Origin of the sequence: Paraburkholderia sp. J8-2, from assembly GCF_905220195.1 — a bacterium.
GTDB lineage: Bacteria > Pseudomonadota > Gammaproteobacteria > Burkholderiales > Burkholderiaceae > Paraburkholderia.
The window spans coordinates 1-56968 of sequence record NZ_CAJMZA010000025.1; the positions used below are offsets into that span (position 1 = coordinate 1).

Sequence of the window (56968 nt, forward strand, 5' to 3'; positions counted from 1 at the left end):
CAGCGCGAGACCTTCCTTCGCCTGCAGGGCGAGCGGCTTGAGGCCGACGAGACGCAAGCCCTCCAGCGCGCTCATACGCTCGCCCTTTGCGAACACATCGCCCACGCCGAGCAGCACACACGACATATGCGCGAGCGGTGCGAGGTCGCCCGAGGCGCCCACGGAACCCTTCACCGGAATTACGGGCAGCACGTCGGCGTTGAACAGCGTGATGAGCGCGTCCATCACTTCACGGCGGATACCCGAATGGCCGCGGCCCAGGCTCGACAGCTTCAGCGCCATCAAAAGGCGCACGACCGGACGCGACATCGGCTCGCCCACGCCCACGGCGTGCGAAAGCACCAGGTTGCGCTGAAGCAGTTCGAGCTGGTCACGCGGAATATGCGTGCTCGCCAGACGCCCGAAGCCCGTATTGATGCCGTAGGCGGGTTCGCCCTTCGCCGTGATCTCGGCAACGGCGCGTGCGCCGGCGTCGATGGCCGCGAAGCTGGCCGGATCGAGTTCGAGCTTCACGCCGCCGTTTTCATCAGCGCGCGCGATCTGGCGCAGTTGGGAAAGGGTCAGATGGCCGGGAGTCAGTTTGATGTTCATTGCGGTGTCAAAGTTGTCTGGACAAGGTGGAATCAGATTACCGAAGCGAGCTTGTCTATACAAGTTCAATCTGCTCCACGTATACCCGAAGTTTCACTTCCTGACGCCTGAATTACGCCATCTTTCGATTTCGACACAGTGAAATCCCCAGGTGATAACACCGATTGCCGGTCTTTTCGACACATCGATAATTGTATAGACAACTTGCCGGGCCGAACCTCCAGTACATGACCGGGCACACGCCAACTATTCCTATCGGAGACTTCATGAAGAAACTTGCCTTGTGTGTCGCCCTCGCCCTTGCCGCCGGTGGCGCGTATGCGAAGGACTGGTCCACCATCCGCTTCGGCACCGACGCAAGCTACGCGCCGTTCGAATCGAAGGCGACGGATGGCGAGCTGGTCGGCTTCGACATCGACCTCGGCAATGAGATCTGCCGGCGCCTGAACGCCAGGTGCGTGTGGGTCGAGCAGGACTTCGACGGCATGATTCCGGGCCTGAAGGCCAAGAAGTTCGACGGTGCGCTCTCCGCGCTCACGATCACCCCGCAGCGCGAGCAACAGATCGCCTTCTCGGCCAAGCTCTTCAATACGCCCACGCGCCTCGTTGCGAAAGCGGGTTCGCCGCTGCAGCCGAGCGTCGCTTCGCTGCAAGGCCGGACGGTGGGCGTCGAGCAGGGTTCGATTCAGGAGACCTACGCAAAGCAGAACTGGGCGCCCAAGGGCGTCAACGTGATTCCTTACCAGAACCAGGATCAGGTGTATCTGGATCTGCAATCAGGGCGCCTCGACGCTGCACTGCAAGACGAAGTGCAGGCCAATCTCGGCTTTCTGAAGACGCCGCGCGGCGCAGGCTTCGCGTTCGCAGGCTCGGAAATCCCCACCGGCGCCGCTGCTATCGGCCTGCGCAAGGAAGACGCCGACCTCAAGGCGAAGATCGACAAGACGATCGCCGACATGATCAAGGACGGCACGTACAAGAAGATCGAGTCGAAGTATTTCGACTTCGACGTGTACGGCGGCTAAGCGCCGCTGGCTTCTCCTGCAACCACAAAGGGGAGCGTGGCTCCCCTGAACGAGGACATCCTTCCATGGTCTTTCAAGGCTTCGGCCCGCTGCTCCTCGCGGGCACGTGGGAAACCATCAAACTCGCGGTGCTTTCGCTCGGCGCCGCGTTCGTGCTCGGGCTTGCGGGCGCTGCCGCGAAGCTCTCGCCCAACCGCATGCTCTCGCGTATCGGCACCGCATACACCACGCTCATTCGCGCGGTGCCCGACCTCGTGCTCATGCTGCTGCTGTTCTACAGCATCCAGATCTGGCTCAACGACGTGACCGACATGATGGGCATGGACCAGATCGACATCGACCCGTTCGTGGCCGGCGTCATCACGCTCGGCTTCATTTACGGGGCGTATTTCACGGAGACCTTCCGCGGCGCGTTTCTCGCCGTTCCGCGCGGACAGATCGAAGCGGGCTTCGCATACGGCATGAGTTCCACGCGCGTGTTCACGCGCATCCTGTTCCCGCAGATGATGCGCTTCGCGCTGCCCGGCATCGGCAACAACTGGCAGGTGCTCGTGAAGGCCACGGCGCTCGTTTCGATCATCGGTCTGGCCGACGTGGTGAAAGCCGCGCAGGACGCGGGCAAGGCCACCCAGGCGTTCTTCTTTTTCACGCTCGTGACCGGCGCGATCTATCTCGCCATCACCACGGTTTCCAATCTGGCATTGCACCGCCTCGAAAAGCGCTATTCGACCGGTGTGCGGAGGGCAGCGCTGTGATCGAACTGCTTCGTCAATACTGGCCCAACTATCTGTACAGCGACGGCTTCAACACCAGCGGCCTCGCCATTACGCTCTGGCTCCTGGTCGTCTCGATCGTAGTGGGCTTTCTGCTTGCCGTGCCGCTCGCCATTGCACGCGCTTCGCGCAACCCGTGGCTTTCGCGGCCCGTGTGGGTCTACACCTACGTGTTCCGCGGCACGCCGCTCTATGTGCAGTTGCTGCTGTGCTACACGGGCCTCTACAGCCTGCATTTCGTGCATGCCAATCCGGTGCTTGGCGACTTCTTTCGCAGTGCCATGAATTGCACGCTGCTGGCGTTTGCATTGAACGAGTGCGCCTACGCCACCGAAATCTTCGCGGGCGCGATTCGCGAAACCTCGTATGGCGAGATCGAAGCGGCCCAGGCCTATGGCATGTCGAAGACGAAGGTCTACACGCGCATCATTCTGCCTTCCGCGTTGCGGCGCGCCCTGCCCTCGTACAGCAACGAAGTGATCCTCATGCTGCACGCCACGACGCTCGCGTTCACCGCGACCGTGCCCGACATCCTGAAGGTGGCGCGCGACGCGAATTCCGCCACCTATATGACGTTTCAGGCGTACGGCATTGCAGCGGCGCTCTATGCGTCCATCGTCTTCGCCCTGATCTGGGGTTTCCGCCGCCTCGAAACCCGTGTGCTGGCCTATCTGAAGCCGCAAGGCCATTAAAGAATTTCCTGCAGTCCTGATGGAGTGAACCGAGTATGTACAAGCTGATTGTCGACGACCTGCACAAGAAGTTCGGCGAGAACGAGGTTTTGAAGGGCGTATCGCTCAAGGCAAAGGCTGGCGACGTGATCAGCCTGATCGGATCGAGCGGTTCGGGAAAGAGCACGTTTCTGCGTTGCATTAACTTTCTCGAATCACCCTGCTCGGGACGCATCACGCTCAATGGCGAGGAAATCCGCACGAGCGCCGACCGCAGCGGCGCGCTGCGCGTGAGCGATCCGAAGCAGCTCCAGAAAATGCGCACGCGCCTTTCGATGGTCTTTCAGCATTTCAATCTCTGGGCGCACATGACCGTGCTCGAGAACATCATCGAGGCGCCTGTCAGCGTGCTTGGACTGAGCCGCAGCGACGCCGAGGCCCGCGCGCGCAAGTATCTCGACAAGGTGGGCCTCGCTGCCGGTGTCGAGCACAAGTACCCGTCGCACCTCTCAGGCGGCCAGCAGCAGCGCGTGGCGATTGCCCGCGCGTTGGCGATGGAGCCCGAAGTGATGCTGTTCGACGAACCGACCTCCGCGCTCGACCCCGAACTCGTGGGCGAAGTGCTCAAGGTCATGCAAAAGCTCGCCGAGGAAGGCCGCACGATGATCGTCGTCACGCACGAAATGGGCTTCGCGCGCAACGTTTCGAATCACGTCGTGTTTCTGCACAAGGGCAAGATCGAAGAGCAAGGCGACCCCAAGGAAGTGCTCAATGCGCCGCGCAGCGAGCGGCTGCAGCAGTTCCTGGCGGGACGGTTGAAGTAAGGTCCGGGGGGCCAGTCACTCGCGGCCCGCCAGCGCATCGAGGCGTCATGCCGAACGATGCGCTGGCATCGACGTGCGGCCTCGGTTACACACCTTGTGTGCGCCGGGCCACATCTGTGCATTCGCGCAGGGCTATAGTGAAAACATGAACGGAGCGGCGCGCCATGCCCGCCTCCGCGCCACGCACAAGGCTATCCCCCGAGCGCACGCGCCACTCCATCGTGTCGAAGCAAGGCAGTAATCCGGCTTTCAGGAGACCTACCATGAAGAAGCTGCTTGCGCTCCTGCTCATCGTTCCCGCTACGGCTTTCGCAGATGCAGCGGCCTTCCCCGATGGTTCCGCGAGCCCCAGCGCGGCCGACCTCCAGCAACGCCTTTCAGGCAAGGCGTTCGACCTCAAGATTGCCGACGGCAGCACATGGCATGTGCAGTATGGCAATAACGGCGACTACGACTTCAAGTCGAGCAAAGGTTTCGCCGACCACGGCAACTGGCAAGCCGAGGACGGCAAGATCTGCAGCAAGGGCAGCAAGATGCCGTATTCATGCAACGAGGTGCGCATGAAAGGCGCTGACTTGTACCTCAAGCGCGACAACGGCGAGATTATCCAGTTCGTCGAGTCGCAGTGAGCAACGCCTGGCAGGCCCACCCGATCGCAAGCCAGTCAGCGGCTCTCGATCGCTGTTGGGCCCTAAACTACCGGCATGCCACCCATTTCAAACGAATGCATGCCGACTAGCGCACCCGCCGTCAACCACGCGCAGCCTGCCCCGCCCGACACCGAACCCCTTCAGGACCCGGCCCTGCTGCGCCGTCTGTTGCGCGCGAAAGACCGCATGGACGCCGCCTCCCACGAGGCGTGGCCGGTCAAGCGCCTCGCCGAGGTCAGCGGCGTTTCCGAAGCGCATTTCGCGCGCTCCTTCAAGCGTGCCTTCGGCCTCCCGCCGCATCGCTATCTGCTCACACGGCGCATCGAGCAGGCCACCACCCTGTTGCGCGACTCCGATCTCGACATCACGGATATCGCCTTCGCCACCGGCTGGGAGAGTCTTGGCACCTTTGGCCGCACATTTCGCGACGTTACCGGCTTGAGCCCCAGCGCCATGCGCGTTCAGGTGCGGGCCAACCTGCCCGAGATCGACCGCGTGCCCGCCTGCGTGCTCAAAGCCGCGCAGCGCCCCGACCTCACCACAGCAGTTTTGGAGAAGCGCCGGCGCGCGGGCAAGGCTAAAGTGCGGCCATCCATCAAGGAGGTGACATGAACCAAGGTATCAATGTGGTGGGCCTGTACGTCGACGACCAGGACGAAGCGCTCAAGTTCTACGTCGACAAGCTGGGATTCCGTGTGCATACCGACGTGCGCAATGGCACGTACCGCTGGCTCACTGTGCAGCACCCGGAGCAGCCTTCGTTCCAGCTCGGGCTCTTCCTGCCCGGGCCGCCCGTTCACGACGAGGCCACCGCGCAAACGCTGCGCGCCATGGTCGCCAAGGGTGCCATGCCGCCTCTCGTGCTCGCCGTGGCGGACTGCCGTGCCAGCTACGCGCGCCTGAAGGCGCTAGGCGTGGAATTCACTCAGGAGCCTGTCGACCGCTATGGCAGCGTGGACGCCGGTTTTCGCGACCCTGCCGGCAACGGCTGGAAGATGATTCAGGCGCCGAAGCCGCAGTGACTTCGGGCAACGACGGGTGACTGCGGGTGACTACGCGTGCGCGGCGCCGAAGGCCATGCCTTCGTCCGCGTCTTCGAAATGGTCTCGGCTTTCGGCGATTTCCTGATAGTCGATCTGGCCGTCGAGCATGACGTACTCATGTATGCGCAAGCCCGCACACAATACGACCTCGATATTGCGATCCGTCGCCGGAAACGCGGCCTGCGGCTTGCCGTGCTGGGAAACGAGCAGAAGCTGGCCGCCTAGCCTGTCCTTCACGAATAGCGTCTGCGTGACGCGCGAGGTTTGCACGCGCGTGCGATCGCCCACCAGATCCAGATACGTTTCGCCGATGTTTTTGAACATTGTTGCCTCCATTCCGGCGCAGCCCGCCGCCGACTTTCACTTACATGACAAGTCAACTATAGTGCCGAAATAAGGCAATGGCTCGCGACATCCTGTCGCAAACGATAGCTTAATGGAGCGCATCGGACTCCAGATCATTGACACGTTTGAGCTAGTCGAGTAGCGCGAACGGCGCGTGGCCGTCCATCCAGTCGTACTGGCTGGTCGGAGTCGCCCACGCCCAGTTCGACGGCGAGCGCGCTGCGGCGCTGTGGTTTGCGCGGTTCGTGCCAGTGTGTGCCACAGCGCTCGTCGCGCGATCGTGGGTGCTTGTTTCGTGGCTTTCCGCGATGATGTCTTTCATTTCGTCCCGCTCCAAGGAAAAATTAGATCCGCATGCTGAAGCCGACCGTTTGCACGGCACGTTCAGCAGGTTTTCAATGTGAGGGAACGATACGGCAATCCAGAGAAGCGCTTTTTGCTTCCAATGCCATTCTTTTATGTTCAGGCGCCACTGAGCGTTAACGCCAAGGCCGCCACAAAACCGCGCTACGTCTCGCGGCGGCAGTTTGATGACAATTCAATGACTGATTGCGTGCCGGGAAGTCATGCACGGATGCGCAGGCGCTCAGGGCGTGGCGTCCCAGCCATGAGACGCGAGGATCTTGTCGAGCAAAAAGCGCAGCGCAACGCGCTCGGCCTCGTTCAGCCCGTGGTAAAGGTCGCTGTCGCGCTTTTCCAGCGTCGGGCCGATCTTCTTGAAGATCTTGCGCCCTTCGGCGGTGAGCGAAATGATGACGCTGCGCCCGTCCTTGTCGTTGCCGGCGCGCGCGAGGATCTCCTTGGCGAGCATGGCCTCGACCGTGCGGCTCGCCTGGCTCTTGTCGAGGTTGGCGCGCCGCGAGATGTCCATCACGGTTTGCGGTCCGAACGTGCCGATCGCGGCGATGATGCTCGCCTCCGGATACGGCACACCCAGTTTGTCGCGCGACATCTCGCTGCTCATACGATCGGCGATCTTGGTCAAGGCCTTCAGCCGATAGGTCAACGAGGCTTCTGCGCCTGGCTCATTCGTGCTTGCCATATGCCCACTCATGAATTGGATCGGGAAACCCGAGAAATAAACCCGGGTATGTTGCCCTGATCCTGCCCGCGAGGTCAACTGGGTGCCAGGCACGGGTCAGCAGCGGCGAGTCGAGTGCGGTCTGCTTCAACACGGTGCACGCAACGTGCGAAGGCGCGATAAGCAGCATCGACGCTCATATGCATTTTCAACACTCGCTTTCATACTAGCCGCTTATACTGCACGCGTTCAACGCGCGCGAAGATGGCCATGAGCAAACGAATGACTGTCCGGCAGTCGCCGGTGCACGGAAAAGGCGTCTACGCATTGCGCCCCCTGCGGGCCGGCGAGCGCATCTTCGAATACAAAGGCAAGATCATGAGCTGGCGCAGCGCGGCCCGGCGTTATCGTCTGCGTGAAGACGGCGCGCATACGTTTCTCTTCGGCCTGTCCGATGGCCGCGTGATCGACGGCGGCCAGGGCGGCAACTGGGCGCGCTGGCTCAATCACGCGTGCCAGGCGAACTGCGAAACCGTCGAAATCAACGGCCACGTATTCATCGACGCATGCCGCGACATCCTGCCGGGCGAAGAGCTATTCATCGACTACGCGCTCGAATTGTCCGACGACGCCTGCGAAGACACCATCCGCGAATACACCTGCCGCTGCGGCACGCCTGGTTGCCGCGGGACGATGCTCGCCAGCGCCGGCGCCAGTGTTAGCGCGGACGCCGGCGCAAGCAGCATCGTCAGCGTTGCCAGCCTGCTTTAGGTTGCGTCAGGCTGCGCCACGCCTAGAACCGGTGCCGCATGCCGATCGCAACAACCGTCTGCTGATTCGTCGACGACGCCGACTGCCCGCTGATATCCGCTCCCAGACCCGAGCCATCCGCGCTGATGTGCTGGTAGGTCGCCTGCGCATAGACGTCGGTGCGCTTCGAGAGGAAATAGTCGGCCTGCACCGACACCTCGTGCCAGCGCGGGTGATGTTCGCCGCCTGAGCTCGAAAGCGCGCCCTGGGTGTAGGTGTACACGCCGTTCAGGCTGAATTGCGGCGTGAACATATAGCTCGCGTTCACCTCGTAGTTGCTGAAGCTTGCGCCCTGCCCGTTCTGCACGAGGCCAAGGCTGTTCGCGCCGTTGATCGTGTCGAGGCCGCCGAGCTGCGTGCGCGTCCACACAAAGCCGAAGCGCGCATTGCGCGTGATGTAGTTCACGCCCGCGCCATAGGTGCGCTGCTGGGCCGCGATGAACGTGCGGTCGGTCAGCGTGAGCGCGCCGTTCGTGTTGCTGCTGCCGCCGTTGTTCGCCTGCAGGTAGCCCGTGCCGAACTCGAATCCGCCGAAATCGTACGACGCGCCAAAACTGTAGAGGCGATTGTCGTCGAACCCGCCCGCCTCGTTCGAGAAGCCGTAGAGCGCGCCGAACTTCGCGCCGCCATAGTTCGTGCTCGCGTACTTGACCGCGTTGTTCACGCGAAACGAGTTGTTGAGATTGTCGTTGTCGTACGGGTGAGCCGAGAGATTGTTGCCGCCCGGATGACGCCCCGTGAAGCTGAGCGGCGCGAGATAGTCGACCACGGAGTCATATTGCCGGCCCAACGTGAGCGCGCCGTAGCGATTGTTTTCGAGGCCCGCGTACGCCTGGTAGCCGAACATGCGCCCGCCCTGGCGCAGCGTGCCGTTCGTCACGCTGAAGCCGCTCTCGAGGCGGAAGATCGCGCGCGTGCCGCCGCCCAGGTCCTCGCTGCCGGTCACGCCCCAGTGGCTGCCCGTGACGTTGCCGCTGCCGGCCGCAAAGAGGCTATGGCCGCCTGCGTTGCTGTTGTACGAGAGTCCGGCGTCGATCACGCCGTACAGCGTCACACTGCTTTGCGCATGGGCCCCGCATGCGTAAGCCGCGGCGAGGGCTGCGGCGACGAGCGTCTTTTTCATTGTTTTTTCCTTCGAGTGATCACGAGTGTTACGTGTGGCGATGGCCGCGCAGCGCGCGAACCGGCACCGCATTCGCGTGGTGCGAATACGGTGCCGGCGTCGTAAAGACGCGCGCTGAAACGGCGGATTGAACGGGCTGGCTGGGCCGCGCTACTGGCGGCTGGCGATGCCCTGCTGACCGGCGAGACCGTCGATCAGAACTTGAAGCTGTCCGCGCGAGCATGGCTCGATGCGCGCGCGAACGCCGAACACTTCGGCGAGGCTATCGGCGGTGACGACCTCGGCCGGTGCGCCCAGGCGCACTATCCGCCCTCGATGCAGCAGCATCGCGCGGTCGCAGGCACGCACGGCCGCATTGATGTCGTGCAGCACGACCACCGTGACGATCGCGCGCTCGCGGGTCACGTCGCGCAGCACCTGCATCACCTGGAACTGGTGATTGAGGTCGAGCGCGGAGCACGGCTCGTCGAGCAGCAGCACCTGCGGATCGCGCACCAGCGCCTGAGCAATACCCACCAGCTGGCGCTGCCCGCCCGAGAGCTCGTCGAGCGAGCGGCCCGCAAGCGCGGCAATGCCAAGCCGCTCGAGCACCGCATGCGCGTGCGCGATTTGCATGGATGACGCCCCGCGCGACGCGCCAAACTGCGACGCCGGATCGCGCCCCGCGCGCGCCGCCACCACGACCGACTCCAGCACCGCGAGGCGCACGCCGGCCGGCAACGCTTGCGGCAGATAAACCACGCTGTGCGAGCGAGCGCCCGCGGCAGTCAGCTTGAGCGGCGCGCCATCGAGCGTGAGCGAGCCGCTGCGCGGCGCGTTCAGGCCCGCCAGCGTGCGCAGCAAGGTGGATTTGCCGCTGCCGTTCGGTCCGAGCAGCGCCGTGATCTCGCCGCGCGCGAGCGGCCCCGCGCTCAATTCGCTGAGCACTTCGCGCTTGCCGTAGCGCACCGAAAGCGCGTGGATCGACAGCCCGCTCATTGCGACATCCCCTGCGAGCGCACGACGATGCCGAGAAAGAGCGGAATGCCCACGAGCGCCGTGACGATGCCCACCGGAATGAGCACGCCCGGAATCAGCAGCTTCGAAGCGATGGAGGCGAGCGAGAGCATCAGTGCGCCGAGCAGCAGGCTGCCCGGCAGATAGAAGCGATGATCCTCGCCGAACAGCGTGCGCGCGATATGCGGCGCGATCAGCCCAACGAAACCGATGGTGCCGACGAACGACACCGCGAGCGCCGAAAGCGCCGACACGCGCAACAGCGTGCCCAGGCGCAGGCGCCGCACGTCGATGCCGAAGCTCGCCGCGCGCTCTTCGCCCAGACGCAGCGCGGTGAGCGTCCACGCGTTGCGCATCGAGAACGGCACGGCGAGCGCGAGCGCCGCCGTGAGCACGCCGATCTTCGGCCAGTCGGCGCGCGCGAGCGAACCGAGCGTCCAGAACACGAGGCCCTGCAGCGCGTCGGCGGAGGCGATGAACTGCATCAGCTCGACGAGCGCATGAAACGAGAACACGAGCGCGATGCCCATCAGCACGACGCCCGCCGTGCTCATGCCGCGCCAGCGCGCGACGAAATCGAGCATGAGCGCCGAAGCGAACGCGAACACGAATGCGTTGGCCGAAACGATCCACGTTTGCGCGACACCCGGGATCGCCACGTCGAGCACGATGGCGAGCGACGCGCCGAAGGCGGCCGCCGCCGAAACGCCCAACGTATAGGGGCTCGCGAGCGGATTGTTGAGGATCGTCTGCATCTCCGCGCCCGAAATGCCGAGCGAGGCGCCGACCACGAGCGCCATGACCGCATACGGCAGACGGATCTGCCACACGATCACGCTAGTGGCGGGGTCCGCCGAGGCGGGCTGGAAAATCGTGCGCAGCAAGGTCGCAATGGGCAGACCCGAAGGGCCGGAGCTGAGGTCGAACAGCAGCGAGGCGACGATCAGCAGCGCGACCGCTGCGAGACACAGCACGCGGCGGCGCGTGAGGCGCGCGTAGGCGCGCATCTGGGCCTTGGCGTCGTGCGCATCGGACATCGCGTCGAGCGGCCGCGTGGCTTCTGCGGCCAGGCGCACGCTGTTCATCGCGCGGCCTGCTGCGCTTGCGCCGCAGGCAACGGCGCATCGACCCACTCCGTACCCGTATCGGGAATCGCGAGGAAGCGGCGATACAGTTCACGCTCGGTCGCGTGCACATCGAGTGTGCTGAACTGCTGCGGATAGAACCACTTCGCGAACGCCTCGATCGCGACGATGTTGTACGGCGAGTCGTAATAGTTGTGCGAAATGCCGTGCACGCGCCCATCGTGAATCGCCTTGATGGTGTCGAAGCCGGGACGCGCGACCAGTTGCGCGAGGCTCGCATCGGCATCGTGCTCGCTCGTGAGCGCGCCCACGCGCAGCGAAGCGAGGCCGGGCTTCGTGCGGCTGCCCGTGGCGATATACACGTCGGGCTGCGCCGCGATCACCTGCTCCATGCTGATGTCGCCGAGCACGCCGGGCAAGAGGCCCGCTGCGATGTTGCGGCCGCCCGCGGCATCCACGAACTCGCCGAAGTTGCCCTTGCCCGCCGTGTGGCAGCAGCCCGCGTCCCATACGCCCGCCAGCATGTCCACGAACACCTTCGGGCGCTGCGACTCGGGAATCGCATTCACCACTTGCTGCACGCGCGCGAGATGCTGCTGATAGAACTGGATATAGGCATCGGCTTCCTTCTCGCGGTGCAGGACCGCGCCAAGCAGCTTGATGCTCGGCAGCGTGTTCTGCATCGGGTGCACGCGGAAATCGACGAACACCACGGTCGTGCCGGTCGCTTCCAGTTGCTTGACGAGCGCGTTGTAACGGCTCGGGCCGTGGCCCGCCACGCTGAAAATCGCCACATCGGGCTTGAGCGCGAGCGCCTTCTCGTCGCTGATGCTGTCCTCGGTCGCCTTGCCGATCAGCGGGATCTGGCGAATTTCGGGGAAGCGCTGCGCGTAGGCCTCGTAAGTCTGCGGGTCCATGGTCGGCAGGTCGCCCTGCCAGCCCACGATGCGCGCGAGCGGCTTCTGACCCTCGAGCAGCGCGACCGCCGCAAGCAGACGGCTCTCGCCAAGCAGAATGCGATGCGGCTCGGCAGGCACCTTGACCGTGCGGCCTGCGAGATCGGTCACGACGCGCGGCGCCTGGGCCGTCTGCGCGGGCGCCGGCGTGGCGGCCTGGGCGGCGGTGGCGCCGCAGCTCAAGGCGATGGCGGCCGAAGTTGCAGCCGCAGTCGCAACGGATACGGCGCCCCGCAGCGCCACGCGGGTCAAGCCAGGGATCAATCGAAAGGTCAACATGATATATTCTGTAAATGCGAACGATTGCTATTTGCGAGCGCAACTTTAACGGTCATTTGTAATGGCGATGTGTTGAAACCGGCCGTTTTGTAATGGAATGTGTTGGCGCGGCTTCAGTCCCGCGGCGGCAAGAGAAAAAAGATGGATCACATACTGGTCGTCGACGACGACGCCAACATCCGGCAACTGCTGCGCGACTACCTGCGCGAGATGGGCTACCAGGCGAGCGCCGCCACCAACGGCGCGCAGATGAAGCAGATACTCGGCACCGCCCAGGTCGACCTGATCGTGCTCGACCTCATGCTCGACGGCGAAGACGGACTGGACCTCACGCGCGAGCTGCGCCGGGTCCACGACACGCCCGTCATTATTCTTTCCGCGCGCGGCGGCCTGCTCGACCGCATCCTCGGCCTCGAAATGGGCGCCGACGACTATCTGCCCAAGCCCTTCGATCCGCGCGAGCTGCTCGCCAAGATCAAGGTGGTCCTGCGCCGCACGCGCGCGGTGCCCGGTACGCGCCCCGCCGACGCGAACGCGTTCATCACCTTCGCGGGCTGGCGCCTCGACACGCGCATGAAGCAGATGTGCTCGCCGGACGGCGTGGTCGTTTCGCTAGGCGGCTCGGACTACCGCACGCTGCGCACGCTGCTCGACCATCCGAACCGCCCGCTCTCGCGCGAATTTCTGCTCGACCAGGTGTTCAGCAAGAGCATGACGCCGCTCGACCGCGCCATCGACGTCTGCGTGAGCCGGCTGCGCCAGCAGCTCAAGGATTCGGCGCGCGAGGCCACGCTCATTCGCACCGTGCGCAACGAGGGCTATATGCTCGTGGCCGACGTTGGGTACGAAGCGTGAGGCGGTTTGCTCGTTTCGCATCGAAGTTGCGCCTTTGGCCGCTTTGGCCCGATACGCTCTTCGGGCGCCTCGTCGTGATTCTCGCGGCGGGCATGTTCGCGGGTCAGTTGCTGACCAGCACGATCTGGTTCGAAACGCACGACAACCGCACGCTCGAAATTCCCGCGCGCCTCTTCGGCAGCCGTCTCGCCGATACGGTGCGCCTGATCCAGCGCGCGCCCGACGCCGCGACGCGCGAGGCGATCGTCGGCACGCTCGGCGACGACCGTTACCGCCTCAAGTGGGTGCAAGGCGCGCCGCTAGCGGTGCCCGCCACGCTTTCGCTCGCGCAGCGCGCCACCGCCGGGCTGATCGAGGGCGTGATTCGCAAGCGCCTGCAAGAGCCCATCGACGTGCACCTGATCGACGCCCAGGTGCGCGACGGCGCGCGCCGCGAAGGCGGCGTGCTGAGCCTGTTCGACTCGCGCATGCCGACCGGCGACTTTCACGTGCAGCTCGAGGTGCCGGGTCAAGGGTGGCTCGATATCCACGCGAACGAGGGCCAGGCGGGCATGCATACCGAGCGCGGCGCGCTCGTGATGGATTACCTGCTGCGCATCTATGCGCTGCGCTTCGTTGCCGTGTGCCTGATCGCGTTGATTGCGGTGCGCTTTGCGCTTGCGCCATTGCGCCGCTTTGCGGCGGCGGCCGAAGCGCTCGGGCGCAACATCTATCGCGCGCCCTTGCAGGAAACGGGGCCGCGCGAAGTGCGCAACGCGGCGCACTCGTTCAACGCCATGCAGCAGCAGTTGATCGACAGCTTTGCCGCGCGGACGCGCTTTTTGAGCGCGGTCTCGCACGACTTGCGCTCGCCGCTCACGCGGCTGCGGCTGCGCGTGGAAATGCTGCCGGACGCGGCTTCGCGCGAGCGCTTGCGCGGCGACCTCGAAGACATGGAAGGCATGGTGCGCGCCACGCTCGACGCCGTGCAGGGTGTGGAGATCACCGAGCCGCGCCAGCGCATCGACCTCGTTTCGATGCTAGAAGGCCTCGCGAGCGATGCATGCGAGCAGGGCCATCATGTGAGCGTGACGGGCAGCGTGCATGCGCCCATTCCGGGCTTTGCGCGCAATCTCAAACGCTGCCTGCAGAATCTTTTCGACAACGCAATTCGCTATGGCGGCGAAGCAAGCGTCACCGTAAGCGACGTTGAGCATGGCGTGCGCGTGGTGATCAGCGACAATGGGCCCGGCATTGCCGACACCGCGCTGCTCGAACGCGTGTTCGAACCTTATTTCCGCGTCGATTCGCGTCGCAGCGATGCGCCGGGTGGTACAGGGTTGGGGCTCACGATTGCGCGCAGCGTGGCGGCCGCCCATGGCGGCACGCTCGTGCTGCGCAATCGGGTGGTGGACGGGAAAATCGTTGGGCTCGACGCGCAGCTGGATTTGCCGAGCGGCGATTGACCGGCCACCTGCTGCTCATGCCTGCAGCACCGCGGGGTCGATGTAGCCCGGCACCGCAGCGGAAAGCGATTGCTTCAACTCCCGGCTTCCCTCGTCCGCCAGCACTTCGCTTTCGCCCGCCTCAAGCGCGTCGTAGGCTTGCCGGACGACATCGGCGGGGCTGACTTTCGGCACGTCGAAATCCTTGGTGAGATCGGTATCGACAAAGCCGACATGCACGCCGACCACGCCGATATTGCGCGCCCTGAAATGCAACCGGATGTTGTTCGTATAGCTCCATGCCGCCGCCTTCGAAGCGGAATACGGCGCGAGGAACGGCACGGCTCGCCACGAAACATCGGAGAGCACGTTGATGACGCCACCGTTTCCATCGCTCGGAAGCACGGATTCGAAAGTGCGGGTCGTGCGAATGACGCCATAAAAATTCGTTTCGAAAATGCGCCGGGCCTGTTCTTCCGCCTCTGCCAAAAGCGGCGTCTCGAGTATTTCAGCGATCCCGGCGTTGTTCACAAGCAGCGTCACGTCCGACGCGACCTTCGCCGCGGCCGTGACCGAAGCCGGATCGGTCACGTCGAGCTTGACGGGAATGATGCCGGGCTCGCTAAAGCCTTCCGGGTTGCGCACCCCTGCATAGACCTTGGCGGCCCCGCGCGCGAGCGCCTCGCGTGCAAAGGCCAGACCGAGGCCGCGGCTTGCGCCCGTAACGAACACAACGGAATTCTTGATCTTCATTTTTAATCTCCTGGATCAGTACTGCAAAGTAATCAAACGATCGATTGGATCAAGACTGGAAAAGCTCGCGGTTGGCGCGAACGAATGCCTCGACCGTCTGCGGCGCCCTTCCGGTAACTTGCTCGATGACTTTATCGGTCCCTTCGAATACGCCGTTCTGGTAGTCGACGGCGACTTCAATGAAGTGCTGGATCACAAACTCCGGCAAGTCGTACCTCTGCAAATGCGCCCGATATTCGTCGAGCGTGCCGGGGCGATATACGATCTTCCTGTCGATGACCTTGCCGATTTCTTCGGCAATGCCGTGGTGGTCGAGTTCGACCGGGCCGCAAAGCTCATACGTCTTGCCAATATGCCCCTGCGGTTGCGAGAGCACCGTGGCGATGAAGCGCGCCTGGTCAACGGCGGCGATCGGCGCATGGCGTCCCGCACCGTAAGGCAGCGTGATCTGCCCTTCCTTGACGATCGTGTCGCGCACCCAAGGGAAGATCAGCCATTCGGAAAAGAAGGTCGGACGAATATGAACGGTCGGCACACCGGACCAGTCGAGTACGCGCTCCGCGATCCAGTGATCGCGCGCGGCGTGGCTTTTCGCCTGTTCGCGCGCCGAGATCTGCGACATTTCCACCACGACTTCGAGACCGGCGCGGCGGGCGGCGTCTGCGAAATACGCCGTGCCCTGAATGAATCCGGGCCGCACGGGATAGCAAAGATAAGCGCCCGTCACGCCTGCTGTGGCGCGAATCAGATCGTCGTGATCGAGCAGGTCGCCCACCACGACTTCGGCGCCAGCCGCGCGCAGCGCAGCGCTGCGCGCGTCTTCCCGATGGACCATCGCGCGCACCGCATGTCCGGCTTCGAGCAGATTGCCCACCACATGCACGCCGGTTTTGCCGGTAGCGCCGGTAATCAGGAACTTACGCTGTTGCATGATGAATTCTCCATTTCAAGTGCATATGCACATATGAGCGCGAATCGAATCGCCATTCTCTGGCGACAGTTTTCGTTTAAAGCATTTCGATGTGTTGCCTGACGTCCTGCAGCAGCGACGCCGAAGCCGCTTGATCGGGGATGATGCGCGCCATGGTCAGCGCGCCGATCATGGCCGCTAGCGTGAACACGGCCTGCGACCGGTCCGCCTCTTCTTCCGGCGTTGCCATGCGCGCCGCCAGCATGTCGACGAGCGCGTCGAACCCGCGCGACGCCGCCGCACGCGCAGCGTCGTCCGCGCGCGCCAGCTCGCTGCCCATGGCGGCCAGTGGGCAACCATTTGCGCGCGCATCGCGATGACCGGTGGACATGTACGCGTCCACGACCGCACGGAACGCGTCCTCGCCCGTAGCCCCGGCCGCTGCGGCGGCGAGATTTTCGACGATGCCGGCCAGGCCCGCTTCGCAGGCTTCGGCGACCAGTTGATCCTTCGACTCGAAATGGCGATAAAAGCCGCCATGCGAAAGCCCTGCGGCGGCCATGACGTCGGCGAGGCCCGTTGCATGGATGCCATTCGCCCTGAACGCGCCGGCCGCAACTTCCACGATGCGCTCGCGCGTTTGCGCCGTTTCGACCTTCGACTTCCTCATGATGACCCGTGCTCCGTGGTTCGATGTTGTTTAGATGGTAGTCATCATCTAAATGAAAGTCAAGGGCGATGCAAGATAGCTCACGAGCAGGAACTTGCGGCGCGCGCCCGAGCAGGCGAATCGTCGGAACCGACGACGCACGACGTGCGCGCGAGCCGTCAGAATCAGGGCGATCGGCCGCCCCGCGCCTGCCTGATCGCCGCTTCTGATAACACGAAGCGGCGCATCCCAGCCCGGGCGCAATCCGTATAAACAGGCGACTCAATCGCCATTCGGAGACACAACGTGAATCTCGCCCGCTATTGCTCCTATTGGGCCGCCATGCGCGGCGATGAACCGGCCGCCGTTTTCAGGGGCGAGAACCTCACATGGGCCGAATTGGACCGGCGCGCCAACGCGCTGGCCGCGAGCCTCGCGCGCATAGGCCTCGGTCGGGGCGATCGTGTGGGCTGCCTCCTCAACAATTGCCTGGAATGGGTCGTCACCTGGTGCGCCGCACTGAAAGCCGGCGCCATCCTGGTGCCGTTGAATCCGCGCTATGGCGACGGCGAACTGCGCGAGATCGTCGCGAGCGTGGGCTGCACTGCGCTCGTTTCAGTCGCGCGCGATGTCGAACGTCTGGCGCCGTCCGTCGCGGCGCGCGCGAACGGCTCGGCCGACATCCACCTGTTCGCGCTGCAGGCCGATGTTGCGCCGATCGCGTTCAGAGAGGCGATCGAGGGAGACGCCCCCCCGCCTTCGATCGACGTGCAGCCCGACGACATCGCCGTGGTCACGTTCACATCGGGCTCCACGGGCCTGCCCAAAGGCGCGATGCTGAGCCACCGCGCCATCCGCGCCATGGGCATGAGCACCATCGCGGCAAACCGCTTCACCTCGGAGGAGCGCGTGCTCCTGCTCGCCCCATTCGCGTTTACGGGCGGCATCATCTCGGTCTATTCGCCGACCTATCTCGCGGGCGGCTGTATCTATATCGAGGAATCCGCGGATCCCGAGCGCGCGCTCGGGACCATCACGAGCCAGCGCATCACGGCGATCACGGGCGTCCCCATTCTCTGGGAGCGCATGGCCGATTCGCCTCAGTTCGCCACGGCGGACCTCGCGTCGCTCAGTTCCGCCGCGACCGGCGGCGCGCCTGTTTCTCCTGCGCTATTGCAGCGTTACATCGAGAAAGGTGTACGCATCCGCCAGGTCTACGGCTGCACCGAGGCGAGCGGGCTGATCGCCACGCCCAACGAGCAACACGCGCTCGAAAAGCCCTGGGCCTGCGGCGTGCCGCTGCCCACGGTCGAAGTGCGCGTGGTCGATGTGTCAGGTGCGCCCTGCCAGAGTGGCGAGGTGGGTGAGCTGATCCTGCGCGGCGAGCAGATGTTCTCGGGCTACTGGGGCAACGAGGCCGCCACCGCCGAAGCATGGCAGAACGGATGGTATCGCACCGGCGATCTGGGCCGAATCGACGAGGCGGGCCACATCCAGATCACGGACCGCAAGAAGAACATGGTCATCAGCGGCGGCGTCAACATCTATCCCGCCGAAGTCGAGCGCGCAATGAGCGCACTGCCCGGGGTGATCGAGATCGTCGCGTTCGGCATGCCCGACGCGAACTGGGGCGAGCGCGTGGTCGCCGTCGTGCACGGTGCGCAAGGGCTCGATGCGCGCGCGCTGATGCAGGCAGCGCGCGCGGCGCTTGGCGCCTACAAGACCCCGAAGGAGATCGTGTTGGTCGAGGAGAGCCTGCCGCGCACCTCAACGGGCAAGCTGCAGCGCACGAAGTTCGCGCAGCTCTATGAGTCGCTGCGCGATGCCGCGCGCGTTTTCGCGAACGATGTACCCGCGCCCGACAAGGCCCTCGCCGCTCCGCAACCCTGAGCCGCGACCCGGCGCGTAGCCTCGGCTTCTGCAAAGGATCGACTCCATGTACTTCAGCCCCGAACGCAACAAGCGCTTTGCACAACGGTTGTTCGAGCATGTGCGCAACGGCACGACCGATCAGACGGCCGACATGCTGCCTTACGATCTGTCCATGTACGCCGACACGGAGATCGCCGCCGCCGAGCGCACGAAGATCTTCGAGAAGCTGCCGATGATGGCGCTCCACCGCTCGCAGGTACCCGAACCCGGCGACTTCGTCACGGTGCAGCTCAACCGGACCGAAGCGATCGTCTCGCGCCAGAAGGACGGCAGCGTCAAGGCGATGGTCAACGCGTGCCGCCATCGTGGCGCCACCCTCGTCAAGCAGGAATCGGGCAGGCGCAATCTGTTCGTGTGTCCATATCACGGGTGGAGCTACGCGGGAGACGGTTCGCTCAAGGCGATCTCGTTTAGCGAAACCTTCGGCGCCTGCCGCACAGATGAACGGCGCCTCGTGCAACTGCCGGTCGAGGAGCGCCACGGCTTCGTCTGGATCGTCGAGCATCCGGAGGGCAGCATCGACGTGGCCGCTCATCTCGGCCCCGAGATGGACACGCTGCTCGCCGAGTACGGACTCGAGCGCTACCACGTCTGGCGCAGCGCGACGTTCGAGTTCGACCAGAACTGGAAGATCATGCTCGAAGGCGTGCTCGACGGCTATCACGTGTCTTTCGTGCACGGCGCGACGATCAAGCCGTACTTCTATCTGAACATGATGGCGATCGAGGACTTCGGCCACCATCATGTGACGGCCACGCCGCGCCGCGCGATCGACAGGATCCTCGACGAGCCGCCGGGTCAATCGCCGCTCGACGAGTATGCGGTGTTCGGCAATCTCGTCTCGCCGAATGCGACTTTCGTGCTGCATCCGCATCATATCGAGCACTGGACGATCTACCAGAACGCCAGGGACCCCGGCCGATGCCGGGCGATGCTGCGCATCCTCACGCCGCACAAGCACCTCGACGAACGCGGCGAAGCGATCATGGAGAAGAACTGGAACATCGCCTCGGCCGCCATCCTCAACGAGGACGTGCCCGTGGGCAACAGCATCCAGGCGTCGGCGAACATGCCGCATGCGGGTCCGGTGCTGCTCGGCCTCAACGAAGTCGGCAATCGCGTGTTCCACCGCGCGTGGCGTCACTACATGCAGGACTGAGCGCTTCCCTTCCCTTCGGCTTTTCGCCGCACGCACATGAACGAACCCGCATTGCTGATCGAGCGCCCGCACGAGGGCGTGCTGCAACTCACGCTGAATCGTCCGCGCGCGCTCAATGCCGTCACGATCGAGCTCGCGGACGCACTGGCGGACGCGCTAGCCGCCTCGGCCAGCGACGAGACCGTGCGCGCCATTGTCCTGACCGGCGCAGGCGAGCGTGCGTTCAGCGCGGGCTACGACATTCGCGAGATGGCCGCGATGCAAGCCGATCAGATGCTTGGCGCCACGCTGCACCGCTGCCCGGTGATCCACACGATTGCGCGTCATCCCAAGCCTATAATCGCCGCGCTCAACGGTCTCGCGCACGGCGTGGGCGCGCTCTACGCAATGGCGGCCGATATCCGCCTCGCGTGCCCCGAAGCGGACTTTCGCGTCGCTGCAACGCTGCACAACGCCGCCGAAGGCGCATGGCAATTGCCGCAACTCGTAGGCGCCGCGCGCGCGAAGGAGATCCTGATGACGGGACGCATCGTGAGTGCCGGGGAAGGCCTGCGCATTGGCCTGCATCACGAGGTCGTCGCGCGCGCCTCACTGCTGGAAACGGCGCTCGCGAAGGCGCGCGAGATCGCGGCGTTGCCGCCGCTCGGCGTGCAATGGGTCAAGCGCTTGATCGACGAAGGCCACGGGCGCACGCTCGACGAGCAATTCCACGCCGAGCAGTTCGCGCTCGCGACCGTCATGCGCCCGGCCAACGGACGCGCGACGTTCGAAACGTTCCTCGGCAACGCCGATGCCTGAAACCGGCCTTCCGCGCGCCTACCGCGGATCGAAGAAGTTCAGCGCTTCGCCGGCCGTTTCGCGCTCGAAGCGCCGCACGACGCCAACACGCAGCGCCGTCCCGTATCGCTGAGGCTGCGAACCGAAGCAGGTTCCGGCGGCAGGACCGCTGTGGCTCGCCGGCTCGCCGATCATCGATTCGATGTCGATCCGCTGGCTGCGCGCAACGAACAGCGCGCGCTGCATGATGAAATAGTGCTCATGTTGCTGCGGCGGCACGTGCGCGCGCACCCATGCCATGAACCCCTTCAGCACGCCGATGCCGCCGTAGGCGGGCGGATCGACGATCGTGTCGTTCCCGTCGATGGCGAACGCCAGCAGCGTTTCGCCATTGCGAGTGAGCGTCGCGCGGCGCGGGCCGTCCACGGCATCGGGCACCGTCACGTCATAGCGGCAGTCGGCGCGCCGCGCGCTGGCATGGGTCGCAGCCAGGCAGAACATGTCGTACATGTGCGTGCATTGCGAAGCCGCATCCGTGTGGCGCGCGATATCGAACAGGTTGTCGCTCAGGCGGCATCCCACCATCGCATCGGCCAGCGCCTCGGGCGCGCCTGCGCACGAGCTGAGCGGTTGACGCAACCAGCCCGCCAGGACCGCCGTGACGCGGTCGTCGCGGTGCTCGAAGTCGATCTGGAACGCGTGCACCGGGTCCTCCATCGCGAGGCTCACCCGTCCCGGCGCCGGACTGCGGATGGCCAGCGACCTCACGTACACGCCATTTCCATACGCCGCCCGGTAGGGCATGGTGCGCGGTTCAGGTCCGCTCATTCTCTTTTCCCTCCGCCTGATTGCGGCCGTCTAGCGGATGATCCCGAGGCGCCGCGCAGTGGCCACGGCCTGCGTGCGGCTATGCGCTCCGAGCTTGACGTTGATGTTGCGAAGGTGCGTGCGCACGGTGCTGTCCGAAACGAAGAGCTTGTTCGCAATGGCGCTGTTCGAATCGCCTCCCGCGAGCAGTTGCAGCACGCGGATCTCGCTGCGCGTGAGCGGCTCCTGCAAACCACTGTTGCCGACCTCGGGCGCTGGCCCGAGCACTTTGAGCAGGCGCTGCACGTACTCAGAGAGGATAGGATTGCGCAGCGCGCCGGCCTGCTCGCGCGACAGCGCGTCGTAACACTGGATCAGCGGCGCTACGGCCGGGCCTTCCTCAAGGATGAGGCGCACGAACCCCTCTTCGCTCGCGGTGCGCAGCACGGTGTCGGCTTCCTTGACGGCCGCGCCGAGATCGCCCGCGCGCTGCAGGCCGATCGCATGGAGCAGACGCAGTTTGAGCAGCCGGCGATAACGCTGCGCCGATTCGGCCGCCGCCATTTCGCGCGCGATGAGCGGCAGGGCCGAGTGCACGTCGCCAAACGTCAGCTCCCAGCGCAGCTTCGCCAGCGCGTAGTACTCCAGATCGTGTGCGGGCAGCCGCTGGTCGCGCTCGCGACCCCAGACCGCTTCGTCGTTGGCGCGCCGCAGTTCGTCGAGCGACGCCGCGCTGTTGCCCTGGAGCAGCAGCACGCGCGCGCGCTCGAGCTTCGCGCTCGCCACCACACGCGGCAACTGGCGCAGATGCCCAACGTATTCGAGCTCGGTCAAAAGCAGCAGCGCGCTCTCCACGTCGCCGGAAACGAACGCGATACGCGAGCGGGCCACGTGCGTCATGATCATGTGGTCGGGCAGCCCGATATCGCGCGCGAGCGGCAAATAGACGTTCAGCAGGCGGTCGGCTTGTTCGAGCTTGTCGGCCTCGTAAAGGGTACAGGCGAACAGCACACCTGCCCACGCATTGCCGTGCGAGTGCGGATAGCTCGTTTGCCGCGTGGCGTCGACGGCCAGCTGAAAGCGTGCGGTGGCCTGGCGCATGCGGCCGCCGTACAGATCGAGCAACCCTTCCGACGATTCGATGTACATACGGTTGAACGCGCTGCTGCCCTGCTCGCGGCGCGCCTCGTCGAGCAGCCGCTGCGCCTCATGCTCCTCGCCGAGCGTCGCCAGCACGTTCGCCGTCACGTTGAGCAGCAGGCTATCCGCGAATGGTTTGCCCGTGGGGAGCGCGGCCATCGCCACGCGGCCCGCCTCCAGCGCTTCCTCGTAACGGTCCTGCATGGCCAGCAGCAGCGGACGCAGCGCCGCGACATTGGCGCGCACGCCTGGATCGTCGCTCGCGATGCAACGCGACGTTTCGAGCTGCTGCATCGCAACCCACGGCCCCTGCGTGAAGCAGATTGCCCAGAGCGCCATGACCTGAAGAAACGGATGAGCGTCGAGCAGCGCAGGCGGCAGCGCGGCGAACCAGCGCGCGAGCATGCGCATGCGCCCCTGCTCAAGATACGGTTCCGCGTACTTGTCGAGCAGATAGACGGCCTGCGGAAAGTCGCCGCCTTCGATCGCGTGATCGATCGCCTGCACCACGCGTCCCTGCGATTCGTACCAGCCCGAGGCCGCGAGATTGAGGCGCATGACGTCGTCGGGCCGCTCCCGCACGAGCTGCGTACGCAGGAAATCCGCGAACAGGCTGTGATAGCGCCACGCACGCGTCTTGCCCGCTAGCGGCGTGATGAACAGGTTCATCGCGTCGAGGCGTTCCAGCATTTGCTCGCAGTCCACGCGCGGGCAGATCGCCTGGCACGTCGACGCGTCGAGCTGGCGCAGGATGCTCGTGCGCAAGAGGAAGTCGCGCACATCCTCCGGCTGGCTCGCGAGCACGTCTTCGGCGAGATAGTCCGCCACGCCAATATCCGCGCCCGAGAAGCGCTCGATGAAATCGGCGGCATCGTGGCTGCGCTCGAGCGCCATCGAAGCGAGCCAGAGCCCCGCGATCCAGCCCTCGGTTTTGCGGCGCAGCTGGTCGAGCATGTCGATGGAAAGCCGGATCGCACTGCGCTGACCGAAGAATTTGTCGGTCTCGCGCAAATCGAAGCGCAGGTCCTCCGTGTCGATCTCACAGAGCTGGCCGCGCGCGCGCAGGCGGGCGAGGCCGAGCGCGGGCAGGTTGCGCGAGCCGATGACGACGCGGCAGCCGTGCGGCAGCTGATCGATCACTTCGCGCAGCCAGCCGAGCACGGCGGGCTCATACACCGTTTCGAGATCGTCGAGAAAGAGCGCGAACGGCCCCTGCCACGAGGCGAGCGCGCTGATAGGGTCAACGCGCGCGTCGACGCCAAGCCGTGCCACGGCCTTCGTGAGGTTGTGATGAAAACGCGAGGTGTCGTTGTCCGAACGGTCGAGCGTGAGCCATGCGCTCGTCACGCCGCGCGCCTCCAGCATGCGAAAGCTCTGCGTGAGCAAGGAAGTCTTGCCGAAGCCGGCCGGTGCGCGCACCAGCACGACTTTGGCCGGCGAAGCGCAGATCTTGTCGCACAACGCCTCGCGCGGAATCTGCACGCCGCCCGCCGTGGGCGGCATGACCTTGACCTTCAGCGATTCCAGAAAACGCATCGAGGTGGGCGGTCCCTCTCCACGCGAAGCAGATTGGGAAAGGCCTTCAGTTGACCTGGGCAGTGTGGGAACGATGGTGTCCATTGAGAGGCTGCCTTGTCTGGGTTGAGCAAGAACTGGGGAAAGCCGCGGCCGGGCCGCGCGCGTTGTTTGACGCCTCGCAATGATTATCTTATTCTATTAGATAAAATCGCAGTGCGTATTTACCCCGACAGAACCCGCAAAACCGGGAGGAGACGAATGCTAAAGCTCTATCATTGCAAGGATGCAAGGTCGTTCCGCTGCCTTTGGTTGCTCGAAGAAATGGGCAAAGCGTACAATCTTATAAACTTAGATTACCCTCCAAAGGAAACCGCCCCGAAGTTCCTCGAAATCAACCCGGCCGGCACGGTGCCCTGCCTTGTCGACGGCGAGACCACGCTGTTCGAGTCGGGCGCGATTCTCGAATACCTGACTGCCACCGACGCAAGCAACGCGTTCGCCGTGCCGCCAGGCCACCCCGAGCACGGCAACTGGCTCAACTGGCTGCATTTCGGAGAAGCATCGCTCACGGTGCCGCTCGCGGCCATGTTTCGCTACGCACATCGTTTGCCGGCGGAGCAGCGCCAGCCAGGCGCAGCCGCCGACTGCCGCGCGCAGTTCGTCGAGCGGGTCGCCGTGCTCGATCGCGCACTCGCGCATCGCGAATACCTTGCGGACGGCCGCTTCACGAGCGCCGATATCAGCGTTGCCTACGCGCTCATGCTCGCCAAGGCGCTCGGCCTTGGCGGCGAGTTGCCGCCGGCCGTTTCCGCCTACCTCGACCGACTCTGCGCGCGCCCGGCATTTGCCGCCGCACGCGCCGCGCAGAAAGCCGCGCCCGTCGCCACGCTCTAGTTTGCGCGCCGCCGCGCCGCCGCAGGGTGGCGGCGCATGCCGCCGCCCCTTGGCACGCGCTCCCGAGGCGGGCACACTACGCACACACGATGAGCGGCCCCTGCCCGGCGCGCGCCGCACCGGAAGTGACCCTTTTATCTATGAACCGGAGTTTTTGTGGGACGACCGACCAAGCCAATTATTTCGACCGAACGCGCCGCGCGTGCCGCGCTCGGGGTAATCGATGTCCGCGGGCTGGACGCTTTCAGCCTCGAACTCGTCGCCAATCGAATGGGGATCAAGGCGCCGTCGCTCTACTATCACTTCAAGAGCAAGACCGCCCTGCTCGCCGAGGTGGCGAGGCTCATTCTGCTCGACGTCCAGATTCCGGAAGAACTGGAGGGGGACTGGCGCGAGCGCATGATCGCGCTCAGCGTGGCGACGCGCCGCTCCGTCCTTCAGCATCCGAACGCGGCGCCGCTGCTCCTGCAGTTCTTTCCGCGCCATCTGCTGCTCGGCAGCTACGATCACTGGATCCGCGACTATCCGTTGCCGCCTGATCAGCACATGATTTTTGTCGAGGGCCTCGAAAAGCTGACGTTCGGCTCGGCGCTTTTCGAAGCCGCCTGCCGCGCACGCGGCGTGGAACCCATGCCGCAGTTCGATCACGCCCGCTATCCGCACCTTGCCGAGGCGCTGCGCACGAACGCGCTCGACGACGAGCAACTCTTCATCGAAACGATACGGCGCTTCATTGACGGCTTCGCGGCCTATACAACCGACAAGAAAAGTGCTGCGAAGAAGAAGCCCGCGCGCAAGACCGCGGTCCGCAAGCCGCGCAAGACGGCCGAAAGCAACAACGAGCCCGAAGCGGTCGCGGCATCAGAAGCCGATACGGCGCAAGACGCATGAACGAGGGGCATGCGCCCCTCCCACGGCACCCTCAGCGCGAGCCGAACACAGGCTCGCGCCGCTCCAGAAAGGCCTGCACGCCCTCCGCGAATTCCGGCTGCTCCAGCAACTCGCGTTGACGCGAAGTCTCGTACACGAGCTGCTCGTCGAGCGTATTGGCGAATCCCGCATCGAACGCACGGCGCGCTTCGAGCGCGCGCGATGCGGGCAGCCGCGCCAGCCGTTGCGTGAGGGTTAGCGCCTCCTCGCGCAGCCGCTCGTCGTCAACGCACGACCAGATCAGGCCCCACTCCGCCGCCGTCTCAGCGGGCAGGCGTTCGCCCAGCAGCGTCAAAGCACTGGCGCGTGCGCGGCCCAGCAGGCGCGTGAGGAACCACGTCGCGCCCAGGTCGGGCAGCAAACCCAGCTTCGGCACGAAGGGCAGATAGAAGTACGCCGAGCGCGCAGCCACGACAATATCGGCCGCGAGCGCGATGCCCACACCCGCGCCCGCGGCCGCGCCGTTGAGCGCGACCACCACGGGCACCGGCAACTCGCGCAGGTCGGTCACGATACGGTTGGACAGCTCGTGCATGAGGTCGGCCGTACGCTGACCGAGGCCGGGCGTGCCCGGCGACATCGGCCCTTCGGTCGAAATGTCGGCGCCCACGCAGAACGCCTTGCCCGCGCTCGTGAGCAGCAGCGCGCGCACCGAGCGGTCTGCGCGAACGTCGGCGAGGCGCGCGCGCAATTGCCGTTGCAGATCGAGGCTCAGCGCATTGAGCTTGGCGGCCTCGTTGAGCGTGATGATCGCGACGTCGCCATCGCGCTCGAACAGTATCGGTGATGCAGTCATGGTGTACCCAATCGAAAATGCTGGCGGGGGAGCAGCGCTCGTCGCGCTGTCTCCGTTACGCCGGATAGAAACGCCGTTGCGCGGCGGCCATCTCGCTCAGGAGCGCCGGTGCGCGGTACGCCTCGCCGAGTGGCGCATAGTGCGCGAAGCGCGCGAGCAGAGCGTCGAGGCCTAGCCAGTCCGCGTACTTCAGCGCGCCGCCCACGTGCGCCGGGAAACCGAGGCCCAGCAGCAGCGCGGTATCGAGTTCCGCAGGCGTGCCGACCACGCCCTGCGCGAGCGCATGAATGGCCTCGCCGATCATCGGCAGCATCATGCGCTCCACGATCTCGGCGTCGGCCATGACGCGTGTCGCGACGGCCCGTTGTTGCGCGAGCAGCGCGTGCGCTTCGGGCGAGACGCGCTTGCGCAGCTTGCCCGTTTCGTCCTTCTCGTAGCCATAGAAGCCCGCGCCGGACTTCTGGCCGAAGCGCCCGTTCGCGACCATGAGGCGCAGCGCGCTGCGCTCGTCGGGACGCATGCGCTCGGGATAGCCTGCGGAAATCACGTCGACCACGTGGCTGCCCACGTCCATGCCCACGACGTCCTGGAGATACGCGGGACCCATTGGCCAGCCGAACGCCTCCATGGCGCGATCGATGCGCTCGAAGTCCACGCCCTCGGCGACCATCTCGACGAAAGCGTTGATATAGGGCGTGAGAATGCGATTGACGAGAAAACCCGGGCAGTCCTTCACGACGATCGGCGTCTTGCCCATCGCCACCGCATAGCCCACGGCGGAGGCCACGGCCGTTTCGCTCGTGCGCTCACCGCGTATCACCTCGACAAGCGGCATTACGGGAACCGGATTGAAGAAGTGCATGCCGACAAAGTTCTCAGGACGCGCGAGCGGCACGGCGATATCGTCGATGCGCAAGCTCGAAGTGTTCGACGCGATCACCGTGTCGGCGCGCACCTGCTGTTCCAGCTCGACGAGCACCTTGCGCTTGACGCTGAGATTTTCAACCACGGCCTCGATGACGAGGTCGCTCTGATCGAAGCCCGCGTAGTCGAGTTGCGGCGTGATCGAGGCGAGCACTTCGTCGGCTCTCGCCTGTGCGAGACGGCCCGCCTTCACCTGCCGCGCGAGCTGGCGTCCGGCCTCGCTCATGCCCAGATCGAGTTGGCCCTGCGCAATGTCCTTCAGCCGCAGCGGCGTGCCGCGCAGCGCGCTCGCATAGGCAATGCCGCCGCCCATGATGCCCGCGCCGAGCACGGCCGCGCGCGTCACGGGACTGACCTTGGCCGACCACGCACGGAACTGCTTCTTCAGCGCCTGCTGGCTCATGAACGTCTGCACGAGCGCGCCGGCGGCCTGGGTTTTCGCGACTTCGGCAAAGGCTCGCGCTTCCTGGTCGAGCGCGGCGTCGCGCGAGAGCGTCGCGCCTTGCTGCATCGTCTGCGCGGCGCGCAACGCGGCCGGCTGATGCGGCGACGCGGCTGCGCTCACCTGCTCCAGCGCGGCGTCGAATCCGGCGCGCGCATCGCTCGTCATCGCGTCGCGCTTGCGCTGCTGCGCGGCCCGCCAGTCCGCTTCGCCCGCCACGGCACGGCGCAGCAAGTCGAGCGATGCGGCGCGCAAGCCGGCTGCGGCCGCCACGGCGTCGACCACGCCCGCCTCGCGCGCCTGCGCCGCGCCGAACTGCTTGCCCGTGCGAATCCAGTCGACGGCCACCCGCGCACCCGCAATGCGGCCAAGCCGCACGGTGCCCCCAAGCCCGGGAAAGAGCCCGAGGCTCACCTCGGGCAGCCCCACGCGCGCGGTCTCGGACATGACACGCAGCGAGCACGCCATCGCCAGTTCGAGGCCGCCGCCTAGCGCGAAGCCGTTGATCTCGGCCACCGTCGGCACCCCAAGATCCTCGAAAGCGGCGAGCGCTTCGTTATTGCGCCGCACGTGTGCGGCGATTGCTTGCGCGGAACGTTCGAACAGCGCGCTGAACTCGCCGATATCGGCGCCGACGATGAACACGTCTTTTGCGCTCGTAACCAGCACGCCGCGCACAGACGCGTTGCGCGCGATCACAGCGCTCGCCTCGCGGAACTCGTCGAGGGTGCGCTGATCGAGCTTGTTGATCGCCTCGGCCTGCCGATGAAAACACAGCTCGACGAGACCCTCCTCGATCGGCTTCACTTGAATGCTTTCGCCCGCGAACACACCGTTCTCCTCATGATTTTCGGATGGCGGCGCACGCACGGCTGCAAGACGAAACGCGCGCCAGATTGCAGTCGATGATAGGCGGGGGGCGGGTGCTCAACATCGTCGAATCCGACGATTGAGCGCTTGCGCGCACGGGCCGATCATCGGCGGGGGCGGCGAGCGCCCCCATCACGTGGAGTCTCTACATGCATCTCACCCAACCCCTGCACAAAGCGCGGCTCCAGAAGCCCGACGCACCGGCGCTGATCTGCGGCGAGCGTCGCCAGAGCTTCGCCGTGTTCGTCGCGCGCGTGGCCAGGCTCGCGGCCGTGCTGCGCGAAGCCGGTGTGAAAGCCGGCGAGCGCGTCGCGATGCTCGGCTTCAATTCCGACCGCTACGTCGAGTATCTTTACGCGGCCTGGTGGGCCGGCGGCGTGATCAACCCCGTCAACGCGCGCTGGAGCGCGCGAGAGATGGCCGCCTCGCTCGACGATTGCGACACGCGCATCCTGCTCGTCGACGATGCATTCCTGCCGCTGGTCGACGAACTGCGCGGTCTTTCACGGTCGCTCGACACGGTGCTGCGCTTCGCCGACGGCGCATGCGTTGCATTGCCGCCCGGCGTTGACGACGCCGCCGTGCGCATGGCCGCCGCCGCCCCGATCGAAGACGCACGGCGCGGCGGCGACGATCTCGCCGCGATCATGTACACGGGCGGCACCACGGGCCGCCCCAAGGGCGTCATGCTCACGCACGCGAATCTCTACGTGAGCCAGCTATCGAGCAACCTCGCGGCGCCGCGCCCCGACGGCGCCGTCGGGCTGAACCTCGCGCCGCTCTTCCACGTGGGCGGCCTCGGGCTCACGCTGCAATTGATGATGCGTCTGTGCGCCCAGGTGCTCGTTCCGGCGTTCGACGAAGAGACCATGCTGGCGCTCATCGAGCGTGAGCGCGCGAGCGAGACCTTCCTCGTGCCGACGATGCTCAAGCGCCTCATCGATCATCCGCGCTTCGCGGCGCACGATCTGTCGAGCCTGAAGCTCGTCCTCTACGGCGCGGCGCCGATCGACGAGGCGCTGCTCAAAGCCGCGCTCGCGCGCCTGCCGCAAACGCGCTTCTGCCAGCTCTACGGCATGACCGAGCTATCGCCGGTCGTGGCCGTGCTGCCGCCATGGTGTCACGACCCCGCGCAGCCACCCGCGCGCCTGCGCGCCGCAGGACGGCCCGTGCCGATCGCGGAGGTGCGCGTGCTCGCCGCTGATGGCACGACGGCGCGCGCGCATGCGGTTGGCGAAATCGTCGCGCGCGGCCCGATGACGATGGCCGGCTACTGGAACCAGCCCGAACGCACGGCCGAGGTGCTGCGCGAAGGCTGGCTGCACACCGGTGACGCGGGCTATTTCGATGAGGACGGCTTCCTCTACGTCGTAGATCGATTGAAGGACATGATCGTGACGGGTGGCGAGAACGTCTATTCGGCCGAGGTCGAGAACGCCATTGCACAGATGCCGCAAGTCGCGCTGTGCGCGGTGGTCGGCGTGCCCGACGACCAATGGGGAGAGCGCGTGCATGCGGTCGTTGCGCTACGCGCGGGTGAGACGCTTGACGAAGCGGCCGTCATCGCGCATTGCCGGACCTTGATTGCACGCTACAAGTGCCCCCGCAGCGTTGCGTTCGTCGATCAGCTTCCGCTCTCGCCGAGCGGCAAGATTCTCAAGCAGCCGCTGCGCGACACGTACTGGGCCGCGCGCTCGCGCAAGGTCAACTAAGGCCTTACGTGTTCATGGTTCAGCGCGGGAACTGTGCGTCGTCCACGCGCACGCAAATGCCCGTCACGAACTCGGAGGCGGGCGAGACGAGGTAGAGCAGCGTGCCGTCGAGCTGGGCGGGCTCGCCCGCGCGCTTGCGCGGCATGCGCGCGAGCGCGGCTTCGCCGTGAGTGGCGAGATGCTCCGCCGTCATTTCCGTGCGGAACACGCCGGGTGCGATCGCGTTGACGTTGATGCCATGCCGCGCCCACTCCATCGCCAGCGCCTCGGTCAGCCGGATCACGGCGGACTTGCTCGCGCAATAGAGCGCAGCCCCGCTGCTCGCCGTGTAGTGGTACGCGCCCACCGAAGCCACATTGACGATGTGGCCTGGCTTGCGCGCCGCGATCAGCGCGCGCGCCACGGCTGAGGCCAGCACGAAGGGCGCGCGGAAGTTGGTGTCGATGATCGAATCGATCTCGTCGAACGTGAGGTCGGTCGCGAAGCGCCCTTCGGCCACGCCCGCGTTGTTGACCAGAATATCGACGACACCGAACTGGGCCTCGATGCACGCGAGCGCATCGGGCAACGCACGCGCGTCGCGCACGTCGAGTTCGAGCGGCAGCGCGCGGCCGCCGGCTGCGCGAATCTCACCGGCTAGCGCCTCTAGCCGGTCGAACCGCCGTCCCGCCAGCACGACCGCCGCCCCTTCGCTCGCCAGCACCTGGGCGAAGCGGCGGCCAAGGCCGCTCGAAGCCCCGGTGATGAGCGCTACGCGGCCGTCGAGTCGCGTCGTGAAGTTTGGTAGTGCGAAGGGAATCGTCTGGTTCATGGTCGTTGGCATGAAAGAAGGCGCGCTCACGCGAGCGCGGCGAGAAAGTCTTCGATCGCTTCGTTGAACGCGTCGTTGCGGTCGCCCGCCACCATGTGGCCCGCGCCCTCCACATCGACGTACTGCGCCTGTGGGATCAGATCGAGCAGGCGCCGCGCGCCTTCGTCGCTGACGACGTTGCTCGCCTTGCCGCGCACCAGCAGCGTCGGCACGCCGATACGGCGCGCGGCGGCTTCCATGCGCGCGGTCATGGCGTCAGGCTGGATGCGAATGGGCCCGGTCTGGAACGCGGGGTCCCAATGCCAGTACAACCGCCCATCGGCATGCTCGCGCAGGTTCTTCATCAGGCCTTCGTTCGAGGCAGGACGGGGACGATCGGGCAGATAACGGGCCACGGCGTCGGCGGCCTCGTCTACGCTCGCGAAACCGTGCAGATTCGCCCGCATGAAATCGCGGATATGGCCCACCCCCTCCGCCTCCATGCGCGGCACGACGTCGACCAGCACGAGCGCCTGCGCGAAATCGCCGCGAAGCTCGCCCGTCGCCACGAGCGCGGTGGCGCCGCCAAGCGACGCGCCGATCAGCACGGGCGCTCTCTCGAGCGTCGCGACCACGGCATCGAGGTCGGCAACGAAGGCGTCGATGGAGTAATCGGCGCCCGCCGCCCAGTCGCTTTCGCCATGACCGCGCAAGTCGAGCGAGATTACATGATGGCCTCGCCGTGCAAGGTCGGCCGCCGCACGGCCCCACGAGTAGCGGGTCTGCCCGCCGCCGTGGAGCAGCACGACGGGCGGCTCGCCGATGCTGCCGCCTACGTCGGCGGCGAGCGTCATGCCGCCGGAAGCCTTGAAGCGTTCGGTGCGCAGCGGCATCGGTGCGTTCTCCACTTGCAGGCTGCTCAGTACTGCGAAGCCGGCAGCCGGATCACGGCGCCGTCGAGCGCGTCGCTCACCTTCACCTGGCAGCTCAGGCGGCTCACCGGTTCGGGGTCGAGCACGCAATCGAGCATGTTGCGCTCCTGGTTATCGGGGCTGTCGAGCCGGGTTGCCCAAGGCTCGTCCACATAGCAGTGGCAGGTCGCGCAGCTGCACACACCACCGCACTCTCCAATGATGCCCGTCACGCCGTTCGCCACAGCCACCTGCATCAGACTCGCGCCGGTCTGCGCCTCGACTTCGACGCTCGCTCCATCGTGAGAAATAAAAGTAATCACCGGCATGTTCATCCCCTTTCACATCACAAAACAATCTTTGATATCGATGGATTCGTCCGCGACCCGCTGCGGATCGGCCGACTGCTGCTCGGCCAGAAAGCGCTTGCTCATCATGAATTCCTTGGGCCGGTTGACGGCGTCCACGGCGATCAATCGCCCCTGCCGGTAATAGAACGCCGCGAAGCTGCGTCCATTGCGCGGGTCGCCTCGCGTCACCACGTCGTCAAAGCCTTCCGACAAGCCCGCAATCTGCAGCTTCAGATCGAACTGGTCGGACCAGAACCACGGCAGCGCGCGATAGGGCGCAGGTTTGCCGCACAGCGCGAGCGCGGCCGTGCGTGCCTGGTCGTTCGCGTTCTGCACGGATTCGAGCCGCAGCCAGCGCGCGTAGATCGGGTTGAAATGACGCGTGCAATCGCCAATCGCGTAGATGTCGGGGTCGCTCGTGCGCGCATGCTCGTTCACGACGATACCGTTGTCGATCTTCAGGCCCGCCTGTTCGGCCAGCGCGACGGCGGGCAGCACGCCCACGCCGACGATCACGAGATCGGCTTCGAGCCAGCGTCCGTCGCCAAGCCGCACGCCGCGCACACGGCCCTCGCCTTCGATTGCCTCGACTGCCACCCCGGTGAGGAGCCGCACGCCCTCTTCCTCGTGCACGCGCGTATAGAACGCCGAGACCTCGGGCGCCGTCACGCGTTGCAGCACGCGCGACTGCGCTTCGAGCACGGTGACGTCGAGGCCGAGCTTGCGCAGCGAAGCCGCGGCTTCGAGTCCGATGTAGCCGCCGCCCACGATCACCGCGCGAGCGCCGGGCACGATCGCCTGACGCAGCGCATGCACGTCGGCGATCTCGCGCAGGTAGAACACGTTCGCCAGCGAGTCGCCCGGCACGTTCAGGCGGCGCACGTGCGCGCCTGTCGCGAGCACCAGCTTGTCGTAGGCGAGTGAGGTGCCGTCGTCGAGCGTTACGCGGCGCATTTCACGATCGATCGCGCGTGCTCGCACGCCAAGGCGCACGTCGATCGCCTGCTTCTCGTAGAACTCGCGCGGACGGATCAACAGGGTGTCGTCGCAGTCGTTGCCGCACAGGAACGTCTTCGACAGCGGCGGCCGGTGATAGGGCAGCACGGCCTCCGCGCTCACCAGCGTGACCGGTCCCGTCCAGCCCTCCTGCCTCAGGCTTGCCGCCAGTTGCGCGACGGCATGGCCGCCGCCGACGATCACGCAATGCCCTGCTTCCATGCTTGCTCCCTGCAATGCTCTGTCGTTCACGGCGCGGCGTCCTCAAAGATCCTCGGTGCCGAACAGCGCCGAGCTGACCGTCGGCGCGCCTGGGCCGCCCGCCAGCAGGCAGATCTTCGCGTCCGGCACCGGGTTGGCCGACTCGCCGCGCAGCACGCGCACGGTTTCGATGGCCGTGCCGATGCCGTGCACGAAGCCGTGCGCGAAATTGCCGCCCGAGGTGTTCACAGGCAGCTTGCCGTGCGGCGCGATGAGATTGTCGAAGCGAATTACCTCGGCGACGTTCTCGAAGGTGCAGAAGCCGTGGTCGATGAGCGAGGCCACGCCCTGCGCGCTGAAATTTTCGTAGAGCTGCACGACGTCCACATCCGCGGGGGTGAGGCCGGTATCGCGCCACAGCCGCCGCGCGATAGGACGAAAACCCGCCGACTCGTAATCGACATCGTTCTCGGCGAGATCGCCCCAGCCCTTCGACGCGCCATTGGCCACGCCGAGCAGCCGGATCGGCTGCTTGCGCAGGTCTTTCGCTCGCGCCGTGGAAGTGAGCAGCAGCGCACCCGCGCCGTCGTTCTCGCGCGAGCAGTCGAACAGGCGAAACGGCTCGGCGATCCGGCGCCCGTTGCGGTAGGCATCGAGATCGAGTTCCTTGCCGAACGCGGTCGCCTCCGGATTGCGCGAGCCGTGGTAGTACGACGCGCGCACCAGCTCCTCGGCCACACTGGGCGGCACCTTGTGATGCTCGAAGAGGCGCTGGGCGCGCAGCGCGCAGATCTGCGCGGGCGCGAGCAGCCCGCCGCCGATCACGTGATCGTTCAGATGGTGGCGCATGACCGCCGCCGACATGCGCCCGCTATTGCCCTGCACGAGCGCGCGGAACACGACGACCGCCTCGGCCTGGCCAGTTGCGATCGCCGCCGCCGCGACGCCGAACGCCGCCGCGATACCGCCGCCACCGCCGCCCCAAACCTGGGTGTTGAAGCGCAACTCATGCGTGCCGAGGTCGGACATCAGGCGCACCGGCTCGTTGTGGTCGTCGCCATAGGCGACGAAGCCGTCGATGTCCTGGGGCGCAAATCCCGCGTCTTCGCATGCATCGAGGATCGCGCGCACCAGCACACCCTGCTCGGGCTCGGGCGCCGCGCCGCGCTTGTACTGGCGCAGCCCGATACCGGCCACGGAAACCGAGTTGCAAAAAGGCGTGCGGCTCATCGCGCCTCTCCCTTCGCGTGCGGCGTGACGGGAGAGGCAAGATGCCAACGCAGCGCCGGAATCGACTCGCCTTCGAACCTCACAGGGTGGACCTCTCCAATCACGGCTTGGCCGATTGTTATTTCGGCATCCTGATCGGCCAGCGTGCCGATCAGCCGCTTGCCGCCGACGCCGTCCAGCTCGACCACCACGCTCACGAACGGCAGCCCCAGCTCGGCGGGCGCGCCGAAGTCGTGCCACGTGCGAGTCCAGCTGAAAATGCGGCCCTTCGGCTCGACTTCACGCCAGCGATGCTCCCACGAGCCGCATTCGCCGCAACGCCAGACCGCCGGCCAGTTCCATTTCTCGCAGCCCGCGCATTGCTGCATCTTCACGACGCCACTCGCCAGCGCGTCCCAATACGCGCGGTCCGCTCCCAAGCCTTTCACATTGAGTCTCCTTGTTGTGCGCGCAACGTTTCAGCGCGCGGCCTCGCGCATGATGAGGTCGGCGGCGCGCCAGGCCATCGCCATCGTCGGCGCGTTCGTGTTGCCAGAAGGAATTTGCGGGAAGATCGACGTATCGACCACGCGCAGCGCCTCTACACCGCGCACACGCAGCTCGGGATCGACGACCGAAGCGGCGTCGCTGCCCATGCGGCAGCTGCCGACCGCGTGATAGCCGCAGGTGCCGAATTTGTCGTAGGCTTCGATGATGGCGTCGTCGCTCGCGCACGCAAGGCCGGGAAACGTCTCCGCCTCGATGAAGGCCCGCAGCGGCGCCTGGCCCGCGAACTCGCGCGCGAGCTGCACGGTGCGGATCATCAGCGCGCGGTCCTCGGACGTGACGCGGTAGTTCGGCTTGAGTTCCGGAAGCTCGTGCGGATTCTTGCTGCGAATGTGGATCTCACCGCTCGACGTGGGCCGCAGCGGATAGCCGACAATGCTCATGCCCGGCTGCTTTTCGAGCGCGGTGCGCTGCGTCGAATAGTCGAAACTGAACGGCGCGACGAGAAACTGGATGTCGGGACGCGGCACGCTCCGGTCCGACTTGAGCCACATGCCCACCTCGTACGCCGCCGAAGCCATCGCGCCCGTGCGCGCCGTGTAGTAGCGCAGCATGTTGCGCAGCAGCGGCAGGCCCGCGTATTCGCTGTTGTCGGACATCGGCACCTTGAGGCGCCATTGCTGGATGATGCCGCGATGCTCGCGCAGATTGCGGCCGACCTCGGGGCTGTCGTGCACGACCTGGATGCCCAGTTGCGCGAGCTGCGCCGCCGCGCCCACGCCGGAGCGTTGCAGGATCCCGGGCGAGGCCATCGCGCCCGCCGCGAGAATGATCTCCTTGCGCGCGCGCAGAACCATGCGCTCGCTGCCGCTCAGCACCTCCAGCTCCACCGCCCGCTTGCCCTCGAAACGAATGCGGTCGACCGTGGCATCGGCGATCACCTGCAGGTTGGCGCGATGCAAGACGGGATCGAGAAACGCCGTCGAGGCGCTCTGCCGCCGCCCGCGCCAGATCGTGCGCGACGCGTAGCCGACGCAAACCGCGTTGTCGGGATCGTTGACGTCTTCCTTGCGTGCGAGGCCCATTGCGCTGCCTGCGGCGATCATGGCCTCCGTGAGCGGCGTGCGCCGGTCGGCGAGCGTGAGGCGCAGCGCGCCGTTGCCGCCGCGGGTTTCGCCTTCGCCCAGTTCGTGTGCTTCGAGCGCGCGATAGGCGGCGCCGATGTGGCGCCACGACCAGTCGTCGCTGCTCACGCGCGCGAGCTCGTCGAAATCGGCGGGCTGACCGCGCACGTACATCATGCCGTTCACGCTCGACGACCCGCCGAGCAACCGGCCGCGCGCCCAGATCTCGGGCTGGTAGGCCGTGGCGGCCTCGGGGTCCGCGCGATATTGCCAAGTGCGCTTCGGATCCGCCATCACCTTCGCGAGACCCTTGGGCATCTGGATGAACGGATGCTTGTCGCTGCCGCCGGCCTCGAGCAGCGCCACCGTGACACCGGGCGTCGCGGACAGGCGGTGCGCGAGCACGCAACCCGCCGCGCCGGCGCCCACGATCACGTAATCGAATTCGCGCATCTGTGTGTCTCCATCGTTTTTTGTGGTCCGGTGCGCTGTGTCGCGCTTGCCGGTAAGGCCGGCTGCGTGATCAACCGTGGGCGCCCGGCCCGCGCGCTTGACCGAGGAACGACTCGATCGAGCGATGGAACGGGCCGATCATCTCCTCCATGCCGCCGAAGTACACCTCGTCGATGCCGCCCGCGCACATGGCGGCCTGCTGCAGTTCGGCCGCGCGGAAGTCCTCGCCGCCGAATACGTCGTGGATCAGCTCGAACGAGCGGCGGAACAGGTCCTCGGCCTTGGCCGACTCCGCCGGCCCGCGCGTGAGCATGTAGTACTCGACGATCGTGCGGTCCTTCGCGCGCGGCATGAGGATCATCACGCTGAAGTAGTACGGGCTCGTGATGACGACCGTGTTCGGGAACACGAGGTAGGCGTGCGTCACGTACTTGTGCAGGTTGTCGACCGGTCCCTTGAGGATTTCCGGATCGAAATTCGCCTTGCCCGAGGTCTGACACTGGTGATGGCCGATGCGGCGATAGACGCTTGGCACGTCCACGAACATCGAGGCAATCGAGTTCGCGTGCAGACGCTGGATGTGATAGGCCTCGAGGAACGGCTCCATCACGAATTTCCAGTTCGCCTTGAGATCGTATTGGCGGCGCCCGTACACATGCATGTTCTTGAGCCCGAGCGCGTCGAGGTCGGCGCCCAACTGGTCCGACGCGTCGAGCATGGCGGGCTGCTGGCTGTGGTCCATGCCAACCCAGATCAGGCCGCCCGCCTCATAGGCCTGGAGCGGCACGAGACCCATATCGCACTTCTTGATCGAAGGGAAGGTCTCGGCGCGCGGCAAGCCGACGAGCTTGCCGTCCATTGCATAGGTCCATGCGTGGTAGGGGCAGGAAAGCCGGCCGCTCTTGACCGGCTCGCTGCCCTCCACGAGCTTCGAGCCGCGATGGCGGCACGCATTCAGGAACGCGCGGATTTCGCCCTTGCTGTCGCGCGTGACGACCATCGGCACGCCGTAGCCGTCCACCGGCAGCGACATGCCCGGCTCCGGCAGATAGCACGAAGGCGCGACCACCACCGGCACGCGCTTGAAAAGCTGCTGGATCTCCAGGTCGAAATGTTCGTCGCTCAGATAGATCGAGGTCGGCTGCTTGTCCTCGCGTGTCGGAATCTCTGCCTCGCTGTGCGGCTTGAGCGCACGAATCGCTTCCCACTGGCTTTCGGTCAGGCCGAGCGGTGCCGGCTCGATTGCCGTTTCGTTCTGGTTGGTCACGCAATCCTCCTTGCCTGCGATGGGTGTTGCGGGTCTGGCAACGCTGGCCACGCCCGCTTCGTCGGTATGGAGGCAGGTTATTCCCAGCTAAACCTAATGTCAATAGGTTTAACCCGTCCAACTATTGTCTTCGTGCTCAGCTACGACAGGGATGACACGTGATCTGCGGGGTTACCCGACCTTATAAATCTAAAATTTGTAGATTAATATGCGCTTCGCAATCGCAATCTGAAGCCAGCACTTGCCGGGGCCGCTGTCATTCACTTCCGGCAAGCACTCACACGGGCGCACCGCCCCGACTCGACGCCGGAGTTCTACCGTGACCACCCAACTCGTGCCATTGCCTGAACACGTTTCCCCAGCGTTGCTTTACGACTTCGACTTCCTTGGCGACACGCGCGTCTCGTCGAACGTTCACAGCGACTACGAAAAGCTGCATCGCGACGCGCCCGACATCTTCTACACGCGCCACAACGGCGGTCACTGGATCGTGACGCGCTACGATGCCATCGCCGAAATCGTTCGCGACCCGGAACACTTCTCGTCCGCCGAGCAGCAGATCCCGCGCATCGACCCGCCGCCCGTTTTCCTGCCGCTCAGCCTCGACCCGCCGCACAACATTCCTTATCGCCAGGCGCTGATGCCGTATTTCTCGGCCAAAGCGGTCAAGGACATGGAAGCCAAGATCCAGTACTGGGCCAACCGGCTCATCGACGACGTGATCGAAACGGGACGCTGCGATTTCGTGGACGACATCGCCTCGGTGTTTCCGGTTTCGATCTTCATGGAATTGATGGGCATGCCGCTCGAGCGCCTGCGCGAATTCCGCGCGCTCTCGGACGAGTTCTTCAAGACCAACGTCGCCGCCGAACTGCACGCGCTGAGCGCGCGCATCATCGGCCTGATGACGGAGTTCATCGAGCTCAAGCGCCAGCAGCCCGCGGACGACCTCATCAGCCACCTTCTGAAGGTCGAGATCGACGGCCGCCCCGTGCGCATGGAAGAGATCCAGAACATGTGCTTCCTGCTGTTTCTCGGCGGCATGGACACGGTCGCCAACGTCACGGCGTTCACGTGGCGGCAACTGGCGCAAGACCCGCAGTTGCAGGCACGCCTCGCCGCCGATCCGGCGCTGATCCCGAAGTTCGTCGATGAAGGGCTGCGCTGCTTTGGCGTGATCAGCACGCCGCGTCTCGTCGCGAAGGACTGCGAGCGCTTCGGCGTGACGTTCCGCAAGGGCGACATGGTGCTCAACATGCTACCCATCGCGGGTCGCGACGAGCGCAAGAACGAGGACCCGAACCGCTTCGATATCGACCGTCCGAAGCGCGAACACCTGACGTTCTCGAGCGGCGCGCATCTGTGCCTCGGGCACTTCCTCGCGCGTGCGGAACTGCGCGTGCTCACCGAGGTGTGGACGAAACGCATTCCCCGCTTCTCGCTGCTGCCGGAAGTCGAGCACCGGTATCGCATGGGCTTTGGGCTCGCGCTCCTGAACCTGCCGATCGAGTGGCCGGTGAACTGACGCGCCATGCAAAAAGCCGGCGCCCGTTCGAGAACGGGTGCCGGCCGGACGAGCGCTTGAAGAACGCCCAAGACTCAGACATAAGCGCCCTTCGCGGGCGCTTTTTTCGTTTACCGCACGCGTTCCAGTGTCTGATGCGCGTTCGCATATTGAGCGCGCAGCGCGGGCTTGGCGAGTTTGCCGGTCGCGAGACGCGGCAGCGGATCGGTGCCGATCACCATGTAGCGCGGCACCTTGAAGCCACTGAGGTGCTCGTTGCAATGCGCAATCACCTGCTCGACCTGAAGCGAGGCGTCGCCGCTGATGATGGCAAGCGGCGTCTCGCCGAACTTCGCGTCGCTCGCCGCAATCACGGCGACCTCGCGCACGCCCGGCACTTCGGCGATCACGCGCTCGACCTCGGCCGCCGAGATGTTCAGACCGCCCGAGATGATGATGTCCTTGATGCGATCGAGCATCGTAAGCGAGCCTTCTGCATCGACCTTGCCGAGGTCCCCTGTACGCAGCCAGCCATCGACGACTACCTTCGCTGTCGCCTCCGGATCGTTCCAGTAGCGCGCCATGACACCTGGCCCGCGAATGACGATTTCGCCCGGCGTGTCGGGCGGGCAGAAGCGCCCCTGCTCATCGATGATCGCGATGCGCGTATAGGGCGAACCGCGGCCGCATTTCTCGGGGCTGGCGAGCGAGCCTTCGTCGCTGTTGAAGGTCGCCTGGCCGCCCGCCTCGGTCTGGCCGTAGAGCTGGCGCAGCACCACGCCCTTGTCGAGCCACGCTTGCAGCAATTGCCGCGAAACCGGCGCACCGCCCACGAGGCTGTAGCGGACACTGGTGAGGTCTGCGTCCCTGAATTCTTCGCAGGCCGCCATGCGTTCGAAGAAGATCGGCGTGCCCATCACGGTGGTCATCTTTTCGCGGATGATCTTCTGGATCGCCGCCTTGGGATCGAAGGCTTCTTCGAGGTAGACCGTGCCGCCGTAGGCGAGGTACTGCGTAAGCTGCACGTAGCCCGCCGACGTGCACAGCGGCGCGAACACGAGCACGCGCGCGCGATCGATCGCGGCCGGCCGCGCCATGCAGGTGTCGGACATGTAGCCGCACAGCGTGCGATGCGTGTAGACGACGCCCTTGGGCCGCCCCGTCGAGCCGCTCGTCGAAATGATCACGACGTCGTCGTCGGGGCCGATGCCGCGCAGCGGTGCGCCGCCGCGCGTCGGGTTCGCGGCCTCACCACGCAGCGCGCGCACCGCATCGAGCCCGTGGACCGTCACGCCCGGCACGTCCTTCGCGACCTCGCCCGCGAGCGTGGCGCGCTCGGCGTCGTGAAAAACGAAGCGCGCCTGGTAGCGCTCGGCGACCATGTACGAGGCTTCGCTCACCGTGAAGCGCGGGTTGACCGGCGCAAGAATGCCGCCGGCCAGCATGACGCCCTGGGCGAGCACGGCCCATTCGAGACTGTTGGCCCCGATGACAGCCACGCGGTCGCCGCGCTGGAGGCCCTGCTGCTCGAGCCACGCCGCGAGCGCCTCGGCCCAGCGGTCCAGCTCGGCATACGTCACGCTATCGGAAGATACGACGATAGCGGGCACGTTGGCGCGCTCGATCGCCCACCACTTGAAGGTATCGATGAGGGTTGCAGACACGGCTATCTCCTGTGGCCCTGGCGATGCTCGCGAGCGCGTCGCGGTCCCAGGGCAATGTTTCTCGTTGCTCGCGGGGAACGGGTTTCCCATTCCTCAGATGTTTTGATGAATGCGCGCAGCAACCTTTATTTGCTCAAGACCGTAGCAAAGGGCCACCCCTTCGCGCAATCGTCGAATACGACGATTCCGTTGGCGGCTGCGCGCGGCTACTGCGCTTCAGCGCCCCGTGAAGCGAGGCGCGCGCTTTTCGGCAAAGGCCGCCGACGCCTCGCGAAAGTCCTCGGTCATGAGCGCGAGCACCTGGGCGCGGTTCTCCAGTTCGAGCGCCTCGTCGAGCGAGCCCGCCTCGAGGTTCGCCCACATCACGCGCTTGGTGTGCTGCGTGGCGTACGGACTGTTGCGCAGCACGCCAGCGGCGATTTCCAGCGCGTGCGCCCGCAGGGCGTCGACGTCGACGGCCGCGCTCACCAGCCCGATGCGTTCGGCCTCCTGCGCGCCAATCGGGCGGCCGCTCAGCATGACCTCGAACGCGCGGCTCGCGCCGATCAAGCGCGGCAGGTGATAGCTGATGCCGCACTCGCCGGCGCTCAGGCCAATGCGCACGGCGCCCACATGGAACGACGCCTCGCGGCTCGCCACACGAATATCGGCGGCGAGGCTGAGCGCGAAGCCCGCGCCCACCGCCGCGCCGTTCACGGCCGCGATGACCACCTTGTCGAGCGCACGCACGCGCCGGACCATGCCCGCGAACACTTCCTGTCCCGCGTAGTAGTCGGTCACGCCGGGCGGCCCGGGGAGCGGGCTGTCGTCGGCTGCGGTAAGCGGGCTCGTGAGGTCCCAGCCCGCGCAGAAGCCACGCCCCGCGCCAGTCAGCACCACCACGCGCAGCGCCGGATCGGCGGCGAGCTCGTCGAGCACGCGGCACAAATGGCGTACCGCCGGCTGGCTCAGCGCGTTCAGACGCTCGGGCCGGTTGAGGGTCAGCACCGCGACGCCGGGGGTGCTGCGGTCGCAGAGGAGTTCGTCCTGGCTCATTGCATCGGTTCCTTTGACGTAGGGGCGAACGCTCTCAGACGCGGCGATACCACGCCACGCCCTGAGCATCCGTACTGCATTCGATTTCGCCACGCTGGCGCAGATGATTGAGGTAGGCGAGGCTCTCGCCCGTCGCCATGCGCAACAGCGCCGCGTCGTCCTCCACGGACCGTGCGAACAGCACGCCGAATACATCGACGGCGCGCCTCGGCTCGGCGAGCCGCGCGCGCAGGCGGCGCAGCGCACGCTCGCGCTTGTCGCGCAGTTCGTCGAGACGCGCGTGCAAGCCATGAAACGGCTCGTTGTGCGCGGGCAGCACGAGCACGTCGCCGGGGACCGTCGCGGCCACGTGCGCAAGCGAGTCGAGCCAGTCGCCGAGCGGATCGGCGTCGGGCGCGTCGGGCCAGACGGAGACGTTCGACGAGATGCGCGGCAGCACCTGATCGCCCGAGATAAAGAGTCCACGTTCGGGACAATGCAGGCACGCGTGCTCCGGCGAATGGCCCGAGCCGACGACGACGCGCCACTCGTGATTGCCGATGCGCAGCAATTCACCCCCGGCGATCCGCCTGTAGCCCGCCGGCAGCGCGTGCATCGCCGCGACTTCGCGCCGCGGAAACCTTCCTGCGTGCTGCGCGAGCGCGCGTTCGCTCCAGCCCGCGCGACGATAGAAGGCCAGATGCGCATCGGGCACCGCGCCCTGGGACTCGCGCGCCACAGCAAGCGAGGCCTCGTGCTCGCCTTGCGTCATCCACAGCGTGACGCCGTGCTCGCGTGCAAGCCAGTTCGCCATGCCGATATGGTCCTGATGCATGTGCGTCGCGATCAGCCGCGTGACCTTGCCCGGCGCAAACGGTCCCGGCGGGCCGAGTAAATGCGTCCAGGCCGCTCGCGTCGCGTCGTCGGGATAGCCCGAGTCGATCACGGCCCAGCCAGCGCCGTCGCGCAGCGCCCAGATGTTGATGTGCTGCGGCGAGAACGGCAGCGCGAGGCGGATCCAGCGAACACCGGCCGCGATCTCACGCGCCTCGCCCACGACGGGCGGCTCGCCGCACGGATACGCAAGCGTTTGGCGCGTCACGGGCGTCACATTCATCGCGTCGCGCCGCTCGCGCACCGCATCGAGCGTCGAGCGGTCCCGAGCCTGCGAGCAGGCGGCTTGCGCCGTCAAAAGAGCCGCCCATGCGCCACGAGATGCGCGGCATCGAGCAGGCCGTCGGCCAGCGTGCCGAACGCGGCATAGCGCCCGTCGTTCGTCGCCCCGCGCCGGTAGCGGTCGTGCAATTGATAGAAGATCACGGCGAGTTTGTACATGGCGAGCACGCGGTAAAAGCGGAAGTCCGAGAGATCGCGGCCCATCGCGCGCGCGTAGGTCTGCGCGGCCCACTCGCGCGACGGAAAGCCGCCGTTCGCGGTCGGCATCTGGCGCAGCGCGTGCAACGCGGGCGGATCGTCGGGCTCGGTCCAGTAGCTGAGCGTCGTGGCGAGATCGAACAGGCCGTCGCCGCGCGTGCCCTGATCCCAGTCGAGCACGGCCGCGGGCGCGAGCGTCGCGCCGTCGAAGAGGATGTTGTCGAGCTTCAGGTCGTTGTGCAGCAGCGTGGGCGCACCATCCGGCACGAGATGCCGCTCGAGCCAGGCGCCCAGTTCCTCGACGAGCGGAATTTCGATTCCCTGGGTGGCGAGATGCGCGCGCTTGCGCCAGCCCGCGACACTGCGCGCGAGAAAGCCCTCGGGACGCCCGAGCGTATCGAGCCCGACGGCGGCCGGATCGATCCGGTGAAGCCGCACGAGCACGCCGATCAATGCGTTGGCGAGCCGCTGGCCGACCTCCGCGACACTGCGCAGCGCCTCCGGCAACTGCGCGCCCACCGCGAAGCCGCGCCGGTATTCGATGATCTGAAACGGCGCGCCGAGCACCGTCGCGTCCTCGCAAAGGTGGATGCCTTGCGGCACGAGATCGAATCCGGTCGAAAGACGCTGGAGAATGCCGAATTCCCGTCCCATGTCGTAGGCGCCGGGCGGCAGCGTACCCATGGGCGGGCGCCGCAGGACGGCGCCACGGCCGTCGATGTCGAGCAGATAGTTGAGATTCGCGAGCCCGCCGCTGAACTGCCTGGGCGCGGGATGCAGCGCCAGCGTGTGCCCATGCGGGGCGAGATACTGCGCGAGCGCCTGCCAGGGCTGGGCCACTTGTTCGGCGGTGGCGCGCAAACGCGGTGACGTGTCGATGAGCATGACGATGTGCGATGTGGGCCTTGCAGGCGGTAAAGACTGGCCGCGGCGCGGCCAGGCTGGAACGATGCCGCGTCAGAACGCGCGCGAAATGACTTCCTTCATGATCTCGTTGGTGCCGCCGAAGATGCGCTGGATACGCGCATCGGTGTACATGCGCGCGACCATGTATTCGTTCATGTAGCCGTAGCCGCCAAAGAGCTGCAGGCATTCGTCGAGCACGCGCCCTTGCGCTTCGGAGGCCCAAAGCTTGGCCATCGAGGCCGTAGCGGTATCGAGCTTGCCTTGCACGAGCTGCTCCACGCAGCGATCGACGAAGGCGCGGCCCACGGTGATCTCGGTTGCCATTTCGGCGAGCTTGAAGCGCGTATTCTGGAACTCCGCAACGGGACGTCCGAACGCCTTGCGATCGCGCACGTAGTCGAGCGTCGCGCGCCAGGCGCCCTCCATCGCCGCCAGTGCGTTCACGCCGATGATGAGGCGCTCATAGGGCAGATCGGACATCATCTGGAAGAAGCCCTGGCCATCCACACCGCCCAGCAACCGGGAAGCCGGTACGCGCACGCCGTCGAAGAACAGCTCCGCCGTGTCCTGCGCCTTCATGCCGATCTTGTCGAGCAGGCGCCCCACGCGATAGCCCGCGCAGTTATCGGTCTCGACGATCAGGATCGACATGCCGCGTGCCCCCTGGCTCGAGTCGGTCTTGGCAACCACGAGGACGATGCCCGCGAGCAGGCCGTTCGTGATGAAGGTCTTGGAACCGTCGATCACATAGTCGTCGCCGTCGCGCACCGCACGCGTGCGCACTCCCTGGAGGTCGGAGCCCGCGCCGGGCTCGGTCATCGCGATCGCGCCGACCAGCTCGCCGCGCGCCATGCGCGGCAGGTAGCGGTCCTTCTGCTCGGGCGTGCCGTGATTGAGGATGTAGTGCGCGACGATGCTGTGCACGCCCGTATTCATGCCGGTGAGCGCGCGCGCAGCGAGTTCTTCGAGAAACACCGCCTCGTGGCGGAAGTCGCCGCCGCCACCGCCGTAGGTGTCGGGCACGTCGGCGCAAAGCAAGCCTAGCGCGCCGGCCTTGCGCCAGATTTCGTGGCCTACATGGCCGCGCTTGCGCGCTTCCTCGTCGCCGCCTTGCACCTCGCGCTCGACGAAACGCGCGACATTGTCGCGATATAGTTCGATGTCCTCATCGCTCCACGAGCGCGAAAAGGCAAGCGGCATGTTTCATTCCCTGTCGATGTTTGAACATGGTGCCGGCGGCCATTTCGCGTTCCCGCAGGTTTGCGCTTTCGCACAGGCACCGCCGATACGTCATGTTCTCGCATCGCCGCGCGCCGGTCATCGTCGCATTCGACGATGTTGCGGCGCGCGCCGCGCCGGGCACTAACGCTCGCAGCGCTCGCTCGTGTAGACCGCTTCGGCCGCGCGCAGGCGCTCGACTTCGTGCGTGTCGAGGCCGAGCAGATCCCCGAGGATTTCCGTCGAATGCTGCCATTGCGCAGGCGCGGCAGCGGGCGCGAACGCTTGCCCCGGCGTCTTCACCGCAGTGGTGCCGAGCCGCAGCTTGCCGACACCCGGCTGCTCAACTTCGTAGATGTTCTCCCGCGCGAGGAAATGCGGGTCATGCGCCAGCGTTTGCGGCGAGTTGGCCGGTCCGCCCGGAATGTCGTGCTCCCTGAAGAGCGTCATCCAGTCGTCGAAATCGCGCAAAGCGAACAGTTTGACCAGTTCGACGTGCGCGCGCTCGTCGGCCTCGCCGGTATCCGGCGTTTGCTCATAGAGCGCGGCGAGATCCGGGCGGTCGAGCACGTCGCAAAAGCGCGTCCAGAATTTCGGAGAAAGCCCCTGAAAAAAGACCTTTTTGCCGTCCCGCGTCGCGTAGGCGAACAGACGGGGCCAGCCCGCCATCTTCTCGCGGCTATTCAGGAATCCTGGGCGCGCGAAAACCAGGGGCGCGTTGAGCACGCTGTTGATGCCGTCGGGCAGCCAGTGCGCCGCCGACTCCGCGCCGGTGACTTCGACGTAGGCGCCCTCGCCAGTGCGCTGCGCGCGGTTGAGCGCGGCGAGTGTGCCGAGCGCGGCGTTCAGGCCCATTGCATGCATGCCGATCGGCGCCCAGTCGGTCGCCCTGCGCTCCTCGGGTGAGAGTCCATAAGGATTCAGCGACGTGAGGCCGCCAAACGCATCGAACGATGGTCCGTGCGAACCGAGTGTCGAGTAAGGCCCTGTGCTGCCAAGGCCTGAGATCGAGCAGAACACGATGCGTGGATTCACTGCGCGCAGCGCCTCGAACCCAAGCCCAAGACGATCGAGCACGCCGGCGCGCATGCCCTCGATGACGATGTCGGCCTTCGCGACGAGCTTGCGAAAGAGCGCCGCGCCCTCCTCGCTCTTCAGATTCAGCCCAAGGCTGCGTTTACCGCGATTCCAGCGCAGATGCAGCAGGCCCGGACCGTCGGGCGCGCCGATGGCGGGCGTGCCGCTGTACCGCACCGGGTCGCCGTCGCGTCCCTCGACCTTGATGACATCGGCGCCCATGTCGGCCAGATAGCCGCCGAGGCTCGACGGCCCCAGTTGCGCGACCTCGACAACGCGCACGCCCTCGAGAAAGTTGTATCCAGACATCGAACCTCCTTCGTTCCGTGGTGCGTTATGCCGACTCGCCGTCAAGATCGCGCCGCAACTGGCGGTGCAGATGCGCGCAGGCGAGTTCGCTGCGCCCATAGCGATACGTGCCGTCGGGCCAGGCTGCGGCGTTCTGCTGAATCCACAACTCCATCGGCCAGTCTTCCTTCGTGGCCGCGTTTTCCAGCACGGCCCAGCTCTTGTGCACGCGCGCCTCGATTTCCGGGCTGAGAATGTCCTTGCGCACGAGAAAGCGCAAATGCACGGTCGAGCGCGCCGGATTGCCGGGCACGGGCCACACGGTCCAGAACTCGATGTGCTCGGGCGCCGCGATCATCATCGCGTTCGGATAGATGATGAGATTCGAGGCGATGTAGCGCGAGCCACCGCTCACCTCGGCATTCGACTTCACGAGCGTCTTGAGCTTGGAACGCACGCCGAAGTGCTGGCCGTGGCGCCCATAGTCGCGAAACACGCCGACGTTCGACTCGATCAGATTGCCCACGCCGCCCGGATGCAGGAAGCGCGGGTGGATGATGTCGCTCGCGCCGTCCATCACGAGCTTCCAGTTGATGTCGAGCGTGTAGGTCTTTTCGATGCAGATCACCGAATCGTCCATGCGCCACGGCGCCATTTGCGCGTCGACTTCCGGCCCGAGATACGAATCGATCGGCTCGGCGGGCCCTTGCGAGAGCATCGCGAACACGAGCCCATGACGCTCCTGGGTCGGGTACGCGATGAGGCTGTTGCAGCCGCGCTCGATCGTCTCGAACGACGCCTCATAGGGAACATTGCGCAACTGCCCGCCGTCGCGCTCGTACGACCAGCCGTGGTACTGGCACATGAACACACGCTTGTTGCCCGACTCGCTCGCCTCCACGCGGCCGCCGCGATGGCGGCACATGTTCAGATAGACCTGCGCCGTGCCGTCGCTCTTGCGCACGATGAGGAGCGACATGCCAAGTACGTCGCGCGTGATGAAGTCACCGGGATTCGCCAGCTCGGAGCCATGTGCGACCACGAGCGGCAGCGTTTTCATCAGCGCGATTTCCTGCTCGAGCCGCTGCGGGCAGGTGAAGTGCGACGACGGCACGAACAGATCGCTCTCGGCCAGATCGGTCGTGTCGTCGCGCAAGTGCTGGATGAGCCGCGTGGAGATGGCTTCGCTAACTTCGATGTCCTGTTTTCTTTCTGGCAGCATGACCGCCTCCTTCATGTTGTCGATGCAATACGTGGGCGTGGCCCACATCAGGCCGGATGGCGCGGCGCGACCTTCGCGTACTGACGCGAGAGGCGCCGCAACGCGCGCAGCACGGCAAAGTCGTAAAGACGCCCAAAGGGTGGATGCATGGCCCGCACGAGGCTGTAAGGCCCCGCGCGGCGGTACACGGCGCGCGCGTGGCTGAAGCGCCGGAACCCTTCTATGCCGAAGCCGTAGGCGCCCGTGCCGCTATGCCCCACACCGCCGAACGGCAGGTCGGGCACGCTCAGATGCATGATCGTGTCGTTGATCGTCACGCCGCCCGAGAAGCTGCGTTCGAGCACGTGACGCACGTTCGCGCCGCTGCGCGAGAACACATAGAGGCCGAGCGGTTTGTCGCGAAGGCGCTGCCGGGCGAGCACGGTGTCGAGATCGTCGCGCGTGTGCAGCACCATGACGGGCCCGAACAGTTCCTCGCGGCTCGCGCGCGCCGTTTCGGGCGGGTCGATGATGACGACGGGGGCCATCTTGTGCGGCTCGTCGAGCGTCGCATGCGCGCCCATGTCCACGCCGAGCGTGCGGATCTGCGCGCCTTGCGCGCGCGCGTCGGCGACGATCGCCTTGAGGCGCTCGTACTGACGCGCACCAAAGACGCCGCAGACCTCGGGCGAGCCAATGCCGCCCGGCGACTGGCGGCGCACTTCGGCATCCATCGCGGTCAGCACCTTCTCGGCCACGGCGGGCGCGGCATAGACCGTATCGGGGCACAGGCAGCCCTGCCCCGCGTTGATGAGCTTGCCGAAGGCGAGCCGCTTGCCCGCTTCCCCGGTATCGGCATCCGGCATGATGTAGACGGGGCACTTGCCGCCCAGCTCGAGCGTGACGGGCGTGAGGTTGCGGCCCGCGGCCTCGACCACCACGCGGCCCACCGGCGTGCTCCCCGTGAAGAGCAGATGGTCGAACGGCAGCTTCGAGAATTCGGCGGACACGTCCGCGCCGCCCAGTGCGACCGTCACCTCGTCGGGATCGAAATACTCGCGCACGGCCGCGTCGATAGCGGCGGCGCAATGCGGCGTCTGGTCGCTCGGACGCAGGAACGCGCGGTTGCCGGCGGCGAGTATCGTGGCGAGCGGCAACAGCAGCAAGGTGATCGCGCCATTCCAGGGCGAGATCACGCCCACTACGCCGAGCGGCTGATACTCGATGGCCGCGCGCGCGCCGAACAGCGAGAACGGAGCGGGCGCGCGGCGCCGCTCGGGCTTCATCCAGCGCGCGACCGAGCGCTCGGCGCGGCGCAGCGCGTCGAGCGGCATGAACACTTCGTTCAGGCGCGCCAGTTCCGGCGCGCGGTTCGGAAAGTCGAGCTGCGAAGCGGCGACGATGCGCTCCGCGTGCGCGAGCGTCATCGCAATCGCGCGGCGCAGCCGGTCGCGGCGTACTTCGAGCGAGACGGGTTGCGCGGTGAGAAACGCCTCGCGCATGTGCGCAAGGCGCGCTTCGAGCGAAGCCGCGATGCCGGGCGGAGAGGAATGCGCCAGGTGCGGATAGCGGTCGTTCATTGAACCTCCAGGGTGGCGGCGCGTGCGAGCGTGCGGCCGCGAATGAAGTCGCTGCCGCGCTCGCCGATCATCACGGCCGCTGCATTGGTGTTGGCGCTCAACAGGCGCGGCATGACGGAGGCGTCCACCACGCGCAGGCCGCTCACGCCGCGCACGGCGAGCGTGGGGTCGAGCACCGCTTCATCGTCGCTGCCCATGCGGCAGGTGCCGACCGGGTGATAGCAGACGTTCGCATGCTCGCGCACGAACTGCGCCCAGCCAGCGTCCGTGGCGGGTAACGGCGCGGGCGTGCGCTCGCCGCGCACGAAGCGGCGCAGCGGCGGCGCGTCGAACAGGCGCTCGACGAGTTTGCACGCGCCGACTAGCGTGTCCACGTCGCGCGCATCGCCGAGCAACTGGTGCGAGACGAGCGGCAGCACGTCCGCGCCGGGGCCCTGCAGGCGCACGGCGCCGCGGCTGAACGGATGGCACACGTTGGCGGTGACCATCGCGGTCGGCTGGCGCGTCATCTCCGCTAGCGCCGCGCATTGCACGTCGGGCGTGATGTCGTAGCTGAGCGGCAGGAAATGCAGTTGCACGTCGGGTTCGTCGAGATCGGGACGCGTTTTCGCGCAGGCCATCGCCTGCACGGCGGGCGTGGCCATCGGGCCGCGCTTGCGCAACAGATAGTTCGCGAAGTGCCCCGCGATCTGCCACGGCGCCATCTGGCTGTTGTAGGTCGGCACATTGACGAACTTGTTCAGGCCCACGGCCACGTGCTCCTGAAGGTTCTGGCCCACCTCGGCGCGCTCGGCCACGACCTGAATGCCGAAGCGCCGCAATTGCGCCGCGGGCCCCACGCCCGAGCGCATCAGCAACGCAGGCGAGCCCATCGCCCCTGCGCTCACGATCACTTCGCGCCGCGCCGTGACGCGCAGACGCTCGCGCTCGCGCACAAGCTCGACGCCGACCGCTCGCTTGCCCTCGAACACCACACGCTCGGCCACGCCGTTGGTCAGCACGGTCAGGTTCGCGCGGCTGCGCGCGGAGGCCAGATAGCCGTGCGCCGTCGAGCAGCGATAGCCGTCGCGCTGCGTCGCGAGCGACATGAACGCGCCGGACTGGTTGCCGCCGCAATAGTCGTCGAGCGTGGGCAGGCCCTGTGCCGCACACGCGCTCAGGAACGCCTGCGAAAGCGGATGCGGATCGCGCTGATGCGAAACCGCAAGCGGCCCGCCGCTGCCATGACACTCGCTCGCGCCGCCCGCGTAGTCTTCGGCGCGGCGGAAAAACGGCAGGCATTCGTCGAAGCTCCAGCCTGCGCAGCCCATGGCCGCCCAATGATCGAAGTCGGCGCGCGAGCCGCGAATGTAGACCTGCCCGTTGATCGAGCTGCCGCCGCCGAGCAGCTTGCCGCCCGACCAGATGAAGCGGCGGCCCGCGATCGACGGGTCGTCCTCGCTCGGATATTTCCAGTCATAGCGCGCGTTGCCGATCAGCCGCGACATGCCTGCGGGCATGCGCACGAGAAACGAATCGGCCTCCCCGCCCGCCTCGATCAGGATCACGCGTACCGAGGGATCTTCGCTCAGGCGGCTCGCCACCACGCAGCCTGCGCTGCCGCCGCCCACGATCACATAGTCGGCTGTCAAGGCATGTTGTTTTCCACTCATTCGTATTCCTTATCAGACATGCGCGAGATTGACCGCACGGCGTGCGGGCACCGCGCGCAGCAGGAAGTGCGAGAGCGCGGGAATCAGGACCAGCGCGCCGAGCATGTTCCAGAGGAACATGAAAGTCAGCAGGATGCCCATGTCGGCCTGGAACTTGATGGGCGACCACGCCCACGTGATCACGCCCGCCGCGAGTGTGACGCCCACGAGCGCGACCACGCGTCCCGTGAAGCCGATGGCGCGCGCGTAGGCCTCTTCGAGCGGCAGGCCCGCGCGCTGCCACGACAACTGCACGCTCAGCAGATAGAGCGCGTAGTCGACACCGATGCCCACGCCAAGCGCGATCACGGGCAGCGTGGCGACCTTCACGCCGATGCCGAGCACCACCATGAGCGCCTCGCACATGATCGAGGTGAGCGCAAGCGGGATGATCGCAACGATCACGGCGCGCCAGTTGCGGAACGTGATGAAGCACAGCGCGATCACCGAGGCGTAGACGAGCAGCAGCATCTCGCGATTGGCCTTTTCGACAGTGATGTTGGTCGCCGCTTCGATGCCCGCCGAGCCCGCCGCGAGCAGGAACTGGATCTGCGAGGAGTCGTGCGCGGCCGCGAAGCGCTCGACGGCATCGACGATCTGCGCGAGCGTTTCCGCCTTGTGATCGGTGAGGTAGGCGATCACGGGCGTGACGGTCCAGTCCTTGTTGATGAGTTCGGGGTTGGAGTCCGACACCGCGTTGACGGCCTGGGTGAGCACCGACTGGTCGCGGTTGATCGTGAGCCACTTCGGCGAGCCTTCGAAGTTGCCGGCCGTGCCGAAGCGCACCATCTCCGAGGCCGTCGACACTTTCTGCACGAAGGGCAGCGCGCGCAGGTTCTGCGCGAGGCGGTCCTGCTCGATCAGCGCGGCATAGGTGCCGCCCAGGCCCGCGGGCGTCTTCACGATCACCACGAACTGGTCGCCGGAAAGACCATAGTGCTTCGCGAAGAACGCGCTGTCGCGGTTATAGGTGGAATCGGCGCGGAACTCGGGGGCGCCCGCATCGAGGTCGCCAATCTTGAGATTCAGGCTCACGAGCCAGGCGCCCGCGCCGAAGCAGGCCGCAATGACGAGCGCGGCGGCCGCATAGCGGCGGCGCGTGAAGTACGCGAGCTTCGCGAGGCCGTCGCGCGAGCCTTCGGCCGCGCTCGCGCGCATCGCGCGGCGCACGGCGCGCGGGCTCACCCCCGTGTACGAGAGCAGCACCGGGAACAGCACGAGGTTCGTGAACACGAGCACCGCAACGCCGAGGCTCGCCGTCAACGCCAGATGGCGAATGACGGGAATGTCGATCACGACGAGCACCGCGAAGCTCACCGCGTCGGCCACGAGCGCCGTGAAACCGGCGAGGAACAAACGCCGGAACGTGTGGCGCGCGGCCACGTACTTGTCGGTGCCCGCGCCAATGTCGCGCATGATGCCGTTCATCTTCTGCGCGCCGTGCGACACGCCGATCGCGAATACGAGGAACGGCACGAGCACCGAATACGGATCGATCGCAAAGCCCAGCATGCGCACGAGCCCCAGTTGCCAGACCACGGCGATCATCGAGCAGGCGAGAACGAGCAGCGTGCTGCGCAGGCAGCGCGTGTACCAGAAGATCACCACGCCGACCATCAGCGCCGCGACGCCGAAGTACATCATCACCTGCGTCATGCCGTTGATGAGGTCGCCCACGACCTGCGCGAAACCCACGACATGAATGCGCACTGTCGCGCTCTGGTTCGCGCGGATCTTCTCGTCGAGGTAGCGCGCGATCTGTGCGTAGTCGAGCGGCTGGCGCGTTTGCGGGTCCTTGTCGAGGAGCGGCACGAACACGGAGCTGGAGCGCTCGTCGTTCGACACGAGGCTGCCCACGAGCCCGGCGCGCTGCACGTTCTGTCGCAACCGCTCGCGCTTGGCGGGCGAACCGTCGAAGTCGTCGGGCATCACGGGGCCGCCCTTGAAACCCTGCTCGGTGAACTCGGTCCAGCGCACGCCCGGCGCCCACAGCGACTTCATGAACGGACGGTCCACGCCCGGCATCAGATAGGTCGCGTCGTGAACGCGTTCGAGCACGCGCAGATAGGCGGGATCGTAGATATCGCCGTTGACGTTCTCCACGTCGATGCGAATGGAATTGCCAAGGCTCGCAAGCGACAGGCGGTTCGCGAGGTAGTTGCGGATATAGCTCTGCGACTGCGGGAGCATCTGCTCGAAGCTCGCGTTGATCTCGGTCCTGAGCGCCTGCGCGCCAAGCACGAGCGTCACGATGGCGCACAGCAGCAGGATCAGGCGGCGGTGGTTGAAGATCAGTCGCTCGACCACGTTGCCCGAGCCCGTGTCGAATTCGGGCATCTCCTGCTCGACGGGCACCGCCTTGTATTGTTCGGGGGCGTTCATCAATACCTCACTTCGGGTCATGCGGGTCGCGCGTTATGCGCTGGCGGCCAATACCCTGATAGCCGGCCAGCACGAAGTCGTCGTTGCCGCCGTCGGCCACGACATCGGCAAACAGCATGGGCCGCGCTGCGCGCAGCGCGTGAAACGTCTGTGCGTCGTCGACGCTGTAGATCAGCTGGCCGCCTTCGGCCGTGAGCAGCAGCGTCTTGCCGTCCGCCGAAAACGCCGCCGACGTCAGGCTCGATTTCGCGCCGGTTTCGACGGGACGCCAGGTCGCGCCGCGATCGGCGCTGCGGTACGCGGTGCCGTTCAGGCCCACCGCGAGCAGGAGCCGCTCGTTGCCGACAATGCGAAAGAAACTACCCTTGTACGGCGGCGAAATCGCGACGAAGCGCTGCGCGGCGCGATCGAGGCGGTATACGCCGCCCTGCTCGCCCGCGATGTAGAGATCGCCGGCGATCTCGCGAATGTCGTTGAGATTGAGAAAGTTCGGATTGTCGATGTGGTCGAGCCACGGGCGCCATGTCTTGCCGCCGTCTTCGGTCGCCACGAGCATGCCGAACGAGCCCAGCGCATAGCCCACGCGATCGTTCTCGAAGTACACCGCGAGAAACGGCAGCGTGGGGCCGTCTTTCGTGTTGAGCGCCACCTGCTCGGCAAACGGCGCGAGTTGCTTGTCGCCCTTCTCGATGCGCGCCTGATAGTACGGCAGCAGCGTGCGCTGCGCGGCACGGCCGTCGAACTGCGTCGTCCACGTGTCGCCGCGGTCGGCGCTGTGCAGGATCACGCCGTCATGGCCCACGGCCCAGCCCTGCCCGGAAGGCGTGAAATAGAGCGCGACGAGATCGGACTGCACCGGCACCCGCGCCTGATGCCATGCGGCACCGCCGTCGTCGGAGATCAGGATGAGCCCGCGCAGCCCGGCGCCGACAAGGCGAACCTCCTTGCCCACCCCAACACGCGCGAGCGCGATGACGGGCTGCTGCAACAGCGCTGGCCCGGAGACCGCCACGGCGGGCGTGGCGAGCGGGTCGTTGAAGGCGGTGGGCGTCGCGGCGGGAGCGGCCACTGCGGCACCGAGCGCCGCGATGCTCACCAGTGCATGAATCAAAGCGATACGCATTCTGTATTCCATTGGATAGCGCCCTGGCGCGCGGCGGTGAGCGGGCGCGTCGCCCATCGTGCCTGCTCCGCTCACTGCCGCGATTCATCGGTCCATCGTTCGCGGCTTAACGCACGCCGCTCGAAGTCAGCGCGGAAGGCGTGAACTGGTTCATGTCGCCGAGCGCGTCCGAGGACTTCACGTAGTCGCTCGGGCGCGACATGCTGTTGATGTACAGCGTGCCCTTGCTCAGGTCGTAGATCAGCACGCCTTGCGCCGAGGTGCTCGCATCCCAGACCGGGAAGATCGGGTCGTACTGCACCCGCACGAGGTTGCTGCTCTGATCGAACCCGTCGACGGCCGTGATCGCCCAGGTGTCTTCATCCACGTAGAACGTGCGGTGCGGCTGCGAATGGCGCTTGCCGTCCTTGAGCGTGGCGTCCACGACCCACATGCGATGCAGTTCCCAGCGCGAGACATCGGGGTTGAATACGCGCTTGGCGAGCATCTTGTCCTGCGTTGCGAACATCATGCGGCCCGCGTTGTACGGGACATAGACTTCCTTCTTGCCGATCAGCTTGAAGTTGTAGCGATCGAGCTGGCCCGCAAATCCATACGGTTCGTCGTAGTTGAGCGCGCCGCCGTTCGCGGCGATCGGCGTGTCGTACGAGAACTCCGGCGCGAGCCGCGTGCGGCGCGTGCCCGGTGTGTAGACCCACGAGAGCTGCTGGTTCTTGACCCAGTCCATCGGGAACACCGTGAGGATCTTCGTGCCGACCTGCGACGACGGCCCGAGCCAGCGCGCAAGCTCATAGGTGTAGTAGTCGGTCGCCTGCGCCTTGGCCGGATCGCGGTACGGATAGGCGTAGTTGAGCGCCACGTGGCCGATATCGGTGACGTTGCTGTCCGCGTCGACGAGCCAGAACGAGAGCGAGAGCGCCGAGCTCACACCAAACGTGTTATGCAGCGCGGCGTTCCACATGACTTCAGTGCCCGTCTTCGGGATCGGGAACGGCACGCACGAATAGGCGCCCTGCACTGCGTCGCCCGACGCGCCGAGCTTGGCGCTTTCGGCGTTGCTCTTGCAGTGCGAGAGCCACGAATTGTCGTACGCGACGCTGCGGTGCGTGGGGTACACGTCGACGCGAAACTCCGGATACTTCTTGAGCATCGCGACCGTGCCCGGCGTGAGGCGATTTGAATAGGTCTCGTAGTTCGCCGCCGTGACCGAGAACAGCGGCTTCTCCTGATCGAACGGACCGACGTCCCATCGGCCGGAGCCCTTCTTCCACCCGGCCGGATCGGTCGAGGCCGGCAATCCACCGGTGTAGGCCGGAATGGTCTTGTCGGCGTTACCGGCCACCTCCGCGCCCCAGGGGGTCAGCGATTTGCCGAGCTCGTCCGCTTCCTGCTGCGAAACCGCTGCGGTCGCCACACCGCAGGCAAGCGTGAGCCCGAGGCCCGCCACAACGCTT

The 56968-nt window shown here is 66.0% G+C and carries 52 protein-coding genes (1 of these 52 cut by a window edge); 17 read left to right on the plus strand and 35 right to left on the minus strand.

Features of this window, described 5'->3' with window-relative positions:
• On the minus strand, nucleotides 1–591 hold a 591-nt coding region (locus tag U5A52_RS32940), incomplete at its 3' end, for an aromatic amino acid lyase (RefSeq protein WP_321938102.1).
• 266 nt (nucleotides 592–857) lie between these two features.
• Between U5A52_RS32940 and U5A52_RS32945 the strand changes: the two genes are divergently transcribed.
• The 7 genes from U5A52_RS32945 (at nucleotide 858) to U5A52_RS32975 (ending at nucleotide 5556) form a co-directional block, all read left to right on the plus strand.
• Entirely contained in the window at nucleotides 858–1616 is a 759-nt protein-coding gene (locus U5A52_RS32945) for an ABC transporter substrate-binding protein (RefSeq protein ID WP_321938103.1), read from the plus strand.
• 65 nt (nucleotides 1617–1681) lie between these two features.
• Nucleotides 1682–2371, plus strand: coding sequence for an ABC transporter permease (locus U5A52_RS32950; protein WP_321917089.1), 690 nt, complete (start codon nucleotides 1682–1684; stop codon nucleotides 2369–2371).
• Complete coding sequence (locus tag U5A52_RS32955) at nucleotides 2368–3081, plus strand: ABC transporter permease (RefSeq protein ID WP_321938104.1); 714 nt, start codon at nucleotides 2368–2370, stop codon at nucleotides 3079–3081. Before U5A52_RS32950 ends, U5A52_RS32955 begins: the two co-directional genes overlap by 4 nt.
• Before the next feature lie 35 nt (nucleotides 3082–3116).
• Nucleotides 3117–3884, plus strand: a complete 768-nt coding sequence (locus tag U5A52_RS32960; RefSeq protein ID WP_321938106.1) for an ABC transporter ATP-binding protein — start codon at nucleotides 3117–3119, stop codon at nucleotides 3882–3884.
• A gap of 263 nt (nucleotides 3885–4147) precedes the next feature.
• Nucleotides 4148–4513, plus strand: coding sequence for a hypothetical protein (locus U5A52_RS32965; protein ID WP_321917094.1), 366 nt, complete (start codon nucleotides 4148–4150; stop codon nucleotides 4511–4513).
• Nucleotides 4514–4612: 99 nt separating this feature from the next.
• Nucleotides 4613–5146 carry an AraC family transcriptional regulator gene (locus U5A52_RS32970; protein ID WP_321938108.1) on the plus strand — a complete coding sequence of 178 codons (534 nt, stop codon included), beginning with the start codon at nucleotides 4613–4615 and terminating at the stop codon, nucleotides 5144–5146.
• Nucleotides 5143–5556 carry a VOC family protein gene (locus tag U5A52_RS32975; protein ID WP_321938109.1) on the plus strand — a complete coding sequence of 138 codons (414 nt, stop codon included), beginning with the start codon at nucleotides 5143–5145 and terminating at the stop codon, nucleotides 5554–5556. The genes U5A52_RS32970 and U5A52_RS32975 overlap by 4 nt, the downstream gene beginning before the upstream one ends.
• A 30-nt stretch (nucleotides 5557–5586) precedes the next feature.
• Here U5A52_RS32975 and U5A52_RS32980 read toward each other — a convergent pair whose 3' ends face one another.
• The 3 genes from U5A52_RS32980 to U5A52_RS32990 form a co-directional block, all read right to left on the minus strand.
• Nucleotides 5587–5901, minus strand: a complete 315-nt coding sequence (locus tag U5A52_RS32980; protein ID WP_321938111.1) for a hypothetical protein — start codon at nucleotides 5899–5901, stop codon at nucleotides 5587–5589.
• 151 nt (nucleotides 5902–6052) lie between these two features.
• Nucleotides 6053–6244, minus strand: a complete 192-nt coding sequence (locus U5A52_RS32985) for a hypothetical protein (protein ID WP_321917100.1) — start codon at nucleotides 6242–6244, stop codon at nucleotides 6053–6055.
• A gap of 264 nt (nucleotides 6245–6508) precedes the next feature.
• Nucleotides 6509–6964, minus strand: coding sequence for a MarR family winged helix-turn-helix transcriptional regulator (locus tag U5A52_RS32990; RefSeq protein WP_321917102.1), 456 nt, complete (start codon nucleotides 6962–6964; stop codon nucleotides 6509–6511).
• Nucleotides 6965–7213: 249 nt separating this feature from the next.
• Between U5A52_RS32990 and U5A52_RS32995 the strand changes: the two genes are divergently transcribed.
• Nucleotides 7214–7714 (plus strand): SET domain-containing protein, encoded by a 501-nt coding sequence (locus U5A52_RS32995; protein ID WP_321917103.1) that lies wholly within the window; start codon nucleotides 7214–7216, stop codon nucleotides 7712–7714.
• A 22-nt stretch (nucleotides 7715–7736) separates the two neighbouring features.
• On the opposite strand, the gene U5A52_RS33000 is transcribed toward U5A52_RS32995, so the two are convergent.
• The 4 genes from U5A52_RS33000 to U5A52_RS33015 form a co-directional block, all read right to left on the minus strand.
• The gene (locus tag U5A52_RS33000; RefSeq protein WP_321938113.1) at nucleotides 7737–8876 is read right to left on the minus strand and encodes a porin; all 1140 of its coding nucleotides are present in this window, start codon (nucleotides 8874–8876) and stop codon (nucleotides 7737–7739) included.
• Between the two features lie 150 nt (nucleotides 8877–9026).
• Complete coding sequence (locus tag U5A52_RS33005; RefSeq protein WP_321938115.1) at nucleotides 9027–9854, minus strand: ABC transporter ATP-binding protein; 828 nt, start codon at nucleotides 9852–9854, stop codon at nucleotides 9027–9029.
• Nucleotides 9851–10909, minus strand: coding sequence for a FecCD family ABC transporter permease (locus U5A52_RS33010; protein WP_415764281.1), 1059 nt, complete (start codon nucleotides 10907–10909; stop codon nucleotides 9851–9853). The genes U5A52_RS33005 and U5A52_RS33010 overlap by 4 nt, the downstream gene beginning before the upstream one ends.
• 44 nt (nucleotides 10910–10953) lie before the next feature.
• Complete coding sequence (locus U5A52_RS33015) at nucleotides 10954–12192, minus strand: ABC transporter substrate-binding protein (RefSeq protein WP_321917108.1); 1239 nt, start codon at nucleotides 12190–12192, stop codon at nucleotides 10954–10956.
• A 141-nt stretch (nucleotides 12193–12333) separates the two neighbouring features.
• Between U5A52_RS33015 and U5A52_RS33020 the strand changes: the two genes are divergently transcribed.
• Nucleotides 12334–13047, plus strand: a complete 714-nt coding sequence (locus U5A52_RS33020; protein WP_321938117.1) for a response regulator — start codon at nucleotides 12334–12336, stop codon at nucleotides 13045–13047.
• Nucleotides 13044–14492, plus strand: coding sequence for an ATP-binding protein (locus tag U5A52_RS33025; protein WP_321938119.1), 1449 nt, complete (start codon nucleotides 13044–13046; stop codon nucleotides 14490–14492). The genes U5A52_RS33020 and U5A52_RS33025 overlap by 4 nt, the downstream gene beginning before the upstream one ends.
• A 15-nt stretch (nucleotides 14493–14507) precedes the next feature.
• Here the strand turns inward: U5A52_RS33025 and U5A52_RS33030 are convergent, their stop codons facing one another.
• The 3 genes from U5A52_RS33030 to U5A52_RS33040 form a co-directional block, all read right to left on the minus strand.
• Nucleotides 14508–15224 carry an SDR family oxidoreductase gene (locus tag U5A52_RS33030; RefSeq protein ID WP_321938122.1) on the minus strand — a complete coding sequence of 239 codons (717 nt, stop codon included), beginning with the start codon at nucleotides 15222–15224 and terminating at the stop codon, nucleotides 14508–14510.
• Nucleotides 15225–15273: 49 nt separating this feature from the next.
• Nucleotides 15274–16155, minus strand: a complete 882-nt coding sequence (locus tag U5A52_RS33035; protein WP_321938124.1) for an NAD(P)H-binding protein — start codon at nucleotides 16153–16155, stop codon at nucleotides 15274–15276.
• A gap of 76 nt (nucleotides 16156–16231) precedes the next feature.
• Entirely contained in the window at nucleotides 16232–16804 is a 573-nt protein-coding gene (locus tag U5A52_RS33040; protein WP_321917115.1) for a TetR/AcrR family transcriptional regulator, read from the minus strand.
• A 285-nt stretch (nucleotides 16805–17089) separates the two neighbouring features.
• Between U5A52_RS33040 and U5A52_RS33045 the strand changes: the two genes are divergently transcribed.
• The 3 genes from U5A52_RS33045 to U5A52_RS33055 are packed head-to-tail and all read left to right on the plus strand — an operon-like array spanning nucleotide 17090 to nucleotide 20672.
• On the plus strand, nucleotides 17090–18673 hold the full coding sequence (locus U5A52_RS33045) for a class I adenylate-forming enzyme family protein (protein ID WP_321938126.1): 1584 nt from the start codon (nucleotides 17090–17092) through the stop codon (nucleotides 18671–18673).
• Between the two features lie 46 nt (nucleotides 18674–18719).
• Entirely contained in the window at nucleotides 18720–19874 is a 1155-nt protein-coding gene (locus U5A52_RS33050) for an aromatic ring-hydroxylating dioxygenase subunit alpha (protein WP_321938128.1), read from the plus strand.
• Nucleotides 19875–19910: 36 nt separating this feature from the next.
• Complete coding sequence (locus U5A52_RS33055; protein ID WP_321938130.1) at nucleotides 19911–20672, plus strand: enoyl-CoA hydratase/isomerase family protein; 762 nt, start codon at nucleotides 19911–19913, stop codon at nucleotides 20670–20672.
• 18 nt (nucleotides 20673–20690) lie between these two features.
• Here U5A52_RS33055 and U5A52_RS33060 read toward each other — a convergent pair whose 3' ends face one another.
• Nucleotides 20691–21479, minus strand: coding sequence for a hypothetical protein (locus tag U5A52_RS33060; protein WP_321938131.1), 789 nt, complete (start codon nucleotides 21477–21479; stop codon nucleotides 20691–20693).
• Nucleotides 21480–21509: 30 nt separating this feature from the next.
• Nucleotides 21510–24218, minus strand: a complete 2709-nt coding sequence (locus U5A52_RS33065; protein ID WP_321938133.1) for a LuxR C-terminal-related transcriptional regulator — start codon at nucleotides 24216–24218, stop codon at nucleotides 21510–21512.
• A gap of 156 nt (nucleotides 24219–24374) precedes the next feature.
• On the opposite strand from U5A52_RS33065, the gene U5A52_RS33070 reads away from it, so the two are divergent.
• Nucleotides 24375–25010: a glutathione S-transferase family protein gene (locus U5A52_RS33070; protein ID WP_321938135.1), complete on the plus strand. Its 636-nt coding sequence runs from the start codon at nucleotides 24375–24377 to the stop codon at nucleotides 25008–25010.
• Nucleotides 25011–25166: 156 nt separating this feature from the next.
• Nucleotides 25167–25901 carry a helix-turn-helix domain-containing protein gene (locus U5A52_RS33075; RefSeq protein WP_321938137.1) on the plus strand — a complete coding sequence of 245 codons (735 nt, stop codon included), beginning with the start codon at nucleotides 25167–25169 and terminating at the stop codon, nucleotides 25899–25901.
• A gap of 31 nt (nucleotides 25902–25932) precedes the next feature.
• Here U5A52_RS33075 and U5A52_RS33080 read toward each other — a convergent pair whose 3' ends face one another.
• A complete protein-coding gene (locus U5A52_RS33080; protein WP_321938139.1) occupies nucleotides 25933–26736 on the minus strand; it encodes an enoyl-CoA hydratase-related protein in 804 nt (267 codons plus the stop codon).
• Between the two features lie 55 nt (nucleotides 26737–26791).
• Nucleotides 26792–28933 (minus strand): fatty acid oxidation complex subunit alpha FadB, encoded by a 2142-nt coding sequence (gene fadB, locus U5A52_RS33085; RefSeq protein WP_321938141.1) that lies wholly within the window; start codon nucleotides 28931–28933, stop codon nucleotides 26792–26794.
• Between the two features lie 188 nt (nucleotides 28934–29121).
• Here fadB and U5A52_RS33090 point away from each other — a divergent pair, with 188 nt between their 5' ends.
• Entirely contained in the window at nucleotides 29122–30684 is a 1563-nt protein-coding gene (locus tag U5A52_RS33090) for a long-chain fatty acid--CoA ligase (RefSeq protein ID WP_321938143.1), read from the plus strand.
• A 19-nt stretch (nucleotides 30685–30703) separates the two neighbouring features.
• Here U5A52_RS33090 and U5A52_RS33095 read toward each other — a convergent pair whose 3' ends face one another.
• The 8 genes from U5A52_RS33095 to U5A52_RS33130 form a co-directional block, all read right to left on the minus strand.
• The gene (locus U5A52_RS33095; protein ID WP_321938144.1) at nucleotides 30704–31495 is read right to left on the minus strand and encodes an SDR family NAD(P)-dependent oxidoreductase; all 792 of its coding nucleotides are present in this window, start codon (nucleotides 31493–31495) and stop codon (nucleotides 30704–30706) included.
• Between the two features lie 26 nt (nucleotides 31496–31521).
• Nucleotides 31522–32367 carry an alpha/beta hydrolase gene (locus tag U5A52_RS33100; protein ID WP_321938146.1) on the minus strand — a complete coding sequence of 282 codons (846 nt, stop codon included), beginning with the start codon at nucleotides 32365–32367 and terminating at the stop codon, nucleotides 31522–31524.
• Between the two features lie 26 nt (nucleotides 32368–32393).
• Complete coding sequence (locus U5A52_RS33105; protein ID WP_321938147.1) at nucleotides 32394–32714, minus strand: 2Fe-2S iron-sulfur cluster-binding protein; 321 nt, start codon at nucleotides 32712–32714, stop codon at nucleotides 32394–32396.
• 12 nt (nucleotides 32715–32726) lie between these two features.
• The gene (locus U5A52_RS33110; RefSeq protein ID WP_321938149.1) at nucleotides 32727–33953 is read right to left on the minus strand and encodes an NAD(P)/FAD-dependent oxidoreductase; all 1227 of its coding nucleotides are present in this window, start codon (nucleotides 33951–33953) and stop codon (nucleotides 32727–32729) included.
• 42 nt (nucleotides 33954–33995) lie between these two features.
• Entirely contained in the window at nucleotides 33996–35162 is a 1167-nt protein-coding gene (locus tag U5A52_RS33115) for a thiolase C-terminal domain-containing protein (RefSeq protein WP_321938151.1), read from the minus strand.
• Complete coding sequence (locus U5A52_RS33120; protein WP_321938153.1) at nucleotides 35159–35590, minus strand: Zn-ribbon domain-containing OB-fold protein; 432 nt, start codon at nucleotides 35588–35590, stop codon at nucleotides 35159–35161. Before U5A52_RS33120 ends, U5A52_RS33115 begins: the two co-directional genes overlap by 4 nt.
• Before the next feature lie 30 nt (nucleotides 35591–35620).
• Entirely contained in the window at nucleotides 35621–37225 is a 1605-nt protein-coding gene (locus U5A52_RS33125) for a GMC family oxidoreductase (RefSeq protein ID WP_321938154.1), read from the minus strand.
• A gap of 70 nt (nucleotides 37226–37295) precedes the next feature.
• Complete coding sequence (locus tag U5A52_RS33130) at nucleotides 37296–38492, minus strand: aromatic ring-hydroxylating dioxygenase subunit alpha (RefSeq protein ID WP_321938156.1); 1197 nt, start codon at nucleotides 38490–38492, stop codon at nucleotides 37296–37298.
• A gap of 319 nt (nucleotides 38493–38811) precedes the next feature.
• Between U5A52_RS33130 and U5A52_RS33135 the strand changes: the two genes are divergently transcribed.
• Entirely contained in the window at nucleotides 38812–40017 is a 1206-nt protein-coding gene (locus U5A52_RS33135; RefSeq protein ID WP_321938158.1) for a cytochrome P450, read from the plus strand.
• Between the two features lie 110 nt (nucleotides 40018–40127).
• On the opposite strand, the gene U5A52_RS33140 is transcribed toward U5A52_RS33135, so the two are convergent.
• From U5A52_RS33140 to U5A52_RS33195, 12 genes are all read right to left on the minus strand, one after another.
• Nucleotides 40128–41660, minus strand: a complete 1533-nt coding sequence (locus tag U5A52_RS33140; protein WP_321938160.1) for a class I adenylate-forming enzyme family protein — start codon at nucleotides 41658–41660, stop codon at nucleotides 40128–40130.
• Nucleotides 41661–41876: 216 nt separating this feature from the next.
• The gene (locus tag U5A52_RS33145) at nucleotides 41877–42695 is read right to left on the minus strand and encodes an enoyl-CoA hydratase/isomerase family protein (RefSeq protein WP_321938162.1); all 819 of its coding nucleotides are present in this window, start codon (nucleotides 42693–42695) and stop codon (nucleotides 41877–41879) included.
• A gap of 34 nt (nucleotides 42696–42729) precedes the next feature.
• Nucleotides 42730–43866 carry an MBL fold metallo-hydrolase gene (locus U5A52_RS33150; protein ID WP_321938164.1) on the minus strand — a complete coding sequence of 379 codons (1137 nt, stop codon included), beginning with the start codon at nucleotides 43864–43866 and terminating at the stop codon, nucleotides 42730–42732.
• Nucleotides 43863–44933, minus strand: coding sequence for a phosphotransferase family protein (locus tag U5A52_RS33155; RefSeq protein ID WP_321938166.1), 1071 nt, complete (start codon nucleotides 44931–44933; stop codon nucleotides 43863–43865). The genes U5A52_RS33150 and U5A52_RS33155 overlap by 4 nt, the downstream gene beginning before the upstream one ends.
• Nucleotides 44934–45005: 72 nt before the next feature.
• On the minus strand, nucleotides 45006–46154 hold the full coding sequence (locus U5A52_RS33160) for an acyl-CoA dehydrogenase family protein (RefSeq protein WP_321938168.1): 1149 nt from the start codon (nucleotides 46152–46154) through the stop codon (nucleotides 45006–45008).
• A 162-nt stretch (nucleotides 46155–46316) separates the two neighbouring features.
• Nucleotides 46317–47558, minus strand: a complete 1242-nt coding sequence (locus U5A52_RS33165; RefSeq protein ID WP_321938169.1) for a CoA transferase — start codon at nucleotides 47556–47558, stop codon at nucleotides 46317–46319.
• A gap of 25 nt (nucleotides 47559–47583) precedes the next feature.
• Nucleotides 47584–48759 carry an aromatic ring-hydroxylating oxygenase subunit alpha gene (locus U5A52_RS33170; RefSeq protein WP_321938171.1) on the minus strand — a complete coding sequence of 392 codons (1176 nt, stop codon included), beginning with the start codon at nucleotides 48757–48759 and terminating at the stop codon, nucleotides 47584–47586.
• A gap of 47 nt (nucleotides 48760–48806) precedes the next feature.
• Nucleotides 48807–50318: an aldehyde dehydrogenase family protein gene (locus U5A52_RS33175; RefSeq protein ID WP_321938173.1), complete on the minus strand. Its 1512-nt coding sequence runs from the start codon at nucleotides 50316–50318 to the stop codon at nucleotides 48807–48809.
• Nucleotides 50315–51970 (minus strand): GMC family oxidoreductase, encoded by a 1656-nt coding sequence (locus U5A52_RS33180; RefSeq protein WP_321938175.1) that lies wholly within the window; start codon nucleotides 51968–51970, stop codon nucleotides 50315–50317. The genes U5A52_RS33175 and U5A52_RS33180 overlap by 4 nt, the downstream gene beginning before the upstream one ends.
• 12 nt (nucleotides 51971–51982) lie before the next feature.
• Entirely contained in the window at nucleotides 51983–54391 is a 2409-nt protein-coding gene (locus U5A52_RS33185; protein ID WP_321938177.1) for an efflux RND transporter permease subunit, read from the minus strand.
• 7 nt (nucleotides 54392–54398) lie between these two features.
• Nucleotides 54399–55514 (minus strand): glycosyl hydrolase, encoded by a 1116-nt coding sequence (locus U5A52_RS33190; protein ID WP_321938179.1) that lies wholly within the window; start codon nucleotides 55512–55514, stop codon nucleotides 54399–54401.
• A 106-nt stretch (nucleotides 55515–55620) separates the two neighbouring features.
• Nucleotides 55621–56968: the 3' portion of a DUF1329 domain-containing protein gene (locus tag U5A52_RS33195; protein ID WP_321938181.1), read on the minus strand. Its footprint extends 14 nt past the window's final position; only the last 1348 of its 1362 coding nucleotides appear in the window; its start codon lies off the right edge, out of view; its stop codon occupies nucleotides 55621–55623.

Excerpts from the sequence above, each read along its gene's own strand:
- U5A52_RS33180 (WP_321938175.1), bottom strand. The coding sequence starts at position 51,970 with ATGAGTGGAAAACAACATGCCTTGACAGCCGACTATGTGATCGTGGGC.
- U5A52_RS32985 (WP_321917100.1), bottom strand. The coding sequence starts at position 6,244 with ATGAAAGACATCATCGCGGAAAGCCACGAAACAAGCACCCACGATCGC.
- U5A52_RS33040 (WP_321917115.1), bottom strand. The coding sequence starts at position 16,804 with ATGAGGAAGTCGAAGGTCGAAACGGCGCAAACGCGCGAGCGCATCGTG.
- U5A52_RS33170 (WP_321938171.1), bottom strand. The coding sequence starts at position 48,759 with ATGCTGCCAGAAAGAAAACAGGACATCGAAGTTAGCGAAGCCATCTCC.
- U5A52_RS32960 (WP_321938106.1), top strand. The coding sequence starts at position 3,117 with ATGTACAAGCTGATTGTCGACGACCTGCACAAGAAGTTCGGCGAGAAC.
- U5A52_RS33060 (WP_321938131.1), bottom strand. The coding sequence starts at position 21,479 with ATGAGCGGACCTGAACCGCGCACCATGCCCTACCGGGCGGCGTATGGA.
- U5A52_RS33030 (WP_321938122.1), bottom strand. The coding sequence starts at position 15,224 with ATGAAGATCAAGAATTCCGTTGTGTTCGTTACGGGCGCAAGCCGCGGC.
- U5A52_RS33190 (WP_321938179.1), bottom strand. The coding sequence starts at position 55,514 with ATGCGTATCGCTTTGATTCATGCACTGGTGAGCATCGCGGCGCTCGGT.
- U5A52_RS33020 (WP_321938117.1), top strand. The coding sequence starts at position 12,334 with ATGGATCACATACTGGTCGTCGACGACGACGCCAACATCCGGCAACTG.
- U5A52_RS33175 (WP_321938173.1), bottom strand. The coding sequence starts at position 50,318 with ATGAACGACCGCTATCCGCACCTGGCGCATTCCTCTCCGCCCGGCATC.
- U5A52_RS33155 (WP_321938166.1), bottom strand. The coding sequence starts at position 44,933 with ATGCTCATCGACACGTCACCGCGTTTGCGCGCCACCGCCGAACAAGTG.
- U5A52_RS33035 (WP_321938124.1), bottom strand. The coding sequence starts at position 16,155 with ATGCAACAGCGTAAGTTCCTGATTACCGGCGCTACCGGCAAAACCGGC.
- U5A52_RS32970 (WP_321938108.1), top strand. The coding sequence starts at position 4,613 with ATGCCGACTAGCGCACCCGCCGTCAACCACGCGCAGCCTGCCCCGCCC.
- U5A52_RS33080 (WP_321938139.1), bottom strand. The coding sequence starts at position 26,736 with ATGACTGCATCACCGATACTGTTCGAGCGCGATGGCGACGTCGCGATC.
- U5A52_RS32965 (WP_321917094.1), top strand. The coding sequence starts at position 4,148 with ATGAAGAAGCTGCTTGCGCTCCTGCTCATCGTTCCCGCTACGGCTTTC.
- U5A52_RS33100 (WP_321938146.1), bottom strand. The coding sequence starts at position 32,367 with ATGCCGCTGCGCACCGAACGCTTCAAGGCTTCCGGCGGCATGACGCTC.
- U5A52_RS32950 (WP_321917089.1), top strand. The coding sequence starts at position 1,682 with ATGGTCTTTCAAGGCTTCGGCCCGCTGCTCCTCGCGGGCACGTGGGAA.
- U5A52_RS32990 (WP_321917102.1), bottom strand. The coding sequence starts at position 6,964 with ATGGCAAGCACGAATGAGCCAGGCGCAGAAGCCTCGTTGACCTATCGG.
- U5A52_RS33015 (WP_321917108.1), bottom strand. The coding sequence starts at position 12,192 with ATGTTGACCTTTCGATTGATCCCTGGCTTGACCCGCGTGGCGCTGCGG.
- U5A52_RS33145 (WP_321938162.1), bottom strand. The coding sequence starts at position 42,695 with ATGAGCCAGGACGAACTCCTCTGCGACCGCAGCACCCCCGGCGTCGCG.
- U5A52_RS33110 (WP_321938149.1), bottom strand. The coding sequence starts at position 33,953 with ATGGAAGCAGGGCATTGCGTGATCGTCGGCGGCGGCCATGCCGTCGCG.
- U5A52_RS33010 (WP_415764281.1), bottom strand. The coding sequence starts at position 10,909 with ATGTCCGATGCGCACGACGCCAAGGCCCAGATGCGCGCCTACGCGCGC.
- U5A52_RS33125 (WP_321938154.1), bottom strand. The coding sequence starts at position 37,225 with ATGCGCGAATTCGATTACGTGATCGTGGGCGCCGGCGCGGCGGGTTGC.
- U5A52_RS33050 (WP_321938128.1), top strand. The coding sequence starts at position 18,720 with ATGTACTTCAGCCCCGAACGCAACAAGCGCTTTGCACAACGGTTGTTC.
- U5A52_RS33165 (WP_321938169.1), bottom strand. The coding sequence starts at position 47,558 with ATGTCTGGATACAACTTTCTCGAGGGCGTGCGCGTTGTCGAGGTCGCG.
- U5A52_RS33185 (WP_321938177.1), bottom strand. The coding sequence starts at position 54,391 with ATGAACGCCCCCGAACAATACAAGGCGGTGCCCGTCGAGCAGGAGATG.
- U5A52_RS33090 (WP_321938143.1), top strand. The coding sequence starts at position 29,122 with ATGCATCTCACCCAACCCCTGCACAAAGCGCGGCTCCAGAAGCCCGAC.
- U5A52_RS33055 (WP_321938130.1), top strand. The coding sequence starts at position 19,911 with ATGAACGAACCCGCATTGCTGATCGAGCGCCCGCACGAGGGCGTGCTG.
- U5A52_RS33095 (WP_321938144.1), bottom strand. The coding sequence starts at position 31,495 with ATGAACCAGACGATTCCCTTCGCACTACCAAACTTCACGACGCGACTC.
- U5A52_RS33065 (WP_321938133.1), bottom strand. The coding sequence starts at position 24,218 with ATGGACACCATCGTTCCCACACTGCCCAGGTCAACTGAAGGCCTTTCC.
- U5A52_RS33000 (WP_321938113.1), bottom strand. The coding sequence starts at position 8,876 with ATGAAAAAGACGCTCGTCGCCGCAGCCCTCGCCGCGGCTTACGCATGC.
- U5A52_RS32995 (WP_321917103.1), top strand. The coding sequence starts at position 7,214 with ATGAGCAAACGAATGACTGTCCGGCAGTCGCCGGTGCACGGAAAAGGC.
- U5A52_RS32975 (WP_321938109.1), top strand. The coding sequence starts at position 5,143 with ATGAACCAAGGTATCAATGTGGTGGGCCTGTACGTCGACGACCAGGAC.
- U5A52_RS33105 (WP_321938147.1), bottom strand. The coding sequence starts at position 32,714 with ATGCCGGTGATTACTTTTATTTCTCACGATGGAGCGAGCGTCGAAGTC.
- U5A52_RS33160 (WP_321938168.1), bottom strand. The coding sequence starts at position 46,154 with ATGCCGCTTGCCTTTTCGCGCTCGTGGAGCGATGAGGACATCGAACTA.
- U5A52_RS32945 (WP_321938103.1), top strand. The coding sequence starts at position 858 with ATGAAGAAACTTGCCTTGTGTGTCGCCCTCGCCCTTGCCGCCGGTGGC.
- U5A52_RS33115 (WP_321938151.1), bottom strand. The coding sequence starts at position 35,162 with ATGAGCCGCACGCCTTTTTGCAACTCGGTTTCCGTGGCCGGTATCGGG.
- U5A52_RS32980 (WP_321938111.1), bottom strand. The coding sequence starts at position 5,901 with ATGTTCAAAAACATCGGCGAAACGTATCTGGATCTGGTGGGCGATCGC.
- U5A52_RS33005 (WP_321938115.1), bottom strand. The coding sequence starts at position 9,854 with ATGAGCGGGCTGTCGATCCACGCGCTTTCGGTGCGCTACGGCAAGCGC.
- U5A52_RS33070 (WP_321938135.1), top strand. The coding sequence starts at position 24,375 with ATGCTAAAGCTCTATCATTGCAAGGATGCAAGGTCGTTCCGCTGCCTT.